Origin of the sequence: Pandoraea pnomenusa (assembly GCF_040391475.1) — a bacterium.
Classification (GTDB): domain Bacteria; phylum Pseudomonadota; class Gammaproteobacteria; order Burkholderiales; family Burkholderiaceae; genus Pandoraea; species Pandoraea pnomenusa_C.
Window position 1 is genome coordinate 576,044 of record NZ_JBEBXS010000001.1, and the last position, 56,570, is coordinate 632,613.

Consider the following 56,570-nt stretch of genomic DNA (forward strand, 5'->3'; position numbering starts at 1 on the left):
GATGGCGAGTGGGTTCGGTTCTGCGGAAGGCGACGCGTCTTAGCCCATGCTGCGCGAATAGCGGCGCTCGAGCAGACGGTAGTACGTCAGCATCACGATCAGGTTCGCAACGAGCAGCAACACGGCGATGGTCGCGCCCAGCGGCCAGTTCAGCGAGCTGAGGAACTGGTCATACACGGCGGTGGCCGCCACCTTGAGGCGGCGTCCGCCCAGCAGACTCGGGATGGCAAAGGCGCTCGCCGACAGGCCGAACACCATCAGGCTGCCCGACAGGATGCCCGGCACCAGCTGCGGCAGCACGATGCGGCGCAGCGTGGTGGCCTGCGACGCCATGAGCGAGAGCGCGGCGTTCTCGGTCTGCGGATCGAGCCGTTGCAGCGATGTCCACACCGGAATGACCATGAACGGCAGCATCACGTGCACCAGCGCCACGACAATCGCAAAGTGGGTGTATTCGAGCTTGTAGGGCCCCATGCCGACGAGTGCGAACGCCTGATTGATCAGACCGCCCGAGCTGAGCAGCATGCTCCAGCCGAACGCGCGCACGACGATGGACACGAGCAGCGGCGAGAGAATGACCAGCAGGAAAAGGGAGCGCCACGGATCGCCCATGCGCGAGAGCACGTAGGCTTCGAACGTACCGACCACTGCGCACACCGCCGTGACCGTGAGCGAGATGCCGAACGTGCGCAGGAAGATCGTGTGGAAGTACGAATCGAACAGCACTTCCCGGTAGTTCTCGAACTGGAACGCCGCGATCGGTCCGCTCGCCGGATCGAATTGATAGAACGTGAGCGCGAGCGTCATGAGCAACGGGATCAGCACCAGTGCCACGAAGAGCAGCATGGCCGGCGCACTCATGACCCACATCGGCAGATAGGCGTGCCACGGCGCGCGGGCCGTGGGCAAAGCGCGTGGGCGCGTCGCTTGCAGGGTCTCAGCCATGGGCACGCTCCTGGGCGCCCGCCGCCCCCGGCGAAATGAAGCGCACCGCTTCGGCCTGCCAGTCGAGGCCCACCGGCGCACCTTCGGTCAGCGGCTCACCGCCTTCGTTCTGACAGCACACCAGCACTTCACCCAGCGCACTGTCCACGCGGTAGAGCCACTGGCTGCCAAGGAAAAAGCGACTCGTCACCGTCGCGGACAGACGGCCGGCGGCCGGGGCGCACAGCCGCACCTTTTCCGGACGCAGGCACAGCGTGATCGCGTCGCCCACCGCCATGCTGCGCTCGCGCGGCGAGAGTTCGGCGAGTGAGGCGCGTTGCGTCAACTGCGCGCCGAGTTCGACATGCAGATGTTCGCCGTCGCGCGCCGACACACGGCCCACGAGCATGTTGGCCTTGCCGATGAACTGCGAGACGAACGGCGTTTCCGGCCGTTCATAGGCGCGATACGGTGTATCGACCTGCGTGATGCGTCCCGCTTCCATGACCACGACGCGGTCGCTGATCGAGAGCGCCTCGGACTGATCGTGCGTGACCATGATCGTGGTCGTGCCGATCTTGCGCTGGATCGCGCGTAATTCGAACTGCATGTCCTCGCGCAACTTGGCGTCGAGGTTGGACATCGGTTCGTCGAGCAACAGGACGGGCGGTGCGATCACCACCGCTCGGGCGATGGCCACCCGTTGACGCTGACCGCCGGAGAGCTCGCGGGGGAAACGATGACCGAGCGCGTCGAGCCGCACGAGGGCGAGCGCTTCGCGAATGCGGTCCTGCCGCTCGGCCTTGTCGACGCCGCGCATCTCCAGCCCGAAACCGACGTTGTCCGCGACCGTCATGTGCGGGAACAGCGCGTAGCTCTGAAACACGATGCCCAGGCCGCGCTTGTTCGGGCGCATGTGCGTGATGTCGCGTCCGTCGAGCGTAATGCGTCCGGTCGTGGTTTCGACGAAGCCCGCGATCATCTGCAACGTGGTGGTCTTGCCGCATCCCGACGGGCCGAGCAACGAGACGAACTCGCCTTTCTCCACCGAGAGATTGACGTTCGAGACGGCATTCAGCTCGCCAAACGTCTTGGAAACATCCGTCAAAGTCAGGAAAGACATGGTCACGACCTTCGGGCGCGTGCGCGCCGCCAGAAATGCAATTGCCTCGAACAGTAGCGAGCCAAATTGCCGGTCGCAAGACGATGATTCCGTGAAATGAGATAAATTTTATGTTTATTTCAATTGACGGAATATTTCACAGATGGAATGCGAGTTTTGTTTCGCACTACCACCTCGGGATAATCCCTAACTCCCAGCAAATAATGGATGTTTTTTCCGAATTCGCACCCTGCGGGCCGTTTTCAATTTATATCGCCGTGCGCTAGTATTCCGTTTGACGGAATATTCGAGACCCTGATGAACACCTCCGATTCAACTCGCGCGCCCACGCCGGACGCTGCCGGCGCGGGTATTCTGCAACGCACGTTTGCCGTCATCCGGGCACTGGGCGACGCCAAACCCGAAGGCGAGCGCGTCACGCACATCGCCAAGGCCGTGGGCCTGAGTCAGGCTACCGTGCACCGGATCCTGCACGCGCTCATCGCCGAGCATGTGGTGGAACAGGACGAAACGTCCAAGTTGTATCGTCTGAGCATCGACTTCTTCGCAATGGCCGCACAAGCCGGCAATCCGAGTGGCATGCGCACCTTGTGCCGGCCGTCGCTGCTGCGCCTGTGCGCGAGCCTCGGGGACACGATCTTCCTGCTGGTGCGAAGCAGTTTCGACGCCGTGTGTCTCGACATGTGCGAAGGCCCCTTCCCGATCCGGTCGTTCACGGGCGACATCGGCGGGCGGGTGGCACTCGGCGTCGGCCAGGGCAGTCTGGCGATTCTCGCGTTCCTGCCCGAAGCGGAGCGCGAAGAGATCATTCGCTTCAACGTGCCGCGGTTGCGCGGCTACGGCGTGCTCGACGAGGTCTATCTGCGCACCGAGATCGAACGCGTGCGGCAGTTGGGATATGCGGGCAGCAACAGCGGCGTGCTCGACGGCATGGCCGGGGTGGCCGTGCCGGTGTTCGACCGCACGGGGCACGCGGTCGCGGCATTGAGCGTGGGCACGCTCGCGGCCCGTCTGTCGCAGGACCGTCTGCCGATGGTGGTGGAGTTGCTGCGGCGCCAGGCCGAACTGATCGGCCCGCAGACCAACCCGTTCGACGTTGCCATGCGGCGTCCGATGCATGGCCTCACGCGCACGCTGACCACCGAGCCGCTGGCCTGACACTTCCTGCGGGTCGGCACCGCGTTTACGGTGACGACGGCATCCGCGTTATTGATGACCGAAAATGGCCAGCCGCGCACGTGGACTCCTGCGAGAATGGCAAGCGGTCTGGCGGCGCATATTCGGCATTCCTCCCCTTCCATTCTTCAGGCCGCCAGCGCAATGCGGAGACAAGTCATGGCATCAGGCGAACATCGGTATCGGGTCAGCGTCGAGTGGATCGGCAATCAGGGCAGCGGCACTTCGGGCTACCGTGATTACGGACGCAATCACGAGATCCGGACCGAAGGCAAGCCGATGATTCCCGGTTCGTCCGATCCCGCCTTTCGCGGTGATGCGTCGCGGTGGAATCCTGAAGACCTGCTGGTCGCGTCGGCGAGCGCGTGCCACAAGCTCTGGTATCTGCACCTGTGTTCGGAAGCCGGGATCGTGGTGGAGACTTATCGCGACGAGGCGGTCGGCACGATGATCGATACGGCCACCGAAGGCCGCTTCACGAAGATCGTGCTGCATCCGCACGTCACGATTCGCGCCGGCGGCGATGTTGCACTCGCCACCGAGCTGCATCACGCCGCGCATGAGAAGGGCTACGTGGCCAACTCGGTCAACTTTCCGATCGAGTGCGAGCCGGTCATCGATACGATAGCGAAGTAAGGCAAGCCGTCAGGCGCGCGGCGACCGCGCGTCGAGGTTCGGGCTCAACCCGACAGGCGTTTGGCGAATTCGGCGTCGAGCGCCTGCGCACGCGAAACGCTGTCCAGTTCACAGAAGCGTGTGACGTAGGCCGTAATCGCGGGCGTCTCCGGAATCAGCTTGAACTGCGTGAGAAAGCGCATGGCGTTGCCCCATAGCGCGTCGGCCGCGGTGAACGACTCGCCCAGCCACCACGGGCCCTCGTTCTGCGCCCAGTGACGATCGATGGTCCACAACACCGACTCGTAGTCGCCATAAGGTGAGCGCGAGCGCTCCGCACTGTCGCGTCCGAGCGACTTGTCCACGACGGCCGGTTCGACGCACGAGCCGTAGTACACCATCCAGCGCAAATACGGACCGCGGCGCGGGTCGCCCGGCGGCGGCACGAGATGCTTTTCCGGATACAGCTCGGCCAGATACATGTAGACGGCGGCCTGCTCGGTAATCACCGCGTCGCCATGACGCACGGCGGGCACCTTGCCCATCGGATTGACGTCGAGATAATCCGAGCCGCGTTGCTCGCCGGTCGCAAAACGCAGCAGATGCAGGTCGTAATCGGCCTGCAGCGCTTCAAGCAGGACCAGCACGCCGGACGAGCGAGTGTTGGGCGCGTGATAGAAAGTGACGCGACGGTCGGTCGTCATGATGTCGTCTCCGATAACGCTATCGATTTCGCACGCATGTTGCGGCTCGCGAAACATCTTACTGTATCGCGTCGTCCCCGAGCAGGCGCATCAGGGTCAGGGCGTTGCGCTGTCCCTGATCTTCATAATTGTTGTTGAAGACGACGTAGATCCTGGCCACCTGCCTGGCGATCACGCGAATCGGATCGACCAGCGCGGCCAGCTCGGCTTCGCGGTAATCGTAGTTGAAGCGATCCGAGGCCACGGTGCTGTCGCGCACATTCCATGTCTCGTGATTGCGGCCGTGCAGCCGCAGCACGGCGGCGAGCGATGTGGTCGTCTCCCAGACCTGCGGAATGCTGTTCGCAAACCCCTGCGGCTCGTCGACGATGGTGTTGACCCAGCCCAGCGTGCGCAGCCATGCGAGTGTCGCCTCGCGATGCCTGTCTTCGAACCAACCGCGATGGCGAAACTCCGCGGCGACGTCGTAACCCGACATGCGCTGCGCACAGTCCTCCACGTGTTCGCGGCTTGTCTGATTGCCCGTGAGCCACGGCGGAAACTGGAAGTGCACCAGCCCGAGTTTGCCCGCGCGGCGCAACGGTTCGATGGCTTCGAGATAGCGCCGCCACATCTCGTCGCGCAGCACGGCGGGGATGTCTTTGTAATAGAGGTTCGCCTTGGGTCCCGGCGGAAGCTCGGATTGCAGATCCCTGGGAAAGGCAATGCGGGGTGTCTGATGGCCGGTCAGCAGGCGGAACGCCTTGATGTTGAAGACGAATGTGTCTGGCGTGCGTTCGGCCCAAAGCCGCGCGTTGGATCCCGACGGCATCGCGTAGTAGCTGCTGTCCACCTCGACCATGGGAAAGCGGCTCGCGTAGTAGCGCAGTCGGGCCTCGGCCGACGAATGCCCCGGCGGATAAAAACGCTTACAGGCAATGAGCGACTTGTCCGTCCACGATGCCGTGCCGACGTACACGTTCCCGTTCGGTGTCGCGACGTTCGCTGCCTGTCGGCCGGTCGTTTCCGGCAACCCGGCGTCATTGACCTCGGGCATGTCGCCGCTCAGAAGATCGCCCTGCCCTGGGTTCGACGATTGCGACCGACTCATGCGATACCTCCCGTTGCCGCGGGCTACCCGCAGGCAATGCGCTGGCTGTTCTCACGTGATGCTTCGCTGGCGTCGGCGCGCCCGCCCCGGGGGCGCGCTGCCCGATCTCGATTCGGGCTGGCACCTCGCGCCAGTATAGGTCGACGCGACTCGCCCCGCATGGGGACCGGACTGGGACGCACGCATGAAATACTGCATGCACATCTGATCCGGCACGCGCTCCCCGCACCGTGCCGTTTGTACGGCCCGCAGCTCACCCTGCGGGCCGCTTTTTCGTCCGGCATGGATCGTTCGAGCGCGTCGCCGCGCTATCATGGGCCGCCTGACCAATGCTTCCGCTTGCCGAGCCTGCCATGACCGAACGCCTGCCCGTCGAACTCCCGAAAGCCTACCGGCTCCTCAACCACGGCCCGACTGTCCTCGTGGGCAGCGCCCACGCCGGGCGGCGTAATGTCATGGCCGCCGCCTGGTCGATGCCGCTGGATTTCTCGCCGCCAAAGGTCGCTGTCGTCATTGATCGCAATACCCTCACGCGCGAACTGGTCGAGGCGTCGGGCGAATTCTCGCTGAACGTGCCCGCCCGCACCATCGCCCGCGAAACGCTCGCTGTCGGCTCGATCTCCGGACGCGAAACCGACAAGTTCGCCGACGGCACCGGCGTACGCGCCTTCGCCGGCTCGCACATCGGCGCCCCCCTCATCGAGGACTGCCTGGCATGGCTAGAGTGTCGCGTGATCCCCGAGCCGCACAATCAGGATCGCTACGACCTTTTCCTCGGTGAGGTCGTGGCAGCCTGGGCCGATCCGCGTGCGTTTCGCGATGGGCACTGGCAGTTCGCGCCCGGCATGCCGCGCAGTCTCCACTACATCGCCGGCGGAAACTTCTTCGAGACCGGCGAAGCGTTCGAAATCCAACCATGAGCGACTTTCCGACATCGTCACGCAGCGTCGAGACACCGCAAGACGCCAGACAAGCCGCACAGGCACTCTGGCGCACGAACGGCACGCGCAGTCCCTTGCCGCCGCATTTGCCAAGCGATGGCCCGCGCGGCAGAATTGACGGCGTCCCGAATGTGAGCGATCGAGAGTCGACATTGGCAGATTCCCTGAATATCAGCACCCATCCCGACGAGGCGGAGCGCCTTGCGGCGTTGCGTCGTTACGAGATCCTCGATACGCCACCCGAACCGGCGTTCGATCGCATTGTGCGACTCGCCGCGTACGTGCTCGGCGCGCCGATTTCGCTCGTCTCGCTGATCGATGAAAGCCGTCAGTGGTTCAAGGCACGCCAGGGTCTCGAAGCCACGCAGTCGCCGCGCTCGCTGGCGTTCTGTGCGCACGCGATTCTGAGCGATGACGTGCTGGTCGTGCCCGATGCCCGCGCCGACCGGCGCTTTGCCGACAACCCGATGGTCACTGGCGAGCCGAATATCCGTTTCTATGCGGGCGCGCCGCTGTGCACGCCCGAGGGCCACCGGCTGGGCACGCTGTGCGTGATCGACCGCAAACCGCGTGAACTCGACGACCAGAAGCGCGGGCTGCTCGCAGACCTGTCGGCACTCGTGGTCGACGAACTCGAACTGCGCCGCGTCAATCACGTACTGGGCGACATGGCCATGCGCGACGCGCTGACCGGTGCGCTCAATCGCCGTGCCTTCCTCATGCAGGCGGATCGCCAGTTTGCGGCCGCGCGTGTGCAACAGCGCCGCCTCGCCGTGCTGATGCTGGACATCGACCATTTCAAGGCCGTGAACGATACGTGGGGCCATGCCGTGGGCGATCGCGTCATCGTCGAAATGACACTGGTCTTGCGCGCAACGCTGCGCAAGGGCACCGTGATCGGGCGACTGGGTGGCGAGGAGTTTGCCGTGCTGCTTCCCGAGGCCGACGCACAACGTGCCGTACAGGCGGCCGAGCGCCTGCTCGCAGCCATCGGCAATGCGACGGTGCCCGGCCCCAACGGCCCGGTGCGGTTTTCCGCGAGTATCGGGGTGGGCAGTCTCGCTCCCGACGATATCGACTTCGGCGCGCTGCTCCAACGCGCCGACCGCGCGTTGTACGCCGCCAAGCAAGGTGGACGCAACCGCGTCGCCGCGCTGTAACCCCGTTAATGCCACGTACCGGACCGTAAACAAGATGGGCAAGAGCCGACTGGAAGCGTTCAGCGATGGTGTGATCGCCATCATCATCACCATCATGGTGCTGGAGATGAAAGCGCCGCACGGCAGCGAACTGGCGGACCTGCTGCCGATCGCGCCGACATTTCTCACCTATATCCTGAGCTACATCTACGTCGGCCTTTACTGGAACAACCACCACCATCTTTTTCATGCGGTGCAACGTGTCTCGGGCGGCGTGCTGTGGGCCAACCTGCATCTGCTGTTCTGGCTCTCGCTGATCCCGTTCGTGACCCACTGGCTGGGCGAGAACCACTTCACCGCATGGCCGACGGCGCTCTATGGCGCGGTGCTCTTCATGGCGGCCGTGGCGTATTACATCCTGACCCGCTCGCTGCTCGCCGTACACGGCGAAGGCGGCAACACGAAACTCGCCACCGCACTCGGGCGCGACGTCAAAGGCAAAGTGTCGGTGGTCGCCTATGCGGTGGCCATCGGCCTCGCGTTCGTGGCGCCGGCCATCTCGCTCGCCCTGTACGCGCTGGTGGCCGCCGTGTGGTTGATCCCCGATCGCCGGCTCGAACGGGTGCTCGAGGGATAAGCCCTGCCGGCCGCTGCCCGCACCCGAGGGCACGTGCAGGCCAGGCAGTCGACGCGCCTCGGGTTTTTACGTAGTATCCGCTCCATCATGCAAAACGTAACTTTTGAACTCACTGGCGAATTCGTCGCCCTGAACGACCTTCTCAAACTCACCGGCGTAGTCGATTCCGGCGGTGCAGGCAAGGTCATGGTGGCCAATGGCGCGGTCAGCGTCGATGGCCAGATCGAGACCCGCAAGACCTGCAAGATCCGCGCCGGACAGACCGTTTCGGTCGGTGGCGTACGCATTCGCGTCAAAGCGGCTTGAAACTGACCTGAACGTGGTCTGAAGGCGGTGGATGCCACGCAAATCCCGCCACGGGCCGGGCATCCACCACGGCACGGAATTCGACAGCTCACGAGGGCTATTGGGCCACCAGGCCCGTCAGGCCCATCGCATTGGCCCGGCGTGCCATCTTGCCGGCCCCCGCATCCTTGCTGCCAGGCATGACGTCACCGCGTGACGCTCTCCCGGTTTCTCCCATGTGAGCCTGCGCGCGCAGGCCGCTATACTTGAAAGCGTTTTTGGCGTGTCAGCAGCTCAAGTCACACCCGACAATGTCCGCAGGACGTCCGAGGAGGCCCTTGCGATGGTCGTGCCCGGTTCACCGTCCAGTGGCGCCATACCGGCGCCCGGTCGCGAGGCGCTGCTGGCAGCGCTCGACCGCTCGCTGGGCATGCTCACGCTCACGCCGGCCGGCATCATCGTCGACATCAACGACAAGCTGCTCGGCGAGTTCGGCTACACCCGCGACGAACTGCTGGGCAAGGCGCACGCGGTCCTGTGCGAACCGGCCGACCCGCACTGCGGCGACGCCCTCGCCCAAGTGGCACGCACCCGGCGCTCGCACACCGACCAGGTACGTCGACGCCGCCACGACGGCAGTCCGATCTGGCTCGAAGCCACTTACAACCCGGTATTCGACGACGCCGGCCAGCTCGCTTTCGTCATCAAGCTGGCTGTCGACGTGACCGCGCGCGTGGAGCGTCAGGCGGCCGACGACGCTCGCCTGCACATGCTCTCGCTCGGCGTCGACGAAACCGATAACGCCGTGCTGATCACCGACGCACAAAGTCAGGTTTGCTATGTCAACGCGGGCTTCACGCGCATGTTCGGCCATGACGCGCAGGCGGTGGTCGGCCAGTCGGTGAATGTGCCGTTCGGCACGCTGGCGCTGGGCGAACCGGCGGACGGCGCGCCGGCGGTGGACGTCAAGCAGGCCGTCGCCGACTGTCTCGTTTCGGCGCGCGACGGCCGCAGTTGCCACCGCGAAGTGCTCGTGCGCACGGCGCAACAGCACCCCCTTTGGGTATCGGTCGTCACGAACCCGATTCTCGACGCGAGCGGCAAGCTGGCGAACGCCGTGGTGCTGTTCACCGACATTACGCAATCTAAGATTCAGGAAGTCCTGCAGCACAAGGCGCTTGCCGCGATGGTGCGCGACGCGCCACTGGCGGAAGTGCTCCTGCTCGTATGCCGTGAGCTCGAACAGATCGCACCGGAGGTCATGGCGTCGGTCGTGCGCGTGGACGCCGAGGGGCGGCTGCGTCCGCAAGCCGGGCCGAGCCTGCCTGCGCAATACCACCACATCATCGATGGCATCGAGATCGGGCCGAATGTCGGCACCTGCGGCACGGCGGCGTTTCAGGCGCGTCCGGTGATCGTGACAGATATTGCGCACGACCCGCGTTGGGCGAGTTATCGGGAGATGGCTGCCGAGTTCGGACTGGCGGCGTCGTGGGCCATGCCGATCATTGCGAACGACGGCCGCGTGCTCGGCGTGCTCGCCTTCTACTACCGCACACCACGCGGCCCGGATGCCCTGCACGAGCGCCTCGTCGACGTTTGTGTGCATCTTTGCAAGCTCGCGTTCGAGCGTGACGAGTCGCGCACACGCATCCGCCAACTGGCCTTCTCGGACAGCCTCACGGGCCTGCCGAACCGGAGCATGCTCAACGTGCTCGCTGCGCAGGCCATCGCCAGCGCGGCTGAGCTGAACACGCGCATGGCGGTCATCTTCATCGATCTGGATCGCTTCAAGCAGGTCAACGATTCCCTCGGGCATCAGGCGGGTGACGTGCTGCTGCGCACGATCGCCCAGCGCCTGCGACGTTCGTTGCGCGGCGCGGATATTGTGGCGCGTCTGTCGGGCGACGAGTTCGTCGCCGTGCTCACGGAATGCGATCCCGAGCGGCTTGATATCGCCATCGAACGCATGCGCAGTGCGCTGTGCGCGCCGTGTCAGGTCGACGGTGTGACGCTTGCGCCGTCGGGCAGCTTCGGCATCAGCCTGTATCCGAATCACGGCAAGGAATTCGACATCTTGCTGCAACGCGCGGACATGGCGATGTACCAGGCGAAGATGACCAGCCCGGGCAGTGTGCGCTTCTTCAACGAGGACATGAATATCCACGCGCAGGAGCGGCTCGAACTCGAAACCGCCATGCGCGACGCCTTGCGGCGCGGCACGCTCCAGCTGTTTTACCAGCCGCAGATCAATCTGCTCGACGACACCGTGTACGGCGCGGAAGCGCTCACGCGCTGGACGCATCCGCAGTATGGCGAGGTGCCGCCCTCACGCTTCATTGCGCTGGCCGAGGAATGCGGGCTTATCGGCGAGTTGGGGACGTGGACGCTGCGCGAGTCGTGTCGGCAACTGGCGGACTGGCGCCGGCGCGGTGTGGGCATCGGTAACGTGTCGGTGAATCTTTCGCCCACGAACTTCCATGACCACGACCTGCCGCGCACCATCGCACAGGCGCTCGCGGATCACGAACTGCCGCCGTCGTGCCTGGCCATCGAAATCACGGAAAGCGTGTTGATGGATCACAATCCGAGCACGCTTCGCATCATCGACGAAGTCCACGCGATGGGTGTGCGCATGTCGATGGACGACTTCGGTACCGGATATTCGAGTCTGGGTTATCTGCGGCGATTGCCGGTGTCGGAACTCAAGCTCGATCGCAGCTTCGTTCACGACATTGCACGCGACGAAACCGTGCGTGCGCTGACCAATGCGATCATCAGCATCGGCCGCAATCTGCATCTGACGGTGGTCGCCGAAGGTGTGGAAGACGACGCGCAACGCGACCTGCTCGTGGCCCAAGGCTACCGGGTGGCGCAAGGCTACCTGTTCTCCGCCGCCCTGTCGGCGAGCGACCTCGAACACTGGCTCGATCAGTGGTCGGCACGGCGGCGAACCCCGGCGCCCGTTTCCTCGTAAATCAGGGCGCCAGGCCCAGCTCCATTTGATGCAGGGCCGTCTCGATGGCCTGACTTTGCTCCGCGTTGAGCGATTCGGCCGCCACGCTCGTGGCGCGGCGATAGATCATCTCGCCGTATACGTTGGCGAGCGCACGGGCGGACTGACACAGCGACAGATTGCTGTCAGCCGCCTGATGACTGGTCCAGTAGTTGATCGCCTGTTCGATGTCGGCGATGGAATAGTTGGCTTTCATGAGGTGTTCTGTCTCGCCGTGGAATGGAATACTGTAATTATATACAGTATCCGAGAAATCTGAATATCGTCGCTCGTACCGATGCACGCATGCGTCGATTCTCCGGCGCACGTTTCGGAACTGCAACACTTGATGCAGGGCGACGTACCAACTCTCGCCATACGACGAGAAAAATTACATAAAAATCATCAGCTTACGAATTCCGGCACGATACTGGCTTTCAGTCGGGTGAAAGCGCCGGGCCGCGTCTGTGGACGCGCCTGCCGGCGTCGTCCACGACTACCGCCCCGACGGAGCCAGCCATGCCGCCGAGACATGCCGCATTTTCCGACCTTGACGGCCACGAGCGTCAATGGCGCCCGTTTCGGCCCCGCCCTACCGTCCACAATGTCACCGGACGGCGTGGGTTTCTGCGACGCTATCTCGGTCAATGCGTCCTGTTCGTGCTCGGCGCCTGCGGCCTTGTCAGCGCTCACGCCCAGTCGATGGCGCCTGCCAACACGTCGCCCATCGACGCGTTTCACCAACCCTGTGTTGCCGTGCGCGCCCTGCCACGCGCTGTCCTGCGATTGACGCCCGATGGGGAAACCCTGCGCCCTGCAACCCAGCCGAGCGCCGATGCGGATCGCACCAGGCAGCCCGCCAGACACTACGTCGATCTCGACAACCTGTGCGCCACACCGCCCGCTTTCGCACCGACCCGGGATATCGATTCGACGTCGGTCTGGTACGTCGATGCACCATCGGCGTACCGGCATGCCGTCGTGCATGGCGCCAACGGCCTGGCGTCCTGAGCGGCAGTCGACGACGTTTGTTATGCTGCGGCTTTCGTGTGACCGCTTCGATCCCAGATCGTTGTCACGCCTCACGCCACTCCGGAATTTCGATGCCCGCCGACACGCCTGACAACCCCACACCGTCCAACAAGCCGACGCCCGCCAAACCGGCGCCCGGCGCCGTCACACCGCCTCCGCCGGGTGCCACGCCGCTCGCGTGGATCGGGTTGCTTGCCGCAGTCGCCTGGGTGCTGAAGCATCCGAATCCGACGTGGGCCGTCGGGGTGCTCTGTCTTTGCGCCGGCCTGATCTCGTCGTTCGGTGCGCGCCGCCGAGGCCGTTCGCCGTGGCCTGCCTTCTTCACCGGGCTTCTGCCCGTGGGCGTCGCACTGTTCTTCGCGTTGCTGATGCTTCGTCCGCTGTTTCGGTGACAGTTCACGCGCGCGTCATGGTGACGACACCGTCGTCCCGCGTCTCGCGGCCCATGAGTTACCCACAACTTCTGTGGATAACCCACTGGATAACCTCGCACACCCCTCTCGAAACGCCCGCCAACACAGGCTGTCAAGAGGATTGCCCGTTTGATCATCAAGGTTGGATAAATTTTTTACCCTTGACGTTTTGCCCCGCGTCTGTGTCGGTGCGTCATCGCACTGACACGCGACAGACGCAGACAAACGCCCGGGCAGTTCGACGCAAACGCAGCGCCAATTGCCCATGCATCCGGTCTCGCGTCACCTGCGGCGCGCCGTCGCGCCCGACCACCGAAGGGTTCGCAGCGCAGGGCTTTCGGCCTATGATTGAGACATGCGATACCTCGCTATGCATGACGCGAGATCCCACGCTTGACGCCGGATCCCGAGTCCTTTGCGCGGCGACGGTCGCTTTCCAGTGACTCTCGGGAGAACGTCTCGTATGACCCAATCCGACAAGCCGTCCGTGTCTTCTGCAACCCCTGCACCGTCGACGACCGAAGACGAACGCGTGCATCTCGACGATCTGCTGGCCCATCATTCCGTCACGGAAACCGTCGACCGCGCGTCGGTCATCGACCTGATCAAGAAGTTGCGCTCGCCCGACGTGAAAACGCCGGAGGACCGCGACCGCGTGGTCAAGGAAAGTCGATTGTGGAAGGAAGTGTCGCATCGCGACACCGCCATGTCGCTGCTCAATTCACTTGCCCAGATGGCCCCGATTTTCCTCAACCAGATTCACTGGTGAGTGACAGCGTCGTTCACGCGCGCCGGACGCGTCCGGCGCGTGCTTGCCTCGCGCTTGTCCGCGCTTGTCCGCGCTTGCCCGCTCTTATCTGCGCTTATCCCGGAATGTCGGCGTCAATTGATCTGGATTAAGGTTGCATGCACTCGTCAGGCGGCGAGCCGGACACCGCCCTGTGCGTGCCTTACAATGCGGGTCGCGCAAGCTTTCCCTGTTGACCCGACATCATGACCGCCACGCTGGAAACCCCCACCGAATTCAAGAGCTGGATCTGCCTGATCTGCGGCTGGATCTATCACGAAGCCGACGGCGCGCCGAACGACGGACTCGCCCCCGGCACGCGCTGGGCCGACGTGCCCGCCGACTGGCGCTGTCCGGAGTGCGACGTCTCGAAGGAAGATTTCGTGCTGTCGGAGTTCTGATACCGGCCGCTACGCCATCGGCAGTGTCGGCGCCAGCCATCGGCTCGCCGGCCCGGCATCAGTGATGCCAGCCCCAGCCTCGGCCCCGGCCGTGCCAACCGCGATAGTAGCCACCGCCGTAGTAGCCGCCTGACACGCCGAGCGTCACCACCGGCGCAGGCGCCACGGCGTAGCCCGGGCCATAGCCGTAGTAGCCGTAATTGCCGTAGTAGGCGTCGCCATACGCTGGTGCACCGTAAGGCACGGCGACACAGCCGGCCATCGTCATGGCGACGGCAGCGCCGCCCGCCAGCATGAGTAAGCGTTTCACGATGAAGTCTCCCGCATGAACGATTCGTGATTTGCGTGGTGACAACCGGCGACCCTCCTGCTGGCCCATCCCCACGCTTTCACTCGTTAGACACGCAGGTTCCGCTGAAATGCGAGCGAAGGCGACGCTCTTTGGTTACCAAACGTGACATTGGTAACCGCGCCGAGATCATTGGCGCACCGCGCCTGTCGTCAAAACACCCAGCAGCGGTCGCGGCCGGCGCGCTTGGCGCGATACAGCGCCATGTCGGCCCGCTCGACCATGTTCATGGGCGAGTCTTCGTCCTGCCACTCCGTAATACCGAAGCTCGCGGAGAAGCGCAGCGGCGGTTCGCTGCCCTCGAGCGACTCGCGCTTGCAACGCTCCCGAATACGATCGGCCACGCGCAGCGCATCGCGCTCGCTGGCGCCGGGTAACAGAATGGCGAACTCCTCGCCGCCGATCCGGCCGATCAGGTCGTCGCCGCGCAGTGTCGACGAGCACACAAGTACGAAACGGCAAAGCACCTGATCGCCGATCGCGTGACCGTAGGTGTCGTTGATCGACTTGAAGTGATCCAGATCGGCCACGATGAGGCTCATCGGTTCGTTCTTGCGTTGCGCACCTTCGAGCAATTGTTCGAACCGATGGAAGAAGTAGCGGCGCGTGAGACTGCCGGTCAGCTCGTCGTAGCTCGCCTCGAACGCCAGTTGATTGTTCGCCGCGCGCAGCTCCTCGTTGGACTGCCGCATCTGACGGTGCTGGGCGCGCTCGCGCCAGTAGATCCAGCCCCCGAGCGCGAGAATCACCACACCGCCGAGATACAACAGGAAACACAGCGCCAGATCCTTGGCATGCTGGCGCGTCAGCGCTTCCCAGGCATCGACGTTCTCGACGGCATAGACGACCAGATCGTTGCTCGAACTCGGACGCGACACGATGACGAACGGCTTTTGAAAGTCACCGAACGCAGACATGCGGTCGAGCAGTTCCTGAGGCACCCAGACGTTCGCGCGCCCCGGCGCCCGCTTGAACTGGGAGATAGGCATATGCGCAAAATCATGGCGTTGATACAACGCCATGCGTTCGACGTCGGACAGCGTGCCGATCTTGCCGTCCAGCATGAATCGATTTTCGAAGCGCGGATCGTTGGCCATGATGACTACGCCGTTGCCGTCGGTAATGAACGACTCGCCGCTACCCACCCAATGACGCAAGCGCGTGAGTCCGATCTTGGTCATCACCACACCGATCAACGTGCCCTCGCGATAGACGGGGGCGCTGAAATAGAGTCCGGGCGACTGATGCTCCCATCCGGCAGCGTAGTTCTCGTAGCGAGCGCCGAGTAGCGCGTTGGTGACGTAGGGCAAGCCGGCCAGCGACTGACCGATCGGCGACGGCGCGTCGCGGAAATTGCTTGCGGCCACGCACACGCCATGCGTATCGATCACCCACACCCGGTCGACACCGAAGTATCCCTGCGCACCGTGCAGGAACGCATTGGCACGATCCGCCGCTTCGGGCGTGGCTGCCCCGCCTTGCGCCGGGCGCAACACGTCGCGCAGCAGATCCACCTCGGCCAGTGTCGAGGGAATGGCGCGCACCATTGCCAGATCGGTATTGATGGCGTGAATCATGCCGTCGGCGACCCGATCGGCCACCGTTTGTCCCGCATCGACACTCTGCGCAAGCTTGTCGCCGACCAGTGACGTGGCGGTCCGGTCCGCCGCAACCCAGCAGGCGACCAGCACGCCGACCGAGACACAGGCGGCATAAAGCCAATGCCTTATCCTCATCCGAAAATCAAACGCTCGTTCTATTATTTTTCAGTTATTGCATTGGCAAAGTCTTCGCCTCTTTCGAGTCGCGTTTCTGTCTTTTCCCCGGACAGAATCTCTGGTCACGACCGGCATCCCCGATGCCTGCGAATGCATGCCAATTCTGGTCTGCGCGTCAAACTCTTTTCCCCGTTTCCGATCCCCGGCTTGTCGCGCCCCGCGCCTTGGAATCCTTGCTGCCTCGTATTGTGCTCCCCAACAATTGCAAGCAGTTGACAGTGCACCGTGCCCGGCGCCGACTGCCGTTGAAGGAGATTCGCATGTTTTGCGATATTCCGGAGATTCTATAGCACTCCGACGGTGATGCCGTACGAAATAACGTCGGACGAACGATTTATTCTGAACCCCTATTTAATCTATTAACTAGCCGAATATTTGCACGTCAATTCCTCTCGTTTTAGCCACAAATGCCAAAACGCGAAATTATCGAATCCAACTGTTCGATTTCCACCGGCCGGGAAAACAAATAGCCCTGTGCGTAGATCGGTACGAAATGGCGCAACCAATCCAATTGACGGTCGTTCTCCACGCCTTCGACGATCAGTTCGATCCCCAGCGAGCGCGCAATGTTGACAATGTTCGAGATCATCAGACACGAACGCGATGAGTCGGGAATCGACTCGACGAATGACCGGTCGACCTTGAGTGTGTCGACGGGAAAACGCGTCAGATAAGACAACGACGAGTAGCCCGTGCCGAAATCGTCGAGCGCAATGCGCACGCCCGCGCGCTTGAACTGCGCGATCTTCATTTCGACGAGCGCCGGATTCTTGACCATCACCGATTCGGTGATTTCCAGCTCCAGCCGATTCGGCTCGATGTCGTATTCCTTGACCAGACGCTCGACGAGCTCACCGATGTCGCCCCGCCAGAACTGGACGGACGAGACGTTGACGGCAAGTTTCAACGCGCGCATCGGCGTCTCGCGCCACTCGGCCAATTGACGGCAGGCTTGCCGAAGCACGAATTCGCCGATGGCGACGATCTGCCCCGTCGTCTCCGCGAGCGGGATGAACTCGCCAGCCGCCAGAACACCCCGCTCCGGGTGACGCCAGCGAATCAGCGCTTCCATGCCGCAGACGCAATCGGCGCCGAGGGCAATGATCGGCTGATAGGCCAGGAAGAATTCGTTGTTGGCCAGCGCCTGCTCCATCTGGCGCTCCCAGACGACGAGCTGGTGGGCCGGGTACGTCATCTGCTGGGTATAGACGTGCACGACGCTCTTGCCCGCTTCCTTTGCGGAGTACATGGCCAGGTCGGCCTTCTTGATGAGATCCGCCTCCGTTTCCTCCGGCTTGGACCAGAACGAGACGCCGATGCTGGCGTGCAGCGCGAACGAGGTGCCGTCGGCCAGCATCGGCGCCTTGAGCGCTGCGAGGAGCGTTTCGCCGAGCGGCTCGGCTTGCGCTGGGGCGTCGTCGCCTTCGAGCAGCACCATGAACTCGTCGCCCGCAAACCGTGCGAGCATGGCCCCCGGTGGCATGCGAGGCACGAACCGCTCGGCCACCTGACGAATGATCTCGTCGCCCTGCGCGTGACCGAGCGTGTCGTTCACGCTCTTGAAGTTGTCGAGATCGATGTGCAGCAGGGCAACCTTTCCGACACGCTCGGGATGGGACAGCGTCGCGCGCAATGCCTCCATCAGGGCGTACCGGTTCGGCAGGCCGGTGAGGGCGTCATAGGAAATCAGTCGCGTGAGCTGCTGATCGCGGCCAATCAAGCGTTGCATCAGATAGGCAATCAGCGCGAAGAAAACGACCAGCGCCACGGAGACGAATGTCGCCATCGTCAGATAGACGCGCTCCACGTGCCGATATTCGGCCAACTCTTCGTCCATCGACAGCCCGACCTGCACGGCCAGCGGATAGTCGCGCAGATGACGATAGGCCACGATGCGCTCGATGCCATCGATAGGGTCGCGCTGGACGCCCGACATGCGTTGCTCGGGGGAGAACGACGGTAACTCGCCCGTGCCCGTGATCGCCACACTCGCCCCGGTACTGCGCGCGAGCAGCGCGCCGTCATCCGCAATCACGGCGATCTGGCCATATTGGCCGAGCACGGCGTTCGTATAAAAGTCGGTGGTGAAGTAGCTGGGCTCCTGAGACACGACCACGACGCCCGCGAACGAACCGTCGGGGTTATTCAGGCGCCGGGTGAACTGGAGTACCCATTTGCGCGAGACGCGCCCGAAGACCGGGTGACTGATGTAGAGGCTGTCGCTGGCATTTTCGACGTGGACCCGGAAATGCTCCCGGTCGGCGATGTTCACACCGGTCGTGTTCGGCATGGTGGCCGCGAAGACGTTGCCGTTCGCGTCCGCCAGGCTGACCAGCACCATGAACCGGTCTGCGACGATCCCCTCGTTAAGCGTGCGCTGGAGATCGAAATCGCCGCGACGGCGCTCGTACTCGTACTTTACGAAGCGGGTAATCTGATCGACCTGCCGGATGGCACGTAGCGTCTGTTGTTCGAGCGCCGTGGCCACCGTCGAGGCCGATGCTGCGGTGTCGCGCAGAATCGCCCTGTGTTCGATGGAGACACGCCAAAGCACGGCCGTCCACATCAGGACCAGGATCAGAACGCCGAAAATCAGAATCGCGACGATAGAGCGATAGGACGTCGTCCAACGTCCGCGTCGCGCTTCCGCCGTGCTCGGTTCCGCCATAGATCGAGATCCTTTCAGCCTTCGCGCCCGGCGCAAAGAGCTCGGTGTTGGCCCGTTTGTCTAGAGGATCCTGGGGCGTCGCTGCGGGACGCCTTTGTTTCCGGCAAGTGTAAGGCAATCGCAGCGCCCCCGGAAGACGTTCGCCGGCCCCTGGGTAGCACGACGCGTCGACCGCATTCGAACGGACGAGCCCCCACCCGCCCTGCGGCGTGCCATATCTCGGATTACGGACAGTTCGGCTGCCACTGCATTAGGAGAATCCCGGAGATAGCGTCCAAAGGACGCTGCCCGGCGGTGCAACACGCGTGATTGCGGACAGGATTGCGGACTGGCTCAGGATTTGAGCAGGTCGATGACGGATTCCAGGCGCCGACGCAGGTCGTCGACGTCGAGCGGGCCTTCGCCCTGCCCTGCCCCTTGCTCCGCCTCGGACGCACGCGCGCCCCCGGCAGCGGCACGGGCGCTGCGCGGCGAGTCGGCTTCGAGCCGATTGCGGGCACCGTTGATGGTAAAGCCCTGCTCGTAGAGCAGCTCCCGGATACGCCGGATCAGCAGGACTTCATGATGTTGGTAGTACCGTCGATTACCGCGCCGCTTGACCGGGCGCAACTGCGTGAATTCCTGCTCCCAATAGCGCAGAACGTGCGGCTTGACGCCACACAGTTCGCTCACCTCACCAATAGTGAAGTAACGCTTGGCGGGAATCGGCGGCAAGGCAACGTGATCCATCGCAGCGTTAGCAGAATGGGACGACGGTTAGATTGCGGACAAAAAGCCAGCGGCCGCCACAGAAAGCGGCGGCCGGGATTTACTTGCTCAGTACGCCAGACTCCACCATCGACTTGAGCTTCTGGCTGGCGTGGAAGGTGACGACGCGACGTGCGGCAATCGGAATGGCCTCGCCCGTCTTCGGGTTCCGACCGGGCCGCTGCGGCTTGTCTCGCAACTGGAAATTGCCGAAGCCGGAAAGCTTCACGCTGTCGCCCGACTCAAGCGCATCGCGAATCGACTCGAAGAAGGCCTCGACCATGTCCTTCGCTTCACGCTTGTTCAGACCGACATGCTCGAACAGCAACTCGGCCAGTTCGGCCTTCGTCAGTGTCGGCGCTTCGGTCGAGACCTCGTTCACTTCGCTGCGGCCCAGCGCAATGCGCTGCGCCGCGAGCATGGCTTCAAATTCACCAGGATTCATTTCGTTCATACGTCCCACGCGATGGCGATGACAGTGCGATAACCCACTCGCAACCGAGTTTTTTTGCCGGGTTTCAAGCGCGCAAACGTGCGCCGAACCCTTCTACCCGTTGTACCAGTGCGTTAATGGCGCCCTGGACCGTCTCGTCTTGCAACGTACCCGAGGGGTCTTGCAGAGTAACACGAAACGCCACGCTTTTGTCCTGCGCGCCCAGGGAGCCCGAAGCCGCGCCGGCCTTCGGACGGAACTCGTCGAACAGGCGAACCGATTGCACGATGCCGCATGCCGGATCGTCGTGACGAGCGGCCAGCATTGCGTCAAGGAGACCCTGCACGGGCTGTGCCTGATCGACCACGAGTGCGATGTCGCGCGTGACCGGCGGGAACTTCGAGATTTCCTCGTAGCTCGCCACATCGCGCACGAACAGTGCCTCGGCCTCGATCTCGAACAGCACCGGGGCGTGCGGCAGGTCGTACTTCTGCTGCCAGCGCGGGTGCAACTCACCAATGAAACCGACGCGCTTGCCATCGACTTCGATCGCGGCACTGCGTCCCGGGTGCAATGCCGGATGCTCGGCCTTCAAGAAACGCGCCACGCGCGGAGCGAGCAACGCTTCGAGATCGCCCTTCACGTCGAAGAAATCGACTTGACGTGCGGCGGCGCCCCACTGCTCTTCGAGTGCCGGGCCGTACGCGAGCGCCGCCACGGTGAGCGGCTGACGGTAGCCGCCAACGCTCAGTTCACCCGACGCCACCGTGTTGTCACGGTGATACGTGCGGCCGATTTCGAACACGCGCACGCGCGACGCCTTGCGATTCAGGTTGTAACGCGCCGTCGCGATCAGGCTGCCGATGAGCGTCGAGCGCATCACCGCGAGGTGGCTGGCGATCGGGTTGAGCAGCTTGATCGGGTTGTCGTTGCCAGCGAAGTCCGCTTCCCACTCGACGTCGACAAAGCTGAAGCCGACCGTCTCGTGATAATCGCGCGCGGCGACGGCGTGACGCACCGCATGCTGCGAACGACGACCTTCGTTCGTCGGACGCATTTCGCTCGCCGCGACCGGCGGGTTGGCCGGGATACGGTCGAATCCGTAGATGCGTGCGATTTCTTCGATGAGATCTTCTTCGATCTCGATGTCGAAACGGTACGACGGCGGCGTCACGTCGAACACGCCGTCGTTCAGCGTGAACGGCAAGCCCAGACGCGTGAAGATGGCAGCCATCTCCTGCTCGGTCACCGGCACACCGAGAATCTTGACGGCGCGCGCAACGCGCATCTTCACCGGCGTGCGTTCCGGCAGCTTGGCAACGATGTCTTCCAGCGGTCCGGCCTGGCCACCGCAGATCTCGAGCACGAGTTGCGTGGCACGTTCGAGCGCACGCACATTACCCGCGAAGTCGACACCACGCTCGAAGCGGTGCGACGCATCGCTGGTGAAGTTGTACTTGCGCGCACGACCCTGAATGGCGTGCGGGAAGAAGAAAGCGCCTTCGAGGAAGATATTCTGCGTCTCGAGACCGGCCTTCGTCGAATCGCCGCCCATGATGCCCGCGAGGCCGATCGGGCCGCTGGCGTCGGTGATGGCGAGCACGCTCTCGTCGAGCGCGACAGTCTGTTCGTTGAGCAGCTTGAGCGTTTCGCCTGCGCGGCCAAAGCGCACGTCGATCCCGCCCTGCAGACGGTTCAGATCGTAGACGTGCAGCGGCTGGCCCAGCTCGAGCATCACGTAGTTGGTGATATCGACGAGCGCGGAAATGCTGCGCTGGCCGGCACGTTCGAGACGTTCGACCATCCAGCGCGGCGACGGCGCGGCCGCGTTCACGTGACGGATGATGCGGCCACCGAAGCGTCCGCAACCTTCCGGCGAACTGATACGCACCGGCAGCGTATCGTCGATCGCGGCGGCCTGGGCACCCTGGCCCGGCAGATCCTTGAGCGGTGCGCCCGTGATCGCGGCCACTTCGCGCGCGACACCGAGCAGCGACAGGCAGTCGGCCTTGTTCGGCGTGAGCTTGACGACGAACACCGTATCGTCGAGATCGAGATACTCGCGAATGTTCATGCCGACCGGCGCGTCTTCCGGCAGGATCATCAGACCGGCATGGTCTTCCGAGAGCTTGAGCTCACGTGCGGAGCACAGCATGCCGAAGCTCTGCACGCCGCGCAGTTTGCCGATCTTGATCTGGAACGGTGCACCACCGGCTTCCGCAGGCGGCAATGCTGCGCCCACGGTCGCGCACGGCACTTTGATGCCCGGCGCCACGTTGGGTGCACCGCACACGATGGTGAGCGTCTCGCCAGTGCCGGCGTCGACCTGACAGACATTCAGGCGGTCGGCATCCGGGTGACGGGCGACTTCGAGCACCTTCGCCACCACCACACCGTTAAACGGCGGGGCGACGGGATCGGTTTCCTCGACTTCCAGCCCGGACATCGTCAGGGCATGCGCCAACGCGTCCGTCGACAAATCCGGGTCGACCAGGGTACGCAGCCACGATTCAGAGAATTGCATGGATCAGTTCGCTCGCAGTTAAGTCTTCACTTCCGAAAGCCCGGCGGCAGCGGCTAGTCGCGCCAGCCCGGGGCCATCGGCATCGATTACATGAATTGGCGCAGGAAGCGCAGGTCGTTCTCATAGAACAGGCGCAGATCCTGCACACCGTAACGCAGCATCGTCAGGCGCTCGAGGCCGGAGCCGAATGCGAAACCGATGTAGCGTTCCGGATCGAGACCCATGTTGCGGATCACGGTCGGATGCACCTGACCCGAACCCGAGATCTCCAGCCACTTGCCGGCGTTCTTGCCGGTCTCGAACTGCATGTCGATCTCGGCGGACGGCTCCGTGAACGGGAAGTACGACGGACGGAAACGCACCTGGATGTCATCGCGCTCGAAGAACTTGCGCAGGAAATCGGTGTACACGCCCTTCAGGTCGGCGAAGCTGATGTCTTCGGCGATCCAGAGGCCTTCGACCTGATGGAACATCGGCGAGTGCGTGGCATCCGAGTCGACGCGATAGGTACGGCCGGGCGCGATCACCTTGATGGGCGGCTTGTTCATGCGCGCGTAGCGCACCTGCATCGGGCTGGTGTGCGTGCGCAGCAGGAGCGGCTTGCCGGCGTCGTCGTTGCCTTCGACGTAGAAGGTGTCCTGCATCGAACGCGCCGGATGGTTTTCCGGGCTATTCAGTGCAGTGAAGTTGAACCAATCGCTTTCGATTTCGGGGCCGTCGGCCACGTCGAATCCGATGGAACGGAAAATCTGTTCAACGCGCTCCCAGGTGGTGAGCACGGGGTGCAGGCTGCCAGCGCCCAGGCCGCGGCCGGGCAGCGTGACATCAATGGCTTCGGCGGACAGGCGCGCGTCGAGCAGCGCGTCGGCCATGGCCTGGCGGCGCGCCTGCAGGGCGCCTTCGATCTGTTGCTTGGCCGCGTTGATCCGTGCGCCTTCGGTCTTGCGCGCTTCGGGATCGAGCTTGCCGAGGCCCTTGAGCAACTCGGTCAGTTGGCCGGTCTTGCCGAGAAAGCGGGCTTTCTCGTTTTCCAGCGCGGCGGCGTCGGGAGCGGCGGCGAACGCACGCTGCGCATCGCTGACGATAAGTTCCAGATCCATATGCTACAGACTCAAGTTAGGCGGTCCGAAGGCCGCATGTTCAAGCAAAAAAGCGTGCGAAAAAGGCAAGCGGCAGGCGAAAAACAAAAGGGGGCTCCGATGAGAGCCCCCTCCTGGCGAATGGCGCGCGATGAAACGCGCTATACGCTAATTACAGCTCAGGCTGCGACGGCGGCTTTCACCTGGGCGACAATCGCGGCAAATGCCGGCTTGTCGTTGATGGCCATGTCGGACAGCACCTTGCGGTCGAGTTCGATCGAGGCCTTCTTCAGACCAGCGATGAACACGCTGTAGGTCATACCGTGCTGACGCACACCTGCATTGATACGCGCAATCCACAAGGCGCGGAACACGCGCTTCTTGTTACGGCGATCGCGATAGGCGTATTGCCCGGCGCGCATGACCGCTTGCTTGGCGATGCGGAAGACGTTATTGCGACGGCCGCGGAAACCCTTGGCAGCTGCGATGACTTTCTTATGGCGGGCCCGTGCGGTGACCCCACGTTTGACTCGAGGCATGTTTCTCTCCTATCTAAGTCGGGGTTTAAGCGAAGGGCAGCATTGCGCGTACGGAGTTCAGATCAGACTCATGAACGCCGACGGCACCGCGCAGGTGACGCTTATTCTTGGTGGTCTTCTTCGTCAGAATGTGACGCTTGAAGGCCTGACCACGCTTGACGGTACCGCCAGGACGCACGCGAAAGCGCTTCTTGGCACCGCTCTTGGTTTTCATCTTGGGCATGAAAAACTCCGGGGTTTTTAACATGATCACAGGTGTGACGCCAAAATCGCGCCCCTTGTAGAACCCGGGATCACTTATTTTCAGGGCCGAACTGCACCCTGCATCGCTGCCACTTCCCTTGCGGACCGTGGCGGCAATTCCTTGCTGCCTGGCGGTGTCACTCGACACCGCCACGACATTATTTCTTCTTCGGCGCGATGACCATGATCATCTGACGGCCTTCCATCTTCGGCATCTGTTCCGGCTGACCGAACTCTTCGAGATCGCTCTTCAGACGTTCCAGCATACGGGCACCGATTTCCTGGTGAGCCATCTCACGGCCGCGGAAACGCAGCGTGATCTTGGTCTTGTCGCCGTCTTCGAGGAACCGCTTCAGATTGCGCAACTTGACGTTGTAGTCACCGTCGTCGGTGCCAGGTCGGAACTTGACTTCCTTGATCTGAACAACCTTCTGCTTCAGCTTGTTCTCGTGCGCCTTCTTCTGTTCCTGGTACTTGAACTTGCCATAGTCCATCAGGCGGCACACCGGCGGCTGCGCCTGCGGCGCAATTTCCACCAGATCAACGTCAGCTTCTTCGGACAGACGGAAAGCCTCGGCCAGTTTCATGATGCCGAGCTGCTCGCCGTCAACGCCAGTTAGACGCACTTCGGGCGCGGTGATTTCGCCGTTGATGCGATGCGACTTATCGGTAGCGATGTTGCTTATCCTCAAAAAAGTCAAAAATTTAGCCGCGCTGTCCGACAGGCGTTAATGGAACGTTGCGCACTCTTGCGCAAGGCGTTCGATGAGCGTGTCAACGGGCATCACACCCAGATCCACGCCGCCACGGGCACGCACGGCTACCGTATTCCCCTCCTGCTCTTTGTCCCCAACTACCACGAGATAAGGAACTTTCTGCAGAGAGTGCTCGCGTATTTTATAGCTAATTTTCTCGTTGCGCAAATCGCAGCGAGCCCTAAGCCCTTGTTCTTTCAACTTTTTCGTCACTTCCTGGGCGTAATCGGCCGTTTTTTCCGACACATTCAGCACGATGACCTGCTCCGGCGCCAGCCAGACCGGCATTGCACCAGCATGGTGCTCGATCAAAATGCCGATGAAACGCTCGAGCGAACCCAGAATGGCGCGGTGGAGCATGACCGGACGCTTACGGCTGTTGTCCTCGGCCACGTACTCGGCGTCCAGACGCTCGGGCATCGAGAAATCGACCTGCATCGTACCGCATTGCCACTGACGACCAAGGGCGTCCTTGAGCGTGTATTCGATTTTCGGACCGTAGAACGCGCCGTCGCCTTCGGCGATCACGAATTCGCAACCCGAGCGGCGCAGCGACTCCATCAGCGCAAATTCGGCCTTGTCCCAGTTTTCGTCCGAACCGACGCGATGCTCAGGGCGCGTGGCGACCTTGTAGATCATGTCCGTAAAGCCGAAATCCTTGTACACGGCATGCAGCAACGCCGTGTAGTTCACGCACTCCTCGAGAATCTGGTCTTCCGTACAGAAGATGTGACCGTCATCCTGCGTGAAGCCGCGCACGCGCATCAGGCCATGCAGACCGCCCGACGGCTCGTTGCGGTGGCATTGACCGAACTCGCCGTAACGCAGCGGCAGGTCGCGATAGCTGTGCAGTGCCGAATTGAAAATCAGAACGTGCCCAGGACAGTTCATCGGCTTGAGCGCGTAGGCGCGGTTTTCCGATTCCGTCGTGAACATGTTGTCCTTGTAGTTCTCCCAGTGCCCCGACTTTTCCCAGAGCGAACGGTCGAGAATCTGCGGCCCCTTCACTTCCTGATAGCCGTTGTTGCGATAGACGCGGCGCATGTACTGCTCGACCTGCTGCCAGAGCGTCCAGCCCTTCGGGTGCCAGAAGATGAGGCCCGGCGCCTCTTCCTGCATGTGGAAAAAGTCCAGCGCGCGGCCGAGTTTGCGGTGATCGCGCTTTTCCGCTTCTTCGAGCATGTGCAGATAGGCGTCCTGGTCTTCCTTCTTCGTCCAGGCCGTACCGTAGATGCGCTGCAGCTGCTCGTTCTTGGCGTCGCCGCGCCAGTAGGCGCCCGCGACCTTCATCAGCTTGAAGACCTTGAGCTTGCCCGTCGACGGCACGTGCGGACCACGACAGAGGTCGACGAACTTGCCCTCGCGATACAGGCCGATTTCGTCCGTTGCCGGAATCGACTCGATGATTTCGGCCTTGTACTTCTCGCCCATCGACATGAACAGGCGCACGGCGTCGTCGCGCGAGAGCACTTCGCGCGTGACCGGCTCGTCCTTCTTGGCGAGCTCGTGCATCTTCTTCTCGATGGCCTCGAGATCTTCCGGCGTGAACGCGCGATGGAACGAGAAATCGTAATAGAAGCCGTTTTCGATGACCGGCCCGATCGTGACCTGCGCCTCAGGGAAGAGCTCCTTGACGGCGTAGGCCAGCAAGTGAGCCGTCGAGTGGCGGATGATGTCCAGGCCGTCGGCGTCCTTGTCCGTCACGATGGCGAGACTCACATCGTGATCGATCAGGTAGGACGTGTCGACCAGCTTGCCGTCGACGCGGCCGGCCAGGGCGGCCTTGGCGAGGCCGGTGCCGATCGAACCGGCGACCTGCGCCACCGTGAGCGGGGCTTCGTACTGGCGTTGCGAACCGTCAGGCAAACGTACCGAAATCATGTCGCACTCCCATGCGCAAAAACGTCACGCGCGGCCCACGCCACGCGGCAAAACGACGAAAAAAAACGGCCTCGACTGTCGTCGAGGCCGTCTCTTCATTCCTTGCATCCAGACGAAAAACACCCTCGACTTAACGTCGCACCTTCACCACTGTGAAAGTTCGGGCGGTCTTCAACATGAGTGTTTTTCCTGCGCCTGTGTCTGCGGGGTCTCGCGGACTGTAATGCATCAAATTCGTTGGTAGGCTCGATTGGACTCGAACCAACGACCCCCACCATGTCAAGGTGGTGCTCTAACCAGCTGAGCTACGAGCCTATTGCAAGAGAACGAGATTCTAGCAAGATTTCGGCCAGTCGCCAAGCGATTATTGTGCCTGCCGACGAAAAACCGCACCAACAAAGGCTTTGGTGCGGTATCCCGCCAACCTCCCGACGCTAGCGTCGCCGCGAAGACACGACGCCCGTGACCCCCGTCAACTGGGCAAGCGCCCGCTGCAACTGCCCGCCATCGCGCACCTCGACGGTGAACTGCATGAAAGCCTGCGCCCCCCGCGACTGCGTGCTGACGCCCGTTACATTGAGCTTCTCGCGGGAAAACACTTCCGAGATATCGCGCAGCAATCCCTGACGATCGGTCGCTTCGATCTGAATGTCGACCGGATAAGCCGCAACACCCCGACCTTCGAGCACATCCGATGACCAGGCCGTCTGAATTACCCGCTCGGGAGCGCGCGCCTTCATCGCCTGGAAGCTGGCGCAATCCTGCCGATGGATCGACACCCCCTTGCCACGCGTGACAAAGCCGACGATCGGATCTGGCGGTGCCGGCCGGCAGCACTTGGCCAGTTGCGTGAGCAACGCCCCCACGCCGACAACCAGTACGCCGCTCTTGGCGCCCTGCGTGACACTCGTGTCGAGACTCTTCTTCGCGACGAGCGTATCTTCGTCGCGCGGCTCCGGCCCGGGCAGATTGCCCGAAAGGGCCTGCTCGACGTGCCGCAGACTGAATTCGTCCTTCGCGATCGATGCATAGAGATCGTCGGGCGTCCGGAAGCCGAGTCGCGCGGCCAGCTCTTCCAGATTGACGGATGTCTTGCCTTCGCGCTGCAACGTCTTGTCGATCAATGTGCGCCCGTGCGCAATCGTCTCTTCGAGATCGATGGCGTTGAACCACTGCCGCACCTTCTGACGCGCCCGATGGCTCTGCAGATACCCCAACTGGGCGTTGAGCCAGTCGCGCGAAGGGCCGCCCTGCTTGACCGTGACGATCTCGACCGTCTGCCCGTTCTGCAGTGGCGTATTGAGCGGCACCATCGCCCCGTCGACCCGCGCCCCCCGGCAACGGTGGCCGAGTTCGGAATGCAGGTGATACGCAAAATCGACCGGCGTGGCGCCTTGCGGTAGCGCAATCACGCGGGCCTGCGGCGTCAGCACATAGATGTGATCGTCGATCGTCGCGCGCTTGAGCTGCTCCCACGGCTGCGCAGCGCCTTCCGCCCCGACCGTATCGGAAACATCGTCCTTCCAGGCGAGCAACTGGCGCAGCCACGCGATCTTCTCGTCGTAGGCTTCGTTGGCAGAGAACGCGCCGCCATAACCGCGCTGGCCGGCCTCCTTGTAACGCCAGTGCGCCGCAATCCCGTACTCCGCGAAATGGTGCATCTCGTGCGTGCGGATCTGCACTTCGAACGCCCGGCCGTCGTCGCCGATGACCACCGTATGCAAAGACTTGTAGCCGTTCGGTTTCGGACGCGAGATGTAGTCGTCGAATTCTTTCGGAATCGGCTGCCACAGGTTATGGACGATGCCCAGCACCGTGTAGCAATCCTTGATGTCATCGACGATCACACGGAACGCACGCACGTCGTACAGCTCGGCGAAATCGACCGCCTTGCCCCGCATCTTCTTCCAGATGCTGTAGATGTGCTTCGGGCGGCCGGACACCTCGGCGCCCACCCCGGCGCGCGCCAACTCGTCCTTCAGGCGCTGAATCGCGCTTTCGATGAACGTCTGGCGCTCGACGCGCTTTTCCTCGAGCAGCTTGGCGATCTGCTTGTACGTCACCGGCTCGAGGAAACGAAACGCCAGATCCTCGAGTTCCCACTTCAGTTGCCAGATACCCAGACGGTTTGCAAGCGGCGCATAGATCTCCAGCACCTCATGCGGCATGTCTTCGGGCGGCGCCTTCTTCTGCGCCGCGTACCAGCGCAACGACTGCAGACGTGACGCCAGCCGGATCATCACCACACGAATGTCCTGCGCGAAGGCGAGCAGCATCTTGCGCAGCCCTTCGACCTGGGACTTGCGCTCGGCAGATGCATCGCGATCGCGCCCGTCGGCGGGCATGGCCTGCGCGGCCCGAGCGCCTGCGCCAGACAGTCGCTGGAGCTTGCGCACGTCAATGACGAGGGCAGCCACTTCGGCGCCAAACTTCTGGGTCAAGGTGACCTGCGGATCGGGCAGGAATTCGACGGCGGAAAACAACGCGGCCGCCTGATGGGTCGCCTCGTCCACGCGAAGCGTGTCGAGAATCGCGATCATGCCGCGCGCATGCGCCATGATCGGTTCGCCGGACGAGAGCACGTGCTCACCGCACAGCGACTCGGCAAACGCGAGTGCGTCGTCGAGCGTGGCGGGCAAATGTGCATCACCCACACCCGGAACCGAATTCGTGGCGCCTGGCGACGCTATCGAATTCGACCCAGTGGATGCCGGTGCTTGATGTTGAGTCATGTTGGAGCGCGGGGCGCCGAGCACCCCGGATGATGCGGGTCGCGCGCTCAGCTTTCGCGTTGAGCGGCCACGACCACGATTTCAACGAGCATGGCAGGGTCGGCGAGCAACGCCTGCACCGTGGCGCGCGGGGGCGCATTACCTGCCGGCACCCACTCGTCCCACACCTGGTTCATTTCACCGAAGTACTTCATGTCGGAGATGAAGATCTGACACGACAGAATCAGCGACTTGTCGCTATTGGCCTCGGCGAGCAGGCGGTCGATGTGCGCGAGCACCTGGCGCGTTTGCCCCGCCATGTCCTGCGATCGGTCGTCGGGCGTCTGGCCCGCGAGATAGACGGTGCCATTGTGCACGGCCATGTCCGACCAGCGCTTTTCGACATAGAAACGTTGTACAGCCATGATGTAAGACTCCTCGTGTTCTTCGTACTACGGACCGCTGCCGCAATGCGCCCTGATGGCGAATGTCAGTCGGCGTATCCATCAAAAAATCGGCGTGCGATCCCGATCTGATCGGCATGCACGAACGTGGGCGCGTGGCCCACGCCAGGTATTTCGACGGCACGCGCATGTTGTGCGTGTGCCAGCATCTGGTCCATCGTGGTCCGGGAGAGCAAGTCCGATTGCTCGCCACGAACGATCAACGTGCGCCCGGGAAACGCGGCCAGCGACGCCCAGAGCACGGCCTCACCTGCGGCAATCGCCTCGGGCGAGACCGCGGAGAACGCCGCCCCGATAGCAGGATCGTAACGCAGCACGTAGCCGTCGCCGTCGGCTTTGAGCAATGGCTCGCACAATGCCCGCCATTCTTCCGGGGTATGCGCCCCGAAAGCAGACGAAATCGACCAGATGTACGCCGCCCCTTCGTCGATCGAGGCAAAACGCTTCGGAATGCCGACGTACTGCCCGATACGCGCGAGTGCCGGCGCATCGATATGCGGCCCGACATCATTGAGCAGCAGATTGCGAATCGGCGTATCCGACAACCCCGCCAGCCCCATGCCGATCAGCCCGCCCATCGAGGTACCGAACCAGTCGACGGTCGCAACCCCAAGACGCGCGATGAGCGTGACCATGTCGGCGGCGTACTGCGGCACCACGTAGCCCGCAGGATTGACCAGCCAGGACGACTGCCCGCGCCCGACCACGTCGGGACACACCACACGGTAGTCGTTCGCGAACGCTTGCGCCAGCGCGTCAAAATCGCGGCCGCAACGCGTGAGTCCGTGCACACAAAGCAGCACGCGCGGATTATCGGGGTCGCCCCACTCCGAATACGCCATACGATGCAACCCGGACGGACTCAGGCACTGAACGTTCGACAGACGCGGCACGTGGCTCGACATGGCAGACTCATCGGATCGGTTTCCAGACCCGAATTCTACCGCGCTTGTCGCGATGCGTAAGCTAGAATGAGGTCACTCATGGGCGACGCAAAGTCCGCAGATTGACGCATCGTGTGGCACAACGATCACGGCGCACGGCGGCGCGTATCGACATCCCCCATTCTCACCTCCCCTCCCAACGGAGACGATGCAATGCTGAAAGGAAAAATCGCCCTCGTGACAGGCTCGACCAGCGGCATCGGTCTGGGCATGGCGCAAGCACTCGCCGCACAGGGCGCTACCCTGATCACCAACGGCTTCGGCGATGCCGACGCAGCACGCAAGGCCATTGCCGATGCGGCGACGCGCGCGGGGCACACGGACACGCGCGTCGGATATCACAACGCCGACATGAGCCGCGCGAACGAGATCGAGGCGATGATGCAGTACGCCAAATCGGAGTTCGGCGGCGTCGACATCCTGGTCAACAATGCAGGCATCCAGCACGTTGCGGAGATTCAGGATTTTCCGACGGACAAATGGGACGCGATCATCGCGATCAACCTGACATCGGCCTTTCACACAACGCGCCTGGCCCTGCCCGGCATGCGCAGCCGCAATTGGGGACGCATCATCAATATTGCCTCGGTGCACGGCCTTGTCGGCTCGGCGGGCAAGTCGGCCTACGTTGCTGCGAAGCACGGCATTGTGGGCCTGACGAAAGTGACGGCACTGGAAAATGCGCAGACCGGCGTGACAGCCAATGCCATCTGCCCCGGCTTCGTGCTCACGCCGCTCGTCCAGAAGCAAGTCGATGACCGCGCCGCGCGCGATCATCTGTCGGGCGAGGACGCAAAGCGCTCGCTGCTGGGCGAGAAGCAACCGTCGGGCGAGTTCGTCACGCCCGAACAACTCGGCGCACTTGCCGTCTTTCTTTGCAGCGACGCCGGCGCACAGGTGCGCGGCGCCGCATGGAACATGGACGGCGGCTGGGCGGCCCAGTAAGCGTCGCGCGCCGGTCTACGGCGCCTCTCACACGCTCCGAGGTCCTTCCCCGATGCGCCTCACACACTCCGAGGCCCCTCTCGGGTGACATCAAAACAAAACGGGCGGGGAAATCCCCGCCCGTTTCGCCTTCCACCAGCCACCGGGTTCAACGGCCCCGACGACCCTCAGCAAGGCCAAGCCCCGGGGGTCATGCGCAACTCACCGCAGCACGACCACCGGCGCGTCGCCGAAGCGTCAGACAGCGCTCGTGTCGAGCGGTGCCCCGGTCTTCTGCGAAATTTCTTCCTTGGTCACACCCGCCGCCAGTTCGACCACCTTGAGGCCATCCGGCGTGATGTCGATCACACCGAGGTCGGTGATGATGCGATTGACCACGCCCACGCCGGTCAGCGGCAGGTCGCAGGCCTTCAGGATCTTGTGCGCATCGCCCTTGGCCACGTGCTCCATGAGCACCACCACGCGACCGACACCCGCGACCAGATCCATCGCGCCGCCCATGCCCTTGATCATCTTGCCGGGGATCATCCAGTTGGCGAGGTCACCCTTTTCGCTGACCTGCATCGCACCGAGGATCGCCAGATTGATGTGGCCGCCGCGGATCATGGCGAACGAGTCTGCCGAGGAGAAGATCGACGAGCCCGGCAGGGTCGTCACGGTCTGCTTGCCGGCGTTGATCATGTCGGCATCGACTTCGTCTTCCGTCGGGAACGGGCCAATGCCAAGCAGGCCATTCTCCGATTGCAACCAGACTTCCATGCCTTGCGGCACATGGTTTGCCACCAGCGTCGGCAAACCGATGCCGAGGTTCACGTAGAAGCCGTCTTCCAGCTCGCGCGCGGCGCGCGCCGCCATTTCATCACGATTCCATGCCATGGTTATCTCCTTGATCTCGGCGCTTACTTGGCACGTACCGTGCGCTGTTCGATGCGTTTTTCCGGATGCGCGTTCAGCACGATGCGCTGAACGAAGATGCCGGGCAAATGCACGTCGTCCGGATCGATCGAACCGGTCTCGACCAGCTCTTCGACTTCGACGATCGTGATCTTGCCGGCCATGGCAGCCACCGGGTTGAAGTTGCGGGCGGTGCGGTTGAACACGAGGTTACCGGCACGATCGGCCTTGGCCGCCTTCACCAGCGCAACGTCGGCGCGCAGCGAGCGCTCCATGACGTAGGTCTCGCCGTCGAATTCCCGCGTTTCCTTGCCCTCTGCGACGACCGTACCCACGCCCGTCTTCGTGAAGAAAGCCGGAATACCGGCACCACCGGCGCGCAGCTTCTCGGCCAGCGTGCCCTGCGGCGTGAATTCGAGTTCGAGTTCGCCCGCCAGATACTGGCGCTCGAATTCCTTGTTCTCACCCACGTACGAGGAAATCATCTTCTTGATCTGACGTGTCTCGAGCAGCAGACCCAGACCGAAGCCGTCCACGCCGGCATTGTTGCTGATGCAGGTGAGCCCCTTGACGCCCGAGTCGCGCAACGCAGCGATCAGGGCCTCCGGAATGCCACACAGGCCGAAGCCACCGACGGCGAGCGTTTGCCCGTCTGCGACGACACCGGCGAGCGCCTCCTTGGCGCTGGCGTATACCTTGTTCATCGTTTGTCCCTTTCCCTCGGTTGAGAATTGAAATTATGCCGCGCTCGCACGCGTTGCGAGGCTTACGCCGCCAGGCGATTCCGCCCGGCCACGCCCCTCATGCAATCATAGAGCTTACTGTGGCGCCCAAATGGGGCACAATACGTCAAATTACATATCTTCCCGCGCGGCAAGCCGCAGCTCACGACCCGACCGGATCCGTCTCGCCCCCATGCCCGCCGCCATGCCGACGTTCGACTACCAGACCGCTTTTCACATTGCCCCCGTCGGCCTGGTCATTTCCCGCCAGCGCATCATCGAGGACTGCAACCGCCAGCTCGGCAAGATTTTCGGCTACGAACCCGAAGCACTCGTCGGCCAGTCGTTTCAGGTGCTGTATCCGTCGCCGAAAGAATTCGAACGTATCGGCGAGCGAATTCCGCCGATCATGACCGCGCAGGGGGTGTACTCCGATGAGCGCATCATGCGCCGCGCCAACGGCGAATTATTCTGGTGTCACGTGACGGGACGCTCGCTCGACGTCAACGATCCCCACGCCGCCGGCCTCTGGACCTTCGAGGACATCTCGGCCACGCGCCGTGTTGCCGTGGCGCTGACCGCGCGCGAGCGGGAGATCGCGGCCCAGCTCGTCCAGGGCAAGACCAGCAAGCAGATCGGCAAGATTCTCGAGATCAGTCCGCGCACCGTGGACATCTACCGCGCACGCCTGATGCAGAAGTACGGTGCGGGCACGGCGACCGAACTCGTCCAGCGCCTGCTCGGCAACTGATCGACCCCGGCGGGCTTTCGGGTCCCGAGGCCCGCCCGCCCCCACCGCTGGTTTCCTCGCCTTACGCGAGCAAGGCGCGTACCGCGTCCGGCAACGGCACGGACTTCTCTTCCTGGTAGTTCACCCACACGATCTTCGCGCCGCCCTCGGCCACGATAACGTCCGGCGTATCGGCCCGGCGCAGTTCGAAGCGCGTATCGATACTGCTACGCCCCGGCGCGCCGACGAACATGCGGCAATCGACATCGCCCGGGTAGCGCAATTGACGCAGGAACGTCATGTTCGCGTTGATGATGACGGGTCCTTCCCCCGTCGAACTCTCTTCCGATGCAATGTTCAGCGTATCCAGCCACGAAATACGCACCTGCTCCATGTAGCGGAAGTAGACCGTGTTGTTGACGTGCCCGAACGCGTCCATATCGCCCCAGCGAATGGGCATGCTCATACGAAAGACTTCTTTATATTCAGCCGACACTGCAAATTCCCCATGATGAAAATCAACGCCCTGCCGGGTGTGGACAGGGCGTCATGGGAACCAAGTGTAGCGCGTCAGGCGAACGTTCGTGCGGTGCTGCCGGGCGATTGGGCGGGTTCTGCCGCGCTTTCGGACGATGACGGCCGTCCCGGTAAGACATTTCCGAGGCAAGCCCGGAGCGAAGTCGAAGTGAGCCCCAGCGACGAAGCTATTTGCGAGCGGCGGCCGTTTCGTCCCTCACGGCGGCCTCGGCCTTCTCGACGAGGTCTCGACCGACAAGCGCCTTCCATTTCGCGTAGACAGGGCGCGTGGCGTCGACAAAACGCTGGCGCTGATCCGGCGTGAGTCGCGTGACCTTGACGCCACGGGCTTCGAGGTCGTCCCACATGCCGCGCCCCGTGGTGAGGAGATCTTCTCGGGCGAGCGTGACTTCGAAGCGTGCCGCCTCCACCGCGGCATCGCGAACGATGTCGCGATCCTGCGGCGTCCAGCTGTCCCACACCTGGCGGTTGACCACGAATACAATAGGATCGGCCACGTAATCCCACACCGTGATGTAGCGCTGCCCCACCGTATCGAGCCGCACATTGTTGTAGATCGTGATCGGGTTCTCCTGACCGTCGATCTTCCGAGCCCGCAATGCCCGGATCGCCTCGTTCCACGTCATCTGAGTCGGCACGGCGCCCAACGCCGTAAAGATGTCGTTGAACAGGAGCGATCCGACCACGCGGAATTTCAGTCCGCGCATATCCTCCGGCGAACGAATCGCACGTCGCGAATTGCTCAGTTGCCGAAAGCCGTTCTCCCCCCACGCCAACGGCACCACGCCCTGCTCCTCCACGCGGCGGAACAGTTCGCGGCCCACCTCGCCTTGCGTGAGTGCATCGAGCGAGCGATAGCCGCGCAGCAGGAACGGCAGCGAGAAAACGTTGAACTCGGGAATGGCCGACGACCAGTTGATCGTCGACCCGACGGCGATGTCGATCACCCCCTGACGCAACGCGGTGAACTCGCGCGTCTGATCACCACCCACGAGCGCGGCGCCCGGGTGCAACCGAATATTGATGCGTCCACGCGTGCGCTCGCGCACCATATCTGCCCAGAGCTGCGTGCCTTTGCCCCAGGGTGTCCCGGCATCGGGCACGATCGACAGCGAGTATTCCGCTTTATAGGGTTGCGCGGCCAGCGGCGGCGCGATTACGGCGAGGGCAAGCGCGACTCCGACGAGCCCCCGCCAGCCTTGATTACGCATGTTGTCCTCGAGATGATTCGGGATCCGACATCAATACGACGCCCTGCACGATCCCTTGAGCGTCGGGAAATTATGCGCTCGACTCCCTCGCACTGACTGCCTCGGACAATCCCCGATTGCCGCGTTGCAGCAAGCCTGCGCAATCGGACGGAACCTGCCGTGGCGAGGCCGACTATCTGCTGCGACGCTTAGCCGACCGCGAGACCGTCGTCGATCGTCATGATCGAGCCGTTGATGAATCGGGAGTCGTCCGAGGCAAGCAGCAGAATCAGCCCGTCGAGATCGCTCGGCTGTCCGACCCGTTGACGCGGCAGCATCTGCACCAGCTTGCGGCCGGCTTCCGTCTGCCAGTGTTCATGATTGATCTCGGTGTCGATGTAGCCGGGACACAAGGCGTTCACGTTGATATTGAAGCGCCCCCATTCCAGCGCCATCGCATGTGTCATGTGAATGACCGCCGCCTTGCTGATGCAATACACGCCGAGCATCGAAATCGCACGTTGCCCCGCGACCGAGGCCACGTTGATGATCCGGTGCTGTCGCTGCGGATCGCCCTTGGCCCGGCGAATCATTCGCTTGGCGACCTCCTGCGCGACGAAGAAGGCGCCCCGCGTGTTGGTATCGAGCACGTAGTCGTACTCTTGCGGCGTGACATCGACCAATCGCTGCTGCGTCGACACGCCAGAGTTGTTGATCAGGATATCGATGGCGCCCGCCTCCGTCTCGGCGTGGGCCACGCCGGCACGAATGCTGTCGTAGTCGGTCACGTCGAGCGGCACCACGTGTGCCGCGCCGCCTTGCGCCTCGATCTCGGCGCGCAACTCCTTGAGCCGCTCGACACGGCGGCTCGCCAGCACGACCTTGGCGCCAGCCTGCGCGAGGACCGTGGCGAACTGCATGCCCAGCCCGCTCGACGCCCCCGTCACCATCGCCACCTTGCCTTCCAGATTCAGCGAACGCCCCATCTTCTTCTCCCTTGAGCCCGGAGACCCATTGAACGACGGCATCGCCAACCCGGCTCGCCGCTAGAGCTTCCTACCTACCAAACCGAACGATCGTGCTATTAATATGCGGTTGCGAGGTGTTGTTCATTCCCGGAAAATGGCCGCACCCACGAATTCTAACGTTTATAACAGGAGCATCAATGGATCCCAAGCTGCTTGAGCAGTACGGCCCGAGGGAGTCGATGGAGTATGACGTCGTCGTTGTCGGCGGCGGTCCGGCCGGCCTGTCCACGGCTATCCGTTTGAAGCAGCGCGCCCAGGAAGCTGGCAAGGAAATTTCCGTTTGCGTGCTGGAAAAAGGCTCGGAAATCGGCGCTCACATCCTGTCTGGCGCCGTCATGGATCCGCAGGCCCTGACGGAACTCATCCCCAACTGGAAGGAACTCGGCGCACCGCTGGACACCCCCGTCGTCGAAGACCGCTTCCTGTTCCTGAATGAAACCGGTGCCACCGCCACGCCGTCGTGGCTGCTGCCGGCCTGCTTCCAGAATCACGGCAACTACGTCATCAGCCTGGGCAATGTCGTGCGCTGGCTCGGTCAGCAGGCCGAAGCGCTGGGCGTCGAGATCTTCCCCGGATTCCCCGCCGCCGAAATCCTGTACGACGAGAACGGCGCCGTCATGGGCGTGGCCACCGGCAACATGGGCGTGGGCAAAGACGGCGAGCCGACGGAGAACTTTCAGCTCGGCATGGAATTGCATGCCAAGTACACGATCTTCTCGGAAGGCGCGCGTGGCAGTCTCGGCCGCCAGTTGATGCGCAAGTTCAACCTCGACGAGGGACGCGATCCGCAGGCTTACGGTCTGGGCATCAAGGAGCTGTGGGAGATCGATCCGTCCAAGCACAAGGAAGGGCTCGTGATCCACACCGCCGGCTGGCCGCTCAACGCGCAGACCTACGGCGGCTCGTTCCTGTATCACCTGCCGAACAATCAGGTCGCCGTCGGCTTCATCGTCGGCCTCGACTACAGCAACCCCTATCTGTCGCCGTTCGAAGAATTCCAGCGCTACAAGACCCATCCGTCGATCCGGCATTTCCTCGAAGGCGGCAAGCGCATCTCGTACGGCGCACGCGCCATTACGGCGGGCGGCCTGCTGGCGCTGCCGAAGCTCGTGTTCAAGGGCGGCGCGCTGGTCGGCTGCGAAGCCGGTTTCCTCAACGTGAGCCGCATCAAGGGCAGCCACGCCGCGATCAAGAGCGGCATGATGGCCGCCGACGCGGCGTTCGACGCCCTGGGCGCCGATCGTCAGCGCGACGAACTGAGCGCCTACCCGGTCGCGTTCGAACAATCGTGGCTGCATGAAGAGCTGAACAAGGCGCGCAACTTCAAGCAGTGGTTCAAGAAGGGCCTGACCGTTGCCACGCTCATGACCGGCATCGAGCAGAAGCTGCTCGGTGGCAAGATGCCGTGGACGATCCACCGCAAAAAGGCAGATCACGAATGCCTGCTGCCTGCGGCGCAATGCCAACCGATCGTCTATCCGAAGCCGGATGGCAAGCTCACATTCGATCGTCTGTCCTCGGTCTTCATCTCGAATACCAATCACGAAGAGAACCAGCCGGCGCACTTGACGCTCAAGGACCCCAGCGTGCCGGTCGGCATCAATCTGTCCGAATACGCCGGTCCGGAGCAACGCTATTGCCCGGCCGGGGTGTACGAGTTCGTGAAGAACGACGACGACTCGGAGCGTCTGCAAATCAACGCGCAGAACTGCGTGCATTGCAAGACGTGCGACATCAAGGACCCGACGCAGAACATCGTGTGGGTCACGCCGGAAGGTGGCGGCGGGCCGAACTACCCGAACATGTAATGCATTTCGACCGCCGGTTCGCCCGGCGGTTTTTATTGGCACGAACGAAATGCGCGGGACAGGGCAACTGCCGGACGGCAGCGTTGTCCTACGAGTTTCGAATCACCGCCAATGGCGAGGAGGCATGATGTCGAGAAGTTCAGCATGGCGCTCGGCGGCAACGCTGGCGGGCGTACTCGCGCTGACGTGTGGCGCAGCGCAGGCGAAGTCGGTGTCGTACTTGTGCGACAACCAGCACGTGGCGCTGGTCGTCTACGACGACCACAACCTCGGTGGCAACGTCACGCTGTATTGGATGGGCCAACGGGAAGTGCTCAAACCCACGCGCGCCGCAAGCGGTGAAAAGCACGTCGGCCCGACGCTGATCTGGTGGAGCAAGGGGCCGGAAGGCACGCTCTACGCTGCCCGAGACGAGCGCCCCATTACACAATGCCGGGAATAGGGGAATAGCAACAAAAAACGCCAGACGAGCTGTCTGGCGTTTTGCTTTGCGTCCGGTTGTCGTCGCGGTATGAAACCGCCCGAATCACCGATGGGCTGTCGAACTCACTCCGGCGCGCGCGCCGCAATGACCGGCGTGCCGACCTGAACGTCGCCGCACTGCGCGCGGTGACGAAGCGCATGGTCGATCAGCACGAGCGCCAGCAGGGCCTCGGCGATCGGTGTGGCGCGGATGCCAACACACGGATCGTGCCGGCCGAACGTCTCGACATTCGCCGGTTGTCCCGTGACATCGATCGAGCGGCGCGGTGTGCGAATGCTCGACGTGGGCTTGATCGCGATCGAAACGTCGATGTCCTGTCCCGTCGAAATGCCGCCGAGAATGCCACCGGCGTTATTGCCGACGAAGCCTTCCGGCGTCAGCTCGTCGCCATGCTCCGAGCCCTTTTGCGTGACGCTGCGAAAGCCTGCCCCGATCTCCACACCCTTCACGGCGTTGAGCCCCATCATGGCATGGGCGATGTCGGCGTCCAGCCGGTCAAACAACGGCTCGCCCAGGCCGACCGGCACACTCGTGGCGATCACGCGCAGCTTCGCGCCGACGGAATCGCCCGCCTTGCGGAGGTCATCCATATACGTTTCGAGTTGCGGGACGACATCGGCATTCGCTGCGAAGAACGGGTTCTGCGATACCTGCGACCAGTCGGTCTGCGGAATCTCGATGTCGCCGAGTTGCGTCATGCAGCCATGCACCTGCACGCCGTAGCGTTCGGCCAGCCACTTCTTGGCCACGGCGCCTGCCGCCACGACGGGCGCGGTCAGACGCGCCGACGAGCGGCCGCCGCCGCGATAGTCGCGCACGCCATATTTCTGCAGATAGGTGTAGTCGGCGTGCCCGGGGCGGAACGTCTGGACGATATTGCCGTAGTCCTTGCTGCGCTGATCGGTATTGCGGATCAACAGGGCGATCGGCGTTCCGGTCGTCACCCCTTCGAAAACGCCCGAGAGAATTTCGACGGCGTCCGGTTCGTTGCGCTGCGTCACATGTCGCGACGTGCCGGGACGACGCCGATCCAGTTCCACCTGAATGTCGGCTTCCGTGAGCGCCATTCCCGGCGGACAGCCATCGATCACGCAGCCGATGGCCGGGCCATGCGATTCGCCGAAAGTGGTAACGGTAAACAGGGTACCAAGCGTATTGCCAGACATACGGGGATCAGGTTCGGGTGAGACGGGAAAGCCGTATTATGCCAGCGATCCCGCCGTATCGCCCCGCCCCATGCGGCATCACGTGACGCCAGTCGGCCGAATGGCTGCATTTTCAGGGTAGTCCGGAGGCGGCGTCGGAGAATTCCGATCGCCGCCGCGATGCCGGGGAAACACTCGACCGGTCAGACCGGCCACGGCCCCCGAAGCGCCAGCACCTTCTCGCGCAAGGCCTCCGGTGTTGCTTGTGCGGGTGCAACGGGCTCGCCGACGACAAGCTCCAGTCGATTCAGAATGCCGCGCTTGAACGGCCGCGTCATTGCAGCGCCGCCGTGCCGCGAGAAAAAACTGCCCCACAGGCCGCGCAATGCCATCGGCACCACCGGTACGGGTGTGCGCTCGATGATGCGCTGCACGCCTTGCCGGAAGACCTGAAGATCCCCCGATGCCGTCAGCTTTCCTTCCGGGAATATGCAAACGACTTCTCCCGCTGCCAGCGCTTGGGCGATCTGCTCGTATGCCTTGTCGAGCCCGGCGGCGTCCTCATGCGCCGGCGCGATGGGAATCGCTTTCACGGTCCGGAAGAACCAGGACAGCACCGGAATACGGAAAATCCGGTGGTCCATGACGAACCGGACCGGCCGCCGGATCGACGCGCCGATCACCACGGCGTCGGCGAAGCTCACGTGGTTGCATACCAGCACGCAAGGCCCATCGTCCGGGATCTGGTCCGCGCCTTCGACATCGATCCGGTAAATCGTATGCAGCAGCAGCCACATGACGAAGCGAATCAGGAATTCCGGCAGCAGCGTGTAGAGATACACGGCGACCAATGCGTTGAGCACCCCGGTCACGAGGTATAACTGATCGATCGTGAAGCCCGCCTTGGTGAGCACCATCGCCATCAACGCCGACACGATCATGAACAACGCATTGAGGATGTTGTTTGCCGCGATGATGCGGGCGCGATGCGACGGCGCACTGCGGCTCTGGATCAATGCATACAACGGCACGCTGTAGAAACCACCGAACATCGCCAGCAGGAACAGATCCGCGAGAATGCGCCAATGGGCCGGTTGCGATACAAACTGTCCGACCGTCTGCAGCGTGCCGGCACCCGCGCCGCCACGACTGGCAAAGTACAGATCGACCGCGAACACGGTCATGCCGATCGAGCCGAACGGCACCAGCCCGATCTCCACTTTCCCGCCCGAGAGGCGCTCGCACAACAGCGAACCGATCCCGATGCCGATCGAGAACATCGCCAGCAGCAACGTGACGACATCCGGATCGGCGCCGAGCACGTCGTGGGCGAAATTGAAGAACGAGGCCAGGAATGTCGCGCCGAGAAACCAGAGCCAGGAAATGCCCAGCAGACTCTGAAAGACGGCGCGATCCGTGCGCGCAATTCGCAGATTCCGCCAGGTCTCGGTGAACGGATTCCAGTTGATGCGCAGACCCGGCTGTGCCGCCGGCGTTTGCGGCACCCAATGGGAAACCAGGCGCCCCAACCCTGCCAACACAAGACAGACACCGCCGATCCAGGGCAGCGACGCCGCGCCCGCCCCCGCCAACTCACCGCCGACGATCGTGCCGATCAGGATGGCGACGAAGGTCCCCATTTCGACCAGCCCGTTGCCGCCCACCAGCTCGTGATTGGCGAGATGCTGCGGCAGATAGGCATACTTCACCGGCCCGAAGAGCGTCGAATGCAAGCCCATCAGGAAGGTGCAGACGTAGAGCAGCGGCGCACTCGTCCACACGAAACCGGCGGCCCCAACGGCCATGATCGCGATTTCGAGCGTTTTGACGAAACGGATCAGGCGCGCCTTGTCCCACTTGTCGGCAATCTGGCCGCTCGTGGCGGAAAAGAGCAGGAACGGCGCGATGAAAATCGCCGAAATGAGAAACGCCGCTGTCTTGCCGTCGACGTTTTGAAAGAGCGACGCGTGGTAAGTGACGAGCGACGTGAACGCGATCTTGAACACGTTGTCGTTCATCGCGCCAAGAAACTGCGTCCAAAAAAACGGCGCGAAGCGCCGTTGTTTCAGCAGTCGTGATTGGTGGCCCTCGCCGCGTGCCCCGCGCTGGCTGGGCGCACTCACTTGGTGTTTTCCGCTTCCTCTGCGGGCCAGTCGCGGATGTATGCCTTGAGCATGCGATTCTCGAACGACTGCTCCTCGACGACCGCGCGCGCCACGTCGTAGAACGAAATCACGCCCATGAGCGTGCGGTTGTCCATCACCGGCAAATATCGGGCGTGGCGCTCGAGCATCATGCGGCGCACTTCGTTCACGTCCGTCTCCGGCGTGCATGTGAGCGGATGGTCATCCATGACCTTGCGGATCGTGGAGCCACCGACCGTTCCGCCGTTCTTGCTGATCGTGTTGATGATCTCGCGGAAGGTGAGCATGCCCACGAGATCGCCGTACTCCATCACCACCAGCGAGCCGATGTCGTGTTCCGCCATCGTGTCGACGGCGTCCGCCAGCGAGGTCTCCGGGGTCACGGTGAAAAGGGTGTTGCCCTTTACTTTCAGGATGTCAGACACACGCATGGCACACACTCCTCTTTGTAATGCTCGGGCAATCGTGGCGGAACGCTGCCGCCCGACGTATTGCCGCACTTCGCCAAGACTTCGGCTTGCGAGACGGATGAGACGGCGTTCGCTGGCGCGCGCACCGCTGTCCCCGTATGAATAATCGTTGGAACCTGTTCAAAGGATGCTATCGGAAAGCGTTTGAAAAGGAAAGGCAAAAGGCACCCACATGTCCGTGCGGCGCGGGTTTTCGGCCGATTCCGTGTCACCTCTCGGACATCGCCGCATTCGCGACATCGGACAACACCGCAATTTCCCTGATGCAGCACGCAAAGCGTGTCGGCACGCCGACAGGTAATGCTAGGATTGCCGTATACGTAAAGTCCGCGTCACACGTCAGCGTCAAGTCAACGTCCAGCTACCAGCGAGGCCCTCTTCGACATGTCCGTACCGCACTTCGACACGCTCGCCCTGCACGCCGGGGCCGCCCCCGACCCTGCAACAGGGGCGCGTGCCACGCCGATCTACCAGACGACCTCGTTCGTGTTCTCCGACGCCGATCAGGCGGCCGCACTCTTCAATATGGAACGCGCCGGGCACGTCTATTCCCGCATCTCGAACCCGACCAATGCCGTATTCGAAGAACGAATGGCTGCATTGGAGAACGGCGCGGGTGCGATCTCGACGGCCAGCGGACAGGCCGCACTGCATCTGGCCATCGCCACGTTGATGGGCGCGGGTTCGCATATCGTTGCGTCGAGCGCGCTGTATGGCGGCTCGCACAACCTGCTGCACTACACGTTGCGACGCTTCGGTATCGAGACGACGTTCGTGCGCCCTGGCGACATCGACGGGTGGCGTGCGGCGGTGCGCCCCGAAACCCGTCTGTTCTTTGGCGAGACGCTGGGCAACCCCGGCCTCGATGTGCTCGACATCGGGCAAGTCGCGCAAATTGCGCACGACGCCGGCGTGCCCCTGCTCGTGGACAGTACGTTCACCACGCCCTGGCTGATCCGACCCTTCGATCATGGCGCGGACCTCGTGTATCACTCGGCCACCAAGTTCCTTGGCGGACACGGCACGACCATCGGCGGTGTCCTGATCGACGGGGGCACCTTCGACTTCGAGAAGAGCGGCAAATTTCCGGAGCTGACCGAACCTTACGACGGCTTTCACGGCATGGTCTTTGCGGAGGAAAACTCCGTCGCCCCCTTCCTGCTGCGTGCACGGCGCGAGGGACTGCGCGACTTCGGTGCCTGCCTGCACCCGCAGGCGGCATGGCAATTGTTGCAAGGTATCGAAACGCTGCCGCTGCGCATGGCACGTCACGTCGACAATGCCCGGCGCGTCGTGGACTTCCTCGCAGGGCACGACGCCGTTGCCGGCGTCGCCTATCCGGAGTTGCCATCGCACCCCGACTATGCGTTGGCCAAGCGCCTGCTGCCGCGCGGCGCGGGTGCCGTGTTCAGTTTCAATCTCAAGGGGGATCGGGAAGCGGGCCGCCGTTTCATCGAGTCGCTGCAACTGTTCTCGCATCTCGCCAATGTGGGCGACGCGCGCTCGCTGGTCATTCACCCCGCCTCGACCACGCACTTCCGAATGGATGCTGCGGCGCTGACGGCTGCGGGCATTGGCGAAGGCACCGTGCGCCTGTCGATCGGCCTGGAAGATCCGGACGATCTGATCCAGGACCTCAAGCGCGGCCTCAAGGCGGCAGTCAAATCCTCCTCGAAGGGACAAGCCCGATGAACTTCGACATCGACGGCAACAACGTCTACGCCTACACCGCGGGCAAGGCGATCCATCCGGCGCAGCCCACGGTCGTATTCCTCCACGGTGCGCAGCACGATCACAGTGTGTGGGGCCTGCAGAGCCGGTATCTCGCCAACCACGGCATCAACGTGCTCGCACTGGATCTGCCCGGGCATCATCGTAGTACCGGCGCGCCGTTGAAGACCATCGGCGAGATGGCGGACTGCGTGGTCGCGGTGCTCGACGCGGCGGGCGTGCGCGATGCCGCGTGGGTCGGTCATAGCATGGGGTCCCTGATCGCGCTGGACGCGGCGGCGCGGCATCCCGAGCGCGTGACGCGCATCGCCCTTGTGGGCACCGCGTATCCGATGAAGGTTTCCGACGTGCTGCTCGAAGCGGCCGCCGAGCGCGAGCCGGAGGCCATTGCTCTCGTCAATGCGTGGTCGCACAGCACGCTCGCGGCAAAGCCGTCTGCGCCGTGCCCGGGCTTCTGGACATGGGGGGGCAATCAACGACTGATGGAACGTGTGGCCCAGCGCAATCCTGCGAAGGTGTTTCTCACCGATTTCGAAGCGTGCAACCGCTACGATCAAGGCGACGAGGCTGCGACGCGCGTGACCTGCCCCGTGCTTGCCGTACTGGGCCGACGCGACCAGATGACGCCACCGCGTGCGGCCCAGGGATTGCTCGACACGCTGCGCACTGCAGGCGCGCCCGTCACGGTCACCGTCGTGGATGCGGGACACGCCATCATGACGGAACAGCCCGACGCCCTGCTCGATGCCCTCAAGCAATTCATGCGACACTGAACGCGTCGCCCTCACAACGAAACGAGGAGGCTTGCCATGCGACAAACGCCCGAAAGCGCGCCGGCGTTTCACCGGTTCGCAGACTTCTATCCGTTTTATCTTGGCGAACACCGCAACGCCGCGTGCCGTCGACTGCACTTCGTCGGCTCGTGGGGAGTGATCGCCCTTCTGGTCGCGTTTGCCGTGACAGGCAATGTGTGGTGGTTACCGGCAGCGATCGTTTGTGGCTATGCGTTCGCCTGGGTCGGTCACTTCTTCTTCGAAAAGAACCGGCCCGCCACGTTTCGCCATCCCGTCTACAGTCTGATGGGCGACTGGGTCATGTTCCGGGATATCTGCCTGGGACGCATCAAGCTTTAGCGTCTTCCGGCGCACTTCGTCCCGCGGGTCCTTCGCGGCCCTGCCCGGGCCCGGTAGCGCCGGAGGTCCGATCATCCGCGCCGTCGCGCGCTCGATCGCCTTCCCGTTCGCGTTCGTCTCCATCGGCCCTATCGTCCCTATCGGCCCCATCGTCCCCCGGACGAACGCATGGCAACGCGTCGGCCAACGGCACGTCCCAATTGCCCTCACGCAGCATTTCGGCGATGTGCGCACCATCGAGCGCATGGCGCTCCATCTGTCGTGCCAGTTCGTCGACGTTCAGGGCGAGTTGCGCGACCAACGGTGCCAGCTTCGCCTTTCGCGGGTTCGCCAGCAACAGCCAGCGCTCGGAAGGCGGATGCATCGTGAGGCGTCCCACCCAGCTCATGCGCTCCAGACGCGCCAGCAAATCGGCAGCATGCTCGAGACTCGTGCGCATCGAACGGGCCAGTTGCTGCGTCGTCAGGCCGCCACCGCCCGCTTCGCGGTCCTGATTGAGCAGGTGGATGAGCGTCAGCCCGTCGAGAAGATCGCTGCCCGGGAAACGCGGATATTGAAAGTGCCCCATGCGCAGCGCGGGCAGCACCGAGGTGATGGTCGCACCGAGCAACGCCACCAGCCACGAGAGATAGATCCACAGCAGAAAGATCGGCACGGCGGCGAACGCCCCGTAGACCGCCGTATAAGTCGGGAACTGACGGATGTACAGGCCGAAGCCACGCTTGGTCAGATCGAAGGCAATGGCTGCCACGATGCCGCCGACCAGCGCGTCGCGCCAGTCTACCTTGCAGTTCGGCATGTAGACATACATCAGCATGAACGCCACGCTGGTCAACGCGGGGGGAATCAGGCTGAGCAACGACGCCACCGCTGGCGGCAGCGTACTCACCAACGACATCGACTGCGTGAAGATATACGAGCTGATCGACAGACTCACACCGAACAACAGCGGGCCGAGCGTGAGCAAGCTCCAGTAAATGATCACGCGCTGCGCGATCGGCCTCGGGCGCGGCACTCGCCAGATCACGTTGAACGCCGATTCGACCGTCATCAACGTGAGCACGGCCGTCACCAGCAAACCGACAAGACCGAAGGCCGTCAGGCCCGTCGCTTTCGACGCGAACTGGTTCAGATACCGGAAGATCTGCGCATTGACGCTCTCGGGCATCAGATGCTCGAGCAGGAATCCCTGCAGCGCATCGCGAAACGAATTGAAAATCGGAAACGCCGTGAACAGCGCGAAGGTCACGGCAAACAACGGTACGATCGACAGGATCGACGTGAACGTCAGGCTGCCCGCCACTTGCGGAATCCGGTCGTCCTGCGCGCGCGCGAGCGCGTATCGCAGCAATTGGCGAACGTTATTCCAGTTGATGCGGGGCAGCTTGGGCAAATCGGGCTCCTCGAAGGGAAACGGTGGCGCCGCAGGCGGGGAAAACACGCCGACTTCGTTCGTCGCGCACGATCCGCTACGGCACCGGGAACGCCCTATAATACCCGCACTTTTTGCTTGCTTTCGACTCCAGACCCAGGGAAACCGGCGGTTTACCCGCTTGCCTGTCGCCCCGCCCCCGCCACTTCCCGGCATCCGCCGATTCCGACTTCATGACCGAAATCCTCGTCCTGTACTACAGCCGTCACGGCACCACGGCACAACTCGCACAGTGCATCGCGTCCGGCATCGACAGCGTGCCCGGCGCGCAGGCGCGCGTGCGCACTGTCCCCGCCGTGTCGACCGTGTGCGAAGCCAGCGCACCCGACATCCCGGACAGCGGCCCCCCGTACGTCGAATTGCGCGATCTGGAAGAATGTGCCGGTCTCGCCTTGGGCTCGCCCACCCGCTTCGGCAACATGGCGGCGGCACTGAAGTACTTTCTCGACGGCACCACGCCGCAATGGCTCTCGGGTGCGCTGTCGGGCAAGCCGGCGTGCGTCTTCACGTCGAGCGCGAGCCTGCATGGCGGACAGGAAAGCACGCTGCTCTCGATGATGATTCCACTGCTGCACCACGGCATGCTGCTCATGGGGCTGCCTTACACCGAGCCCGCCCTGTCGAGCACCCGCACCGGCGGCTCCCCCTACGGCGCGACGCATTTCGCACACGACGGCAACCCGCTGTCTGCCGACGAGCGCCAGTTGGCGTCGGCGCTCGGCGCGCGACTCGCACGAGCGGCCCTCAAGCTGGCAGAATGAGCGCTTGCGCCGCGTCCCGATGCGAATCCGGCGAAGCGGCGCGAACCTGAACAAGACAGAACGCGCCTGAGCGCCGGCCGATTCCCGCCCCGGCGCAGGCGATGCCGCCTTGCAGCAACCCCGGCCCAAGAGACAAGCCCATGACTGCCACGCCGCCCGACCTGCCCCAGCACGCGAACGTCCGCCACTCAACGCTGCCGGCACCGGCCCCAGCGCCCGTGCTTCGGATGGTGAGCATCGTCAGCTTGCTGGCGTTGATCGTACTGTCGGTCGCGTGGGAGTTGTGGCTCGCGCCGCTGCGTCCCGGTGGCTCGTGGCTCGTACTGAAGGCGCTGTTGCTGCTCCTGCCGCTGCGCGGCGTGCTGCGCGGCGATCTCTACACGCTCCAGTGGTCGAGCATGTTCATTCTGCTTTTCCTTGCCGAAGGCGTGGTGCGCGGCATGTCCGACACCGGCCTCTCGGCGACGCTCGCGTGGATCGAAACAGCGCTGTCCGCGGTGTTCTTCTTCGCGACGATTTTCTATCTGCGCCCTTTCAAGCGCGCCGCGAAAGCCCGCGCGGCTGCGGCCCAATAGGAAGTCCCCGATGAACACCATGGCGCGTCTCTGCGCAGCGCCCCCACTCGACGTGACGCACGGGGCCGACGCCACGCTTTCTTCGCCATGACCAACACGTCTGATACGTCTCATACGTCCGATACGTCGGATACGCCGTTCATCACCGCCTGCCGCGACCTGCTCGGGCGCGACCATGTCCTGCTCGATCCGGCGGACACGGGCGCCTACCTCATCGATCAACGCAAGCGCTACCACGGGCGCGCCCTTGCCGTGCTACGCCCATCGGACGCAGTACAAGTCGCCGCTCTCGTCAGATTGTGCGTGGCGCACGGCGTGCCGATGGTACCCCAAGGCGGCAACACGGGCCTCGCCGGTGGCGCCACGCCGGATACGAGCGGGCGCGGCGTCGTCATCAGCCTGCTTCGCCTCGATCGCATTCGTCAGGTAGATGCCGAGAACATGACTCTGACTGCCGAGGCCGGCTGCGTGCTGGCCAACGTGCAGGCCGCTGCCGCAACGGCCGACCGGTTGTTTCCGCTGAGTCTGGCGGCCGAGGGGAGTTGCACCATCGGTGGCAATCTCGCCACGAACGCAGGCGGTACCGCCGTGCTGCGCTATGGCAATGCGCGCGAGTTGTGCCTGGGGCTGGAAGTCGTGACACCCCAGGGCGACTTGTGGGACGGTCTGCGCGGTCTGCGCAAGGACAATACCGGCTACGATCTGCGCGACCTCTTCATCGGCGCCGAAGGCACGCTCGGCCTGATCACGGCGGCGACGCTCAAGCTGTTCGCGCAGCCTGCCGCACGCATGACGGCGCTCGCGGCGCTCGATAGCCCGTCGCAAGCGCTGGCGCTCCTGAATCTCGCGCAACGCATGGCCGGCCCGCTGCTCACCGGCTTCGAATTGATGTCGGACTTCTGCCTGCAACTGGTGGCGCAAGTCTTTGCGCAACAACGCTATCCGTTCGCGCAACCCCACCCACAAAGTGTGCTGCTCGAACTCTCGGATAACGAAAGCGAAGCCCACGCGCGCGATCTGCTGGAGCGCCTGCTCAGCGCCGCCATGGAGGCGGGCATCGTGCGCGACGCCATCGTGGCCGGCAACCTCGCCCAGTCGAACGCCCTCTGGCACCTGCGCGAGAGCATCCCGCTCGCCCAGTCGGCCACGGGCCTGAACATCAAGCACGACATTGCCGTGCCGGTCTCGCAAGTGCCCGCCTTCATCGAGGCGACCGACCCGATCGTCCAGCGCATCGCCCCCGGGGCACGCATGGTGACCTTCGGGCATCTCGGCGACGGGAATCTGCATTACAACGTGATGGCCCCCGAGGGGGTCGATCCGGGAGATTTCCTGCGGCAATATCAGGCGCCGGTCACCGCCGCCGTGCACGACAGCGTCCATGCGCACCGAGGCACCATCAGTGCCGAGCACGGTCTGGGCCAGTACAAGCGCGATGCCGCCGCGCACTACAAGTCGCCCGTCGAACTGGCGTTGATGCGCACGCTGAAGTCGGCGCTTGATCCGCTCGGCTTGATGAATCCAGGGAAATTGTTGCCCGATTGAGGTGCCGTCGGACGGTCCATGCGCCGCCCGACGCCAGCCCCCCCCGCGCGACATCGCGATCCCGAGGCGGCAGCAAAATTCCGCAAAATCGACGGGAATGTCACCACATTCGCGACAAAAAGCCGCGAAATCGCCGCATTTTCTTTACAAATGCATCACAAAACCCTACAATTGCGTCTTTCCTATTACGACGGAGTTTTCCGTGGGCAGTTGCTCTAGTAGCACGCAAGCGTCGGCAATGACCGGCGAGGCGTTGGCCCGGTAACCCGCAGTCGTCATCGACTGCCGCTGCCGGGCTCAATACCGCAGCGGTAGTGCATCCATCGCCATCTCTTAGGCGACCCGTTTTTCCCGCACCCTGACCGCAGTACAACGTTTGACGGAAGTGCTTGCACCTCCGGAACGAGGCACGTTCGGCATGCCCGTTCGCACCTGACGCCCCGCTATCCAACGAGGGGCGTCTCGCGAACGGTCTCGCAGAGCCTGCCGACGCTTGCGTCCCAATCTTGCATCGCGTTGCGCGCCGCACCGCCCTGTCATGTCGTTCGTCACGACACTGGGCCTTTGCAGCAAGCATTGCCTCGCATCGCCACGCCCCGGCATCCGCCGTCCCAGGCCCTTGAATTCAGGAGGACACCATGACGCTGCAAATGCTCATTCCCACGCTGCTCGATCGCGCCCGGGCACGTCTCGCACCGACGTCCAGCGCCACCGGACAGGCAAACACCTCGTCGCCCCAATACCGGCTGGTGGTACTCGCGCTCGCGTCGAAAGCCCACGCCATCGACGCGCAAGTCCGCCATGCGCTACGCGCGGAACGCCTCGCCCCCGAGGCGGCGAATCGCACCGAGCGTTCGGGCGGTTACCTGATGGAACTCGACTACGTGCTGCGCTGCGAGCGCAGCCGGCGCGCGGCGCTCGTGCACCTCGTCTCCAGGTTGGGCGACACCGCAGGTGTCCGTGCCGTTCGCTGGGAAACGGCGCCGAAGCTCGCGCAACGCAGGTCAACGGGTTGACGCGAACTTTGCAGCATTTCAAGGGCCGCTAAATTAGAATCGAAGTGCTAGCGTCACTGGCGCCCAAGGGCCTCCCGTCCGACGCCGCACGAACCCCTGATGAAGCGCCGCACTTCCGGCGACGCCCGACATGCTCAAGACTCTGCTTGCCCGCTTCCGGTTATCCCCCCAACGCGCCGGTATCGACGACGACATCTGGCAGGAAGTCGTGGGCACCCTGCCGTTTCTGTCGCGCCGCAGCACCCACGAGCTGGACAAGCTTCGCACCCTCGCCACCGATTTCCTGGCCGACAAGCACTTCTCGACAGCACACGACCTGCCGCTCACCGAGGCGATGTGCGTCTCGGTGGCCGCGCAGGCCTGCTTGCCGATTCTCCATCTGCCCAGCGCGCTCTATCGCGGATGGACCGGAATCGTCCTGTATCCGGGCGAGTTCCTGATTCGCAAGACCGTGCAGGACGAAGCCGGCGTCGTGCACGACATCGCCCAGGAAGCCAGCGGCGAGGCCTGGGAAGGCGGTCCCGTGGTGCTCTCGTGGCAAGACGTGCAGGCCAGCGATGCGCTTGCGTACAACGTCGTGATTCACGAATTCGTCCACAAGATCGACATGGAGGGCGGCGAAGCGGACGGCGTGCCGCCGATGCTGCGGCGCCTGCACGGCGACCTGACGGCCGACACCTGGTGCGACGTGTTCGATCCCGCTTTCGAGGCGTTCTGCCATCACGTGGCCAATGTGCCGGATACCCACTGGGAGGTCTTCGCGGCCAATTCGCTGCTCGACCCCTACGCCGCCGAGCACGAATCGGAGTTTTTCGCGGTGTGTGCCGAGGCGTTCTTCGTGGCGCCAGAGGCCTTCCGGGCAGAATATCCGGCCCTGTACACGCTGTTTTCGCGATATTTCCTGCAAGATCCGGCGTCTGGCACCGGGCCGGGCGACGGCCCGTCCGCCACCCCCGTCGCAACCCTATGAAAACTTTGCGAAAGTCATTGTTTTCATGGCATAATGCGCGTTTTACTCACCCGGAAAGTGGTTGACGCCTTCCCAGTCGCATGACAGTGACGGCGTTAGCGGGCCAAGGGGCTCGCGCAGACTGGCTACCGACCTAACCCAAGGTACATCATGAAAGAAGGCATCCACCCGGTTTATCGCGAAGTCCTGTTCCGCGACATGACGCCCGGCGTCGACTTCGAATTCATCACCCGCTCGACGATCCAGACCAAGGAAACGGCCGAGAAGGATGGCAAGACCTATCCGCTCGTGAAGATGGATACGTCGTCGGCTTCGCACAACTTCTACACGGGCGAACAGCGCATCATGGATACGGCTGGTCGCGTCGACAAGTTCCGTCAGAAGTTCGGCAACCGCGCCGGCGGCAAGATCGCCTAAGTTTCGGCGACGCGCCATACAACGCGATGCGGGACCCGACAGCAGTTCGCGGGTCAGCGCATCGGGGGCAACACCCCGGCGTTGTGAAAGCATTGGAAAAGGGCAGCTCAGGCTGCCCTTTTTCTTTGGCCTGATCTGCGCTGAAATGCCGGTTACTGTCATACTGTCGGCTTTTCGGGAATCCACGGACTTTCCCTGAGCATTCGCCCGATCGTCTTGCCGGAAGTCGCACCCTGAGTTTTACCTTAGGATTCACCCCCGAACCGGTTCCGGTTCGCCCTCTGAGTCTCCCCGATCCGGCGCGTGCGCCGGTCATGTCGCACGGCCTATGAAACGAGTTCGCATCACCGCCTCCGCCACCAGCGCGCTTCCGCGTTCGCTGCTGATCGCCATTTGCGTCATCTATGTGCTGGCGGGGTTGTTCGGACGCGACCCGTGGAAGAACGAGGACGCCGCCGGTTTCGGCGTGATGTGGACGATGGCACACGGTCATTTGTCCGACTGGCTGCTGCCAAACATCGCCGGCAAGCCCATTTACGACAACGGCCCGCTCGTCTCGTGGCTCGGCGCACTCGCCATTCGCACCTTCTCCTGGCTCGACGCCCCCGACGCCGCACGCATCGTGACCGGGCTGTGCTTCTATGTCACCTGCACATTCATCTGGTACGGCACGTACCTGCTTGGCCGCCGTCCGGAAGTGCAACCGTTCAAATACGCCTTCGGTGGCGAACCCGAGCCGCGCGATTACGGCCGCACGCTCGCCGACGGCGCCCTGCTGATTCTGCTCGCCTGCTTCGGCCTGGCCGAACGCGGCCACGAAACCACGTCCGCCGTCGGCCAGCTCACGCTCATCTCGATGGCCATCTACGGCCTCGTGCGCAGCCTCGACAAGCCGCGCCAGGGCGCCGTGTGGTTTGGGCTGGCGCTGGGCGGCATGGCGCTCGCGTCGTCGCCGCTGATGGTGCTCTCGCTCTGGATTGCAGGGATGGGGGCGGCCATCGTGTGCCGCGCCCTGCCGCTGCGCATGTTGCTGGTCGTCTCGACGCCCATCGCGCTACTCATTGCTTGCACGTGGCCGCTGGCCGCACTGAAATTCGCCGACGGCGCCCGTGCCTGGCTGGGCGAATGGGCCGACATCGGCGTGGACACCTTCAGCGGTCCGACCGCCAACTCGTTGAGCTATCTCGCCAAGAACCTGGCCCTGTTCGCGTGGCCGGCGTGGCCGCTTGCCGCGTGGTCGCTGTACTCGTGGCGCGGCATGCGACGTGCGCCCCACATCGCCATCGCGCTGGCCTTCGCCATCATGATCCTCCTGCTGATCGTGTTGCAGGCACAGCAGGGCAACCAGCTCTTCATGCTGACGCTGCCGGCGCTGTCGATCATTGCCGCCTTCGGCCTGCCCACGCTCAAGCGCGGCACGGTCAACGCCATCGACTGGTTCGCCGTGTTGTCGTTTACCGTGCTGGCCGGCTTCGTCTGGATCGTATGGCTCGCCAGCATTACCGGCTTTCCGGCATCGACGGCACGCAACCTGGGGCGTCTGGTGCCGGGCTTCGTCCCCGAGTTCAGTTGGATCACCCTGATCAGCGCATTGCTCGTCACCGGTGCGTGGGTAACCCTGGTCGCCTGGCGCGTGTCGCGCAGCCCGAAGGTACTGTGGCGCAGCGTGGTGCTCTCCTCGGGCGGCACGACACTGATGTGGGTGCTGCTCATGACACTCTGGCTGCCGGTCGTCAACTATGGCCGGACGTATCGCGATGTGGCGGCGCAGATCGCCGCGCATCTGCCCGCCGACTACACCTGCATCCGCACCGCACGCGTGGGCGATGCGCAACTCGCTTCGTTCGCTTACTTCGGCAAGATGCGTTTCGGCTCGGCCAGCGACGACTGCGACGTGCTGCTGCGTCAGGACTCGCAAGATTACAGCGAGCCGCTGTCGCTCGCGCCGTATGAGTGGCGCCTGCTTTGGGAAGGCCGCCGCGCATCCGACCGCGACGAACGATTCCGTCTCTACGTGCTGCAGGAGCGTCCGTGGCATCGCGCGGCGCGTCCGCGTTGACCGGAGCCGGCGCACACACCATGTGGCACGACATCAAACGCATTGCCGGGCTTGCCTGGCCGGTGCTGATCGGCCAACTGGCGGTGATTGCCTTCGGGGTCATCGACACCGCCATGGTCGGCCGCGCTTCGGCCTTCGATCTCGCATCGCTCGCGCTCGGCGGCTCGATCTACATCACGGTGTACGTCGGCCTGATGGGCATTCTGGTCGCGCTTTCGCCGATCGTGGCGCAGCTCTTCGGTGCAGGCGAGCGCGACGCCATCGGCGAGGAAGTGCGTCAGGCATTCTGGCTGGCGCTGTTTCTCGCCATACCGGGCGTGCTGATCCTGTCGCATCCGCAGTTCATCCTGCAACTCTCGGAAGCCAATCCCGAACTCGAGGCACGGGCCAGCGCCTACCTCCAGACACTGGCCTACGGTCTGCCTGCCGCGCTGCTCTTCCGTTTGTACTCATCGCTGTCGACGGCCGTCGGGCAACCGCGCATCGTCATGGCGATTCAGGTGACCGGGCTTGCGCTCAAGGTCCCGCTGAATCTCGCACTCATCTACGGCGTGGAGCGCCTCGGCATTCCGGCGCTCGGCAGCACGGGCTGTGCCATTGCCACGACAGCCATCAACTGGGTGTCCTGCGGGCTGGGACTCACGTTGATGGCGCGCCACGCGAAGTTGCGCGAGTTCCGGGTCTTCTCGCGCTTTTGCTGGCCGAACTGGCACGCCATTCGCGGACTGCTCAAACTCGGCGTGCCGATGGGGCTCAGCTACCTGATTGAAGTCACCGCCTTCTCGTTCATGGCGATCTTCATCGCACGACTGGGTGACGTGACGCTCGCGGGGCATCAGATCGCCGCCAACCTCGGCGCACTCATGTACATGTTGCCGATGTCGATCGGCATCGCCACGTCGACGCTCACCGCGCAGGCCATCGGCTCACGCGACTTTGCCCTGGCGCGTCTGATCGGACGTCGGGGCGTGGAATTCGCCGGCACGTTGGGCGTGTTGCTGGCCATCCTCATGTGGATCGGCCGCCCGCTGATTCTGGCCGCTTACACGTCCGACCCGCTCGTCGCCGCCGTGACGACACCGCTGCTCGCCATCGTGGCCCTGTACCACGTGTTCGATGCGTTGCAGGTGAACGCCGTGTTCGTGCTGCGCGCGTGGAAGGTCGCGGTCGTGCCGACCGTCATCTACGCCGTGTCGCTCTGGGGCGTCGGGCTGGGCGGCGGTTATGTGCTGGGTTTCGACGTCGGCGGCTTCACCCCTGCGTGGCTCCACGGTGCGGCGGGCTTCTGGTTCGCGAACAGCGCCAGTCTGGGCGTCGCCGCGTTCGGGTTGTTGTTGTATCTGCGCTGGGTCGTTCGGAACAAGAGTTAAGGGCCGACGCCCGCCGATGAGGGCGCCGCGGGCGCATCTGCAGACACCCCCACCGGCGCCCCGCTCTGCCGCCCCTTCAATACACTG

General features: G+C 63.4%; 55 protein-coding genes and 1 tRNA gene (1 of these 56 cut by a window edge). 26 read left to right on the forward strand and 30 right to left on the reverse strand.

All coding sequences use genetic code 11. The features are described from left to right. Positions 1–39: 39 nt before the first annotated feature. Together ABWO90_RS02505 and ABWO90_RS02510 are read right to left on the reverse strand one after the other, a co-directional pair. On the reverse strand, positions 40–945 hold the full coding sequence (locus tag ABWO90_RS02505; RefSeq protein ID WP_353189605.1) for an ABC transporter permease: 906 nt from the start codon (positions 943–945) through the stop codon (positions 40–42). Continuing rightward, on the reverse strand, positions 938–2,047 hold the full coding sequence (locus tag ABWO90_RS02510; RefSeq protein WP_353189606.1) for an ABC transporter ATP-binding protein: 1,110 nt from the start codon (positions 2,045–2,047) through the stop codon (positions 938–940). Before ABWO90_RS02510 ends, ABWO90_RS02505 begins: the two co-directional genes overlap by 8 nt. Positions 2,048–2,344: 297 nt before the next feature. Here ABWO90_RS02510 and ABWO90_RS02515 point away from each other — a divergent pair, with 297 nt between their 5' ends. Beyond that, a complete protein-coding gene (locus tag ABWO90_RS02515; RefSeq protein WP_353189607.1) occupies positions 2,345–3,205 on the forward strand; it encodes an IclR family transcriptional regulator in 861 nt (286 codons plus the stop codon). 177 nt (positions 3,206–3,382) lie between these two features. Continuing rightward, positions 3,383–3,859, forward strand: a complete 477-nt coding sequence (locus tag ABWO90_RS02520; RefSeq protein ID WP_353189608.1) for an OsmC family protein — start codon at positions 3,383–3,385, stop codon at positions 3,857–3,859. Positions 3,860–3,903: 44 nt separating this feature from the next. Here ABWO90_RS02520 and ABWO90_RS02525 read toward each other — a convergent pair whose 3' ends face one another. Then, complete coding sequence (locus ABWO90_RS02525) at positions 3,904–4,542, reverse strand: glutathione S-transferase family protein (RefSeq protein WP_353189609.1); 639 nt, start codon at positions 4,540–4,542, stop codon at positions 3,904–3,906. A 58-nt stretch (positions 4,543–4,600) separates the two neighbouring features. Further along, entirely contained in the window at positions 4,601–5,632 is a 1,032-nt protein-coding gene (locus tag ABWO90_RS02530) for a DUF72 domain-containing protein (RefSeq protein ID WP_353189610.1), read from the reverse strand. A 353-nt stretch (positions 5,633–5,985) separates the two neighbouring features. On the opposite strand from ABWO90_RS02530, the gene ABWO90_RS02535 reads away from it, so the two are divergent. The 5 genes from ABWO90_RS02535 to ABWO90_RS02555 all read left to right on the forward strand — a co-directional run bounded on the left by ABWO90_RS02535 (position 5,986) and on the right by ABWO90_RS02555 (position 11,611). Beyond that, complete coding sequence (locus ABWO90_RS02535) at positions 5,986–6,552, forward strand: flavin reductase family protein (protein ID WP_353189611.1); 567 nt, start codon at positions 5,986–5,988, stop codon at positions 6,550–6,552. Positions 6,553–6,725: 173 nt separating this feature from the next. After that, complete coding sequence (locus ABWO90_RS02540; RefSeq protein WP_353189612.1) at positions 6,726–7,733, forward strand: GGDEF domain-containing protein; 1,008 nt, start codon at positions 6,726–6,728, stop codon at positions 7,731–7,733. 34 nt (positions 7,734–7,767) lie between these two features. Continuing rightward, positions 7,768–8,349 carry a TMEM175 family protein gene (locus ABWO90_RS02545; RefSeq protein ID WP_353189613.1) on the forward strand — a complete coding sequence of 194 codons (582 nt, stop codon included), beginning with the start codon at positions 7,768–7,770 and terminating at the stop codon, positions 8,347–8,349. Positions 8,350–8,436: 87 nt separating this feature from the next. Then, positions 8,437–8,655 carry an RNA-binding S4 domain-containing protein gene (locus ABWO90_RS02550; RefSeq protein ID WP_353189614.1) on the forward strand — a complete coding sequence of 73 codons (219 nt, stop codon included), beginning with the start codon at positions 8,437–8,439 and terminating at the stop codon, positions 8,653–8,655. Positions 8,656–8,977: 322 nt separating this feature from the next. Beyond that, positions 8,978–11,611: a sensor domain-containing protein gene (locus tag ABWO90_RS02555; RefSeq protein ID WP_353189615.1), complete on the forward strand. Its 2,634-nt coding sequence runs from the start codon at positions 8,978–8,980 to the stop codon at positions 11,609–11,611. A 1-nt stretch (position 11,612) separates the two neighbouring features. On the opposite strand, the gene ABWO90_RS02560 is transcribed toward ABWO90_RS02555, so the two are convergent. After that, positions 11,613–11,846 carry a DUF3717 domain-containing protein gene (locus ABWO90_RS02560; protein ID WP_353189616.1) on the reverse strand — a complete coding sequence of 78 codons (234 nt, stop codon included), beginning with the start codon at positions 11,844–11,846 and terminating at the stop codon, positions 11,613–11,615. A 485-nt stretch (positions 11,847–12,331) separates the two neighbouring features. On the opposite strand from ABWO90_RS02560, the gene ABWO90_RS02565 reads away from it, so the two are divergent. From ABWO90_RS02565 to ABWO90_RS02580, 4 genes are all read left to right on the forward strand, one after another. Beyond that, positions 12,332–12,640, forward strand: a complete 309-nt coding sequence (locus tag ABWO90_RS02565; protein WP_353189617.1) for a hypothetical protein — start codon at positions 12,332–12,334, stop codon at positions 12,638–12,640. Positions 12,641–12,732: 92 nt separating this feature from the next. Next, positions 12,733–13,053, forward strand: a complete 321-nt coding sequence (locus ABWO90_RS02570) for a hypothetical protein (protein WP_353189618.1) — start codon at positions 12,733–12,735, stop codon at positions 13,051–13,053. Between the two features lie 484 nt (positions 13,054–13,537). Next, positions 13,538–13,843 carry a hypothetical protein gene (locus ABWO90_RS02575; RefSeq protein WP_353189619.1) on the forward strand — a complete coding sequence of 102 codons (306 nt, stop codon included), beginning with the start codon at positions 13,538–13,540 and terminating at the stop codon, positions 13,841–13,843. Positions 13,844–14,067: 224 nt separating this feature from the next. Beyond that, entirely contained in the window at positions 14,068–14,262 is a 195-nt protein-coding gene (locus ABWO90_RS02580; RefSeq protein WP_353189620.1) for a rubredoxin, read from the forward strand. Between the two features lie 58 nt (positions 14,263–14,320). On the opposite strand, the gene ABWO90_RS02585 is transcribed toward ABWO90_RS02580, so the two are convergent. The 15 genes from ABWO90_RS02585 to ABWO90_RS02655 all read right to left on the reverse strand — a co-directional run bounded on the left by ABWO90_RS02585 (position 14,321) and on the right by ABWO90_RS02655 (position 31,338). After that, the gene (locus tag ABWO90_RS02585; protein ID WP_353189621.1) at positions 14,321–14,572 is read right to left on the reverse strand and encodes a hypothetical protein; all 252 of its coding nucleotides are present in this window, start codon (positions 14,570–14,572) and stop codon (positions 14,321–14,323) included. 191 nt (positions 14,573–14,763) lie between these two features. After that, a complete protein-coding gene (locus ABWO90_RS02590; protein ID WP_353189622.1) occupies positions 14,764–16,347 on the reverse strand; it encodes a sensor domain-containing diguanylate cyclase in 1,584 nt (527 codons plus the stop codon). 439 nt (positions 16,348–16,786) lie between these two features. Next, a complete protein-coding gene (locus ABWO90_RS02595; RefSeq protein WP_353189623.1) occupies positions 16,787–19,057 on the reverse strand; it encodes a bifunctional diguanylate cyclase/phosphodiesterase in 2,271 nt (756 codons plus the stop codon). Between the two features lie 333 nt (positions 19,058–19,390). After that, positions 19,391–19,786: a MerR family transcriptional regulator gene (locus tag ABWO90_RS02600; RefSeq protein WP_353189624.1), complete on the reverse strand. Its 396-nt coding sequence runs from the start codon at positions 19,784–19,786 to the stop codon at positions 19,391–19,393. Between the two features lie 79 nt (positions 19,787–19,865). Continuing rightward, complete coding sequence (locus ABWO90_RS02605) at positions 19,866–20,258, reverse strand: integration host factor subunit alpha (RefSeq protein WP_044456146.1); 393 nt, start codon at positions 20,256–20,258, stop codon at positions 19,866–19,868. A 64-nt stretch (positions 20,259–20,322) separates the two neighbouring features. Then, positions 20,323–22,761, reverse strand: a complete 2,439-nt coding sequence (pheT, locus tag ABWO90_RS02610) for a phenylalanine--tRNA ligase subunit beta (protein ID WP_353189625.1) — start codon at positions 22,759–22,761, stop codon at positions 20,323–20,325. Between the two features lie 86 nt (positions 22,762–22,847). Beyond that, on the reverse strand, positions 22,848–23,861 hold the full coding sequence (pheS, locus tag ABWO90_RS02615) for a phenylalanine--tRNA ligase subunit alpha (RefSeq protein WP_353189626.1): 1,014 nt from the start codon (positions 23,859–23,861) through the stop codon (positions 22,848–22,850). A 158-nt stretch (positions 23,862–24,019) separates the two neighbouring features. Beyond that, positions 24,020–24,379, reverse strand: coding sequence for a 50S ribosomal protein L20 (rplT, locus tag ABWO90_RS02620; RefSeq protein ID WP_010806048.1), 360 nt, complete (start codon positions 24,377–24,379; stop codon positions 24,020–24,022). Between the two features lie 25 nt (positions 24,380–24,404). Continuing rightward, on the reverse strand, positions 24,405–24,602 hold the full coding sequence (gene rpmI, locus ABWO90_RS02625) for a 50S ribosomal protein L35 (RefSeq protein ID WP_010806049.1): 198 nt from the start codon (positions 24,600–24,602) through the stop codon (positions 24,405–24,407). Positions 24,603–24,780: 178 nt separating this feature from the next. Continuing rightward, the gene (infC, locus tag ABWO90_RS02630; RefSeq protein ID WP_353189676.1) at positions 24,781–25,314 is read right to left on the reverse strand and encodes a translation initiation factor IF-3; all 534 of its coding nucleotides are present in this window, start codon (positions 25,312–25,314) and stop codon (positions 24,781–24,783) included. Positions 25,315–25,350: 36 nt separating this feature from the next. After that, a complete protein-coding gene (gene thrS / locus ABWO90_RS02635) occupies positions 25,351–27,258 on the reverse strand; it encodes a threonine--tRNA ligase (protein ID WP_353189627.1) in 1,908 nt (635 codons plus the stop codon). A gap of 238 nt (positions 27,259–27,496) precedes the next feature. Continuing rightward, positions 27,497–27,573 (reverse strand) — tRNA-Val (locus ABWO90_RS02640). Between the two features lie 119 nt (positions 27,574–27,692). Further along, entirely contained in the window at positions 27,693–29,990 is a 2,298-nt protein-coding gene (locus ABWO90_RS02645) for a RelA/SpoT family protein (protein WP_502922527.1), read from the reverse strand. Between the two features lie 47 nt (positions 29,991–30,037). Next, a complete protein-coding gene (locus ABWO90_RS02650; protein WP_023595507.1) occupies positions 30,038–30,394 on the reverse strand; it encodes a RidA family protein in 357 nt (118 codons plus the stop codon). Between the two features lie 65 nt (positions 30,395–30,459). After that, entirely contained in the window at positions 30,460–31,338 is an 879-nt protein-coding gene (locus ABWO90_RS02655; RefSeq protein ID WP_353189629.1) for an alpha/beta fold hydrolase, read from the reverse strand. 192 nt (positions 31,339–31,530) lie between these two features. Here ABWO90_RS02655 and ABWO90_RS02660 point away from each other — a divergent pair, with 192 nt between their 5' ends. Further along, complete coding sequence (locus ABWO90_RS02660) at positions 31,531–32,322, forward strand: 3-hydroxybutyrate dehydrogenase (RefSeq protein ID WP_353189630.1); 792 nt, start codon at positions 31,531–31,533, stop codon at positions 32,320–32,322. A gap of 237 nt (positions 32,323–32,559) precedes the next feature. Here the strand turns inward: ABWO90_RS02660 and ABWO90_RS02665 are convergent, their stop codons facing one another. Together ABWO90_RS02665 and ABWO90_RS02670 are read right to left on the reverse strand one after the other, a co-directional pair. Continuing rightward, the gene (locus ABWO90_RS02665) at positions 32,560–33,198 is read right to left on the reverse strand and encodes a CoA transferase subunit B (RefSeq protein ID WP_353189631.1); all 639 of its coding nucleotides are present in this window, start codon (positions 33,196–33,198) and stop codon (positions 32,560–32,562) included. A gap of 23 nt (positions 33,199–33,221) precedes the next feature. Then, the gene (locus ABWO90_RS02670; RefSeq protein ID WP_023595503.1) at positions 33,222–33,920 is read right to left on the reverse strand and encodes a CoA transferase subunit A; all 699 of its coding nucleotides are present in this window, start codon (positions 33,918–33,920) and stop codon (positions 33,222–33,224) included. 223 nt (positions 33,921–34,143) lie between these two features. Here ABWO90_RS02670 and ABWO90_RS02675 point away from each other — a divergent pair, with 223 nt between their 5' ends. Continuing rightward, complete coding sequence (locus ABWO90_RS02675) at positions 34,144–34,689, forward strand: LuxR C-terminal-related transcriptional regulator (protein ID WP_353189677.1); 546 nt, start codon at positions 34,144–34,146, stop codon at positions 34,687–34,689. 61 nt (positions 34,690–34,750) lie between these two features. Here ABWO90_RS02675 and ABWO90_RS02680 read toward each other — a convergent pair whose 3' ends face one another. The 3 genes from ABWO90_RS02680 to ABWO90_RS02690 all read right to left on the reverse strand — a co-directional run bounded on the left by ABWO90_RS02680 (position 34,751) and on the right by ABWO90_RS02690 (position 37,381). Next, entirely contained in the window at positions 34,751–35,164 is a 414-nt protein-coding gene (locus ABWO90_RS02680; protein WP_353189632.1) for an acyl-CoA thioesterase, read from the reverse strand. A 208-nt stretch (positions 35,165–35,372) separates the two neighbouring features. Further along, a complete protein-coding gene (locus ABWO90_RS02685; protein WP_353189633.1) occupies positions 35,373–36,416 on the reverse strand; it encodes a DctP family TRAP transporter solute-binding subunit in 1,044 nt (347 codons plus the stop codon). Between the two features lie 188 nt (positions 36,417–36,604). After that, positions 36,605–37,381 (reverse strand): SDR family oxidoreductase, encoded by a 777-nt coding sequence (locus tag ABWO90_RS02690; protein ID WP_353189634.1) that lies wholly within the window; start codon positions 37,379–37,381, stop codon positions 36,605–36,607. A 179-nt stretch (positions 37,382–37,560) separates the two neighbouring features. Between ABWO90_RS02690 and ABWO90_RS02695 the strand changes: the two genes are divergently transcribed. Next, complete coding sequence (locus ABWO90_RS02695) at positions 37,561–39,231, forward strand: electron transfer flavoprotein-ubiquinone oxidoreductase (RefSeq protein ID WP_353189635.1); 1,671 nt, start codon at positions 37,561–37,563, stop codon at positions 39,229–39,231. A gap of 127 nt (positions 39,232–39,358) precedes the next feature. Beyond that, positions 39,359–39,673, forward strand: a complete 315-nt coding sequence (locus ABWO90_RS02700; RefSeq protein WP_353189636.1) for an MliC family protein — start codon at positions 39,359–39,361, stop codon at positions 39,671–39,673. 104 nt (positions 39,674–39,777) lie between these two features. Here ABWO90_RS02700 and aroC read toward each other — a convergent pair whose 3' ends face one another. From aroC to ABWO90_RS02715, 3 genes are all read right to left on the reverse strand, one after another. Next, the gene (aroC, locus tag ABWO90_RS02705) at positions 39,778–40,881 is read right to left on the reverse strand and encodes a chorismate synthase (RefSeq protein ID WP_353189637.1); all 1,104 of its coding nucleotides are present in this window, start codon (positions 40,879–40,881) and stop codon (positions 39,778–39,780) included. Between the two features lie 182 nt (positions 40,882–41,063). Beyond that, positions 41,064–42,983 carry an MFS transporter gene (locus tag ABWO90_RS02710; protein WP_353189638.1) on the reverse strand — a complete coding sequence of 640 codons (1,920 nt, stop codon included), beginning with the start codon at positions 42,981–42,983 and terminating at the stop codon, positions 41,064–41,066. Next, a complete protein-coding gene (locus tag ABWO90_RS02715; protein ID WP_353189639.1) occupies positions 42,980–43,435 on the reverse strand; it encodes a CBS domain-containing protein in 456 nt (151 codons plus the stop codon). The genes ABWO90_RS02710 and ABWO90_RS02715 overlap by 4 nt, the downstream gene beginning before the upstream one ends. A 423-nt stretch (positions 43,436–43,858) precedes the next feature. On the opposite strand from ABWO90_RS02715, the gene ABWO90_RS02720 reads away from it, so the two are divergent. From ABWO90_RS02720 to ABWO90_RS02730, 3 genes are read left to right on the forward strand one after another with little or no spacing between them, the layout of a single operon-like run. Next, positions 43,859–45,166 carry an O-acetylhomoserine aminocarboxypropyltransferase gene (locus ABWO90_RS02720; RefSeq protein WP_353189640.1) on the forward strand — a complete coding sequence of 436 codons (1,308 nt, stop codon included), beginning with the start codon at positions 43,859–43,861 and terminating at the stop codon, positions 45,164–45,166. Then, positions 45,163–45,978 carry an alpha/beta fold hydrolase gene (locus ABWO90_RS02725; RefSeq protein ID WP_353189641.1) on the forward strand — a complete coding sequence of 272 codons (816 nt, stop codon included), beginning with the start codon at positions 45,163–45,165 and terminating at the stop codon, positions 45,976–45,978. Before ABWO90_RS02720 ends, ABWO90_RS02725 begins: the two co-directional genes overlap by 4 nt. A gap of 36 nt (positions 45,979–46,014) precedes the next feature. After that, positions 46,015–46,338 carry an Mpo1-like protein gene (locus ABWO90_RS02730; RefSeq protein ID WP_353189642.1) on the forward strand — a complete coding sequence of 108 codons (324 nt, stop codon included), beginning with the start codon at positions 46,015–46,017 and terminating at the stop codon, positions 46,336–46,338. Here ABWO90_RS02730 and ABWO90_RS02735 read toward each other — a convergent pair. Then, entirely contained in the window at positions 46,328–47,731 is a 1,404-nt protein-coding gene (locus ABWO90_RS02735) for a YihY family inner membrane protein (RefSeq protein WP_353189643.1), read from the reverse strand. The two genes, ABWO90_RS02730 and ABWO90_RS02735, sit on opposite strands and share 11 nt — an antisense overlap. 212 nt (positions 47,732–47,943) lie before the next feature. Here ABWO90_RS02735 and wrbA point away from each other — a divergent pair, with 212 nt between their 5' ends. From wrbA to ABWO90_RS02775, 8 genes are all read left to right on the forward strand, one after another. Continuing rightward, a complete protein-coding gene (wrbA, locus tag ABWO90_RS02740; RefSeq protein WP_058378154.1) occupies positions 47,944–48,531 on the forward strand; it encodes an NAD(P)H:quinone oxidoreductase in 588 nt (195 codons plus the stop codon). 227 nt (positions 48,532–48,758) lie between these two features. Beyond that, positions 48,759–49,106, forward strand: a complete 348-nt coding sequence (locus ABWO90_RS02745; RefSeq protein ID WP_353189678.1) for a DUF2069 domain-containing protein — start codon at positions 48,759–48,761, stop codon at positions 49,104–49,106. An 87-nt stretch (positions 49,107–49,193) separates the two neighbouring features. Next, a complete protein-coding gene (locus ABWO90_RS02750) occupies positions 49,194–50,651 on the forward strand; it encodes an FAD-binding oxidoreductase (protein ID WP_353189644.1) in 1,458 nt (485 codons plus the stop codon). A gap of 638 nt (positions 50,652–51,289) precedes the next feature. Continuing rightward, positions 51,290–51,667 (forward strand): hypothetical protein, encoded by a 378-nt coding sequence (locus tag ABWO90_RS02755; protein ID WP_353189645.1) that lies wholly within the window; start codon positions 51,290–51,292, stop codon positions 51,665–51,667. 130 nt (positions 51,668–51,797) lie between these two features. Further along, complete coding sequence (locus tag ABWO90_RS02760) at positions 51,798–52,637, forward strand: M90 family metallopeptidase (RefSeq protein ID WP_353189646.1); 840 nt, start codon at positions 51,798–51,800, stop codon at positions 52,635–52,637. 150 nt (positions 52,638–52,787) lie between these two features. After that, complete coding sequence (locus ABWO90_RS02765; protein WP_023595484.1) at positions 52,788–53,054, forward strand: type B 50S ribosomal protein L31; 267 nt, start codon at positions 52,788–52,790, stop codon at positions 53,052–53,054. A gap of 328 nt (positions 53,055–53,382) precedes the next feature. Next, positions 53,383–55,113 (forward strand): ArnT family glycosyltransferase, encoded by a 1,731-nt coding sequence (locus ABWO90_RS02770; protein ID WP_353189647.1) that lies wholly within the window; start codon positions 53,383–53,385, stop codon positions 55,111–55,113. 20 nt (positions 55,114–55,133) lie between these two features. Further along, positions 55,134–56,483, forward strand: a complete 1,350-nt coding sequence (locus ABWO90_RS02775; RefSeq protein WP_353189648.1) for an MATE family efflux transporter — start codon at positions 55,134–55,136, stop codon at positions 56,481–56,483. On the opposite strand, the gene ABWO90_RS02780 is transcribed toward ABWO90_RS02775, so the two are convergent. After that, a protein-coding gene (locus tag ABWO90_RS02780) for a hypothetical protein (protein WP_353189649.1) crosses the window boundary here: on the reverse strand, positions 56,480–56,570 show its end. The gene runs 116 nt beyond the window's last position; only the last 91 of its 207 coding nucleotides appear in the window; its start codon lies beyond the right edge, outside the window; the stop codon is at positions 56,480–56,482. The genes ABWO90_RS02775 and ABWO90_RS02780 overlap by 4 nt on opposite strands.

Coding starts and splice junctions, on each gene's coding strand:
- ABWO90_RS02505 (WP_353189605.1), bottom strand. CDS start 945: ATGGCTGAGACCCTGCAAGCGACGCGCCCACGCGCTTTGCCCACGGCC.
- ABWO90_RS02510 (WP_353189606.1), bottom strand. CDS start 2,047: ATGTCTTTCCTGACTTTGACGGATGTTTCCAAGACGTTTGGCGAGCTG.
- ABWO90_RS02515 (WP_353189607.1), top strand. CDS start 2,345: ATGAACACCTCCGATTCAACTCGCGCGCCCACGCCGGACGCTGCCGGC.
- ABWO90_RS02520 (WP_353189608.1), top strand. CDS start 3,383: ATGGCATCAGGCGAACATCGGTATCGGGTCAGCGTCGAGTGGATCGGC.
- ABWO90_RS02525 (WP_353189609.1), bottom strand. CDS start 4,542: ATGACGACCGACCGTCGCGTCACTTTCTATCACGCGCCCAACACTCGC.
- ABWO90_RS02530 (WP_353189610.1), bottom strand. CDS start 5,632: ATGAGTCGGTCGCAATCGTCGAACCCAGGGCAGGGCGATCTTCTGAGC.
- ABWO90_RS02535 (WP_353189611.1), top strand. CDS start 5,986: ATGACCGAACGCCTGCCCGTCGAACTCCCGAAAGCCTACCGGCTCCTC.
- ABWO90_RS02545 (WP_353189613.1), top strand. CDS start 7,768: ATGGGCAAGAGCCGACTGGAAGCGTTCAGCGATGGTGTGATCGCCATC.
- ABWO90_RS02550 (WP_353189614.1), top strand. CDS start 8,437: ATGCAAAACGTAACTTTTGAACTCACTGGCGAATTCGTCGCCCTGAAC.
- ABWO90_RS02555 (WP_353189615.1), top strand. CDS start 8,978: ATGGTCGTGCCCGGTTCACCGTCCAGTGGCGCCATACCGGCGCCCGGT.
- ABWO90_RS02560 (WP_353189616.1), bottom strand. CDS start 11,846: ATGAAAGCCAACTATTCCATCGCCGACATCGAACAGGCGATCAACTAC.
- ABWO90_RS02565 (WP_353189617.1), top strand. CDS start 12,332: ATGGCGCCTGCCAACACGTCGCCCATCGACGCGTTTCACCAACCCTGT.
- ABWO90_RS02570 (WP_353189618.1), top strand. CDS start 12,733: ATGCCCGCCGACACGCCTGACAACCCCACACCGTCCAACAAGCCGACG.
- ABWO90_RS02575 (WP_353189619.1), top strand. CDS start 13,538: ATGACCCAATCCGACAAGCCGTCCGTGTCTTCTGCAACCCCTGCACCG.
- ABWO90_RS02580 (WP_353189620.1), top strand. CDS start 14,068: ATGACCGCCACGCTGGAAACCCCCACCGAATTCAAGAGCTGGATCTGC.
- ABWO90_RS02590 (WP_353189622.1), bottom strand. CDS start 16,347: ATGAGGATAAGGCATTGGCTTTATGCCGCCTGTGTCTCGGTCGGCGTG.
- ABWO90_RS02595 (WP_353189623.1), bottom strand. CDS start 19,057: ATGGCGGAACCGAGCACGGCGGAAGCGCGACGCGGACGTTGGACGACG.
- ABWO90_RS02600 (WP_353189624.1), bottom strand. CDS start 19,786: ATGGATCACGTTGCCTTGCCGCCGATTCCCGCCAAGCGTTACTTCACT.
- ABWO90_RS02605 (WP_044456146.1), bottom strand. CDS start 20,258: ATGAACGAAATGAATCCTGGTGAATTTGAAGCCATGCTCGCGGCGCAG.
- pheT (WP_353189625.1), bottom strand. CDS start 22,761: ATGCAATTCTCTGAATCGTGGCTGCGTACCCTGGTCGACCCGGATTTG.
- pheS (WP_353189626.1), bottom strand. CDS start 23,861: ATGGATCTGGAACTTATCGTCAGCGATGCGCAGCGTGCGTTCGCCGCC.
- rplT (WP_010806048.1), bottom strand. CDS start 24,379: ATGCCTCGAGTCAAACGTGGGGTCACCGCACGGGCCCGCCATAAGAAA.
- rpmI (WP_010806049.1), bottom strand. CDS start 24,602: ATGCCCAAGATGAAAACCAAGAGCGGTGCCAAGAAGCGCTTTCGCGTG.
- thrS (WP_353189627.1), bottom strand. CDS start 27,258: ATGATTTCGGTACGTTTGCCTGACGGTTCGCAACGCCAGTACGAAGCC.
- ABWO90_RS02645 (WP_502922527.1), bottom strand. CDS start 29,990: ATGACTCAACATCAAGCACCGGCATCCACTGGGTCGAATTCGATAGCG.
- ABWO90_RS02650 (WP_023595507.1), bottom strand. CDS start 30,394: ATGGCTGTACAACGTTTCTATGTCGAAAAGCGCTGGTCGGACATGGCC.
- ABWO90_RS02655 (WP_353189629.1), bottom strand. CDS start 31,338: ATGTCGAGCCACGTGCCGCGTCTGTCGAACGTTCAGTGCCTGAGTCCG.
- ABWO90_RS02660 (WP_353189630.1), top strand. CDS start 31,531: ATGCTGAAAGGAAAAATCGCCCTCGTGACAGGCTCGACCAGCGGCATC.
- ABWO90_RS02665 (WP_353189631.1), bottom strand. CDS start 33,198: ATGGCATGGAATCGTGATGAAATGGCGGCGCGCGCCGCGCGCGAGCTG.
- ABWO90_RS02670 (WP_023595503.1), bottom strand. CDS start 33,920: ATGAACAAGGTATACGCCAGCGCCAAGGAGGCGCTCGCCGGTGTCGTC.
- ABWO90_RS02675 (WP_353189677.1), top strand. CDS start 34,144: ATGCCGACGTTCGACTACCAGACCGCTTTTCACATTGCCCCCGTCGGC.
- ABWO90_RS02685 (WP_353189633.1), bottom strand. CDS start 36,416: ATGCGTAATCAAGGCTGGCGGGGGCTCGTCGGAGTCGCGCTTGCCCTC.
- ABWO90_RS02690 (WP_353189634.1), bottom strand. CDS start 37,381: ATGGGGCGTTCGCTGAATCTGGAAGGCAAGGTGGCGATGGTGACGGGG.
- ABWO90_RS02695 (WP_353189635.1), top strand. CDS start 37,561: ATGGATCCCAAGCTGCTTGAGCAGTACGGCCCGAGGGAGTCGATGGAG.
- ABWO90_RS02700 (WP_353189636.1), top strand. CDS start 39,359: ATGTCGAGAAGTTCAGCATGGCGCTCGGCGGCAACGCTGGCGGGCGTA.
- aroC (WP_353189637.1), bottom strand. CDS start 40,881: ATGTCTGGCAATACGCTTGGTACCCTGTTTACCGTTACCACTTTCGGC.
- ABWO90_RS02715 (WP_353189639.1), bottom strand. CDS start 43,435: ATGCGTGTGTCTGACATCCTGAAAGTAAAGGGCAACACCCTTTTCACC.
- ABWO90_RS02720 (WP_353189640.1), top strand. CDS start 43,859: ATGTCCGTACCGCACTTCGACACGCTCGCCCTGCACGCCGGGGCCGCC.
- ABWO90_RS02725 (WP_353189641.1), top strand. CDS start 45,163: ATGAACTTCGACATCGACGGCAACAACGTCTACGCCTACACCGCGGGC.
- ABWO90_RS02730 (WP_353189642.1), top strand. CDS start 46,015: ATGCGACAAACGCCCGAAAGCGCGCCGGCGTTTCACCGGTTCGCAGAC.
- wrbA (WP_058378154.1), top strand. CDS start 47,944: ATGACCGAAATCCTCGTCCTGTACTACAGCCGTCACGGCACCACGGCA.
- ABWO90_RS02745 (WP_353189678.1), top strand. CDS start 48,759: ATGGTGAGCATCGTCAGCTTGCTGGCGTTGATCGTACTGTCGGTCGCG.
- ABWO90_RS02750 (WP_353189644.1), top strand. CDS start 49,194: ATGACCAACACGTCTGATACGTCTCATACGTCCGATACGTCGGATACG.
- ABWO90_RS02755 (WP_353189645.1), top strand. CDS start 51,290: ATGACGCTGCAAATGCTCATTCCCACGCTGCTCGATCGCGCCCGGGCA.
- ABWO90_RS02760 (WP_353189646.1), top strand. CDS start 51,798: ATGCTCAAGACTCTGCTTGCCCGCTTCCGGTTATCCCCCCAACGCGCC.
- ABWO90_RS02765 (WP_023595484.1), top strand. CDS start 52,788: ATGAAAGAAGGCATCCACCCGGTTTATCGCGAAGTCCTGTTCCGCGAC.
- ABWO90_RS02770 (WP_353189647.1), top strand. CDS start 53,383: ATGAAACGAGTTCGCATCACCGCCTCCGCCACCAGCGCGCTTCCGCGT.
- ABWO90_RS02775 (WP_353189648.1), top strand. CDS start 55,134: ATGTGGCACGACATCAAACGCATTGCCGGGCTTGCCTGGCCGGTGCTG.